General features: G+C 63.9%; 50 protein-coding genes and 1 tRNA gene (2 of these 51 only partly in view). 24 read left to right on the forward strand and 27 right to left on the reverse strand.

The genetic code is table 11. The features are described from left to right. The 6 genes from rpoD to ybiB form a co-directional block, all read right to left on the reverse strand. Positions 1-618: the 5' end (the start) of an RNA polymerase sigma factor RpoD gene (rpoD, locus tag ASF04_RS11685; protein ID WP_056141426.1), read on the reverse strand. The gene continues 1638 nt to the left of window position 1, outside the view; the window shows 618 of its 2256 coding nt (coding positions 1-618); it begins with the start codon at positions 616-618; its stop codon lies off the left edge, out of view. Between the two features lie 455 nt (positions 619-1073). Then, the gene (gene dnaG, locus ASF04_RS11690; protein WP_056141429.1) at positions 1074-2867 is read right to left on the reverse strand and encodes a DNA primase; all 1794 of its coding nucleotides are present in this window, start codon (positions 2865-2867) and stop codon (positions 1074-1076) included. A gap of 86 nt (positions 2868-2953) precedes the next feature. Next, positions 2954-3403: a GatB/YqeY domain-containing protein gene (locus ASF04_RS11695; RefSeq protein ID WP_056141431.1), complete on the reverse strand. Its 450-nt coding sequence runs from the start codon at positions 3401-3403 to the stop codon at positions 2954-2956. Positions 3404-3558: 155 nt separating this feature from the next. After that, positions 3559-3771: a 30S ribosomal protein S21 gene (gene rpsU / locus ASF04_RS11700; RefSeq protein ID WP_008451879.1), complete on the reverse strand. Its 213-nt coding sequence runs from the start codon at positions 3769-3771 to the stop codon at positions 3559-3561. 230 nt (positions 3772-4001) lie between these two features. Further along, positions 4002-5207 (reverse strand): NAD(P)/FAD-dependent oxidoreductase, encoded by a 1206-nt coding sequence (locus ASF04_RS11705; RefSeq protein ID WP_056141433.1) that lies wholly within the window; start codon positions 5205-5207, stop codon positions 4002-4004. Positions 5208-5319: 112 nt separating this feature from the next. Further along, complete coding sequence (gene ybiB / locus ASF04_RS11710) at positions 5320-6303, reverse strand: DNA-binding protein YbiB (RefSeq protein WP_056141436.1); 984 nt, start codon at positions 6301-6303, stop codon at positions 5320-5322. Positions 6304-6414: 111 nt separating this feature from the next. Here ybiB and ASF04_RS11715 point away from each other — a divergent pair, with 111 nt between their 5' ends. Beyond that, positions 6415-7473, forward strand: a complete 1059-nt coding sequence (locus tag ASF04_RS11715) for a 3-deoxy-7-phosphoheptulonate synthase (RefSeq protein ID WP_056141438.1) — start codon at positions 6415-6417, stop codon at positions 7471-7473. Between the two features lie 91 nt (positions 7474-7564). On the opposite strand, the gene ASF04_RS11720 is transcribed toward ASF04_RS11715, so the two are convergent. Then, a complete protein-coding gene (locus tag ASF04_RS11720) occupies positions 7565-7879 on the reverse strand; it encodes a hypothetical protein (protein ID WP_051120403.1) in 315 nt (104 codons plus the stop codon). A gap of 219 nt (positions 7880-8098) precedes the next feature. Here ASF04_RS11720 and tsaD point away from each other — a divergent pair, with 219 nt between their 5' ends. Further along, a complete protein-coding gene (tsaD, locus tag ASF04_RS11725; RefSeq protein ID WP_056141446.1) occupies positions 8099-9139 on the forward strand; it encodes a tRNA (adenosine(37)-N6)-threonylcarbamoyltransferase complex transferase subunit TsaD in 1041 nt (346 codons plus the stop codon). A gap of 64 nt (positions 9140-9203) precedes the next feature. On the opposite strand, the gene ASF04_RS11730 is transcribed toward tsaD, so the two are convergent. The 7 genes from ASF04_RS11730 to ybaK form a co-directional block, all read right to left on the reverse strand. After that, on the reverse strand, positions 9204-9386 hold the full coding sequence (locus ASF04_RS11730; RefSeq protein WP_056141449.1) for a hypothetical protein: 183 nt from the start codon (positions 9384-9386) through the stop codon (positions 9204-9206). Positions 9387-9552: 166 nt separating this feature from the next. Continuing rightward, complete coding sequence (locus tag ASF04_RS11735; protein WP_056141452.1) at positions 9553-10791, reverse strand: metal-dependent hydrolase; 1239 nt, start codon at positions 10789-10791, stop codon at positions 9553-9555. Between the two features lie 39 nt (positions 10792-10830). After that, entirely contained in the window at positions 10831-11121 is a 291-nt protein-coding gene (locus ASF04_RS11740) for a DUF427 domain-containing protein (RefSeq protein WP_056141455.1), read from the reverse strand. Between the two features lie 16 nt (positions 11122-11137). Continuing rightward, complete coding sequence (locus tag ASF04_RS11745) at positions 11138-12199, reverse strand: sensor domain-containing diguanylate cyclase (protein ID WP_056141459.1); 1062 nt, start codon at positions 12197-12199, stop codon at positions 11138-11140. Positions 12200-12272: 73 nt separating this feature from the next. Further along, the gene (locus ASF04_RS11750; protein ID WP_056141462.1) at positions 12273-12920 is read right to left on the reverse strand and encodes a DsbA family oxidoreductase; all 648 of its coding nucleotides are present in this window, start codon (positions 12918-12920) and stop codon (positions 12273-12275) included. Between the two features lie 84 nt (positions 12921-13004). Next, positions 13005-13631, reverse strand: coding sequence for a glycerol-3-phosphate 1-O-acyltransferase PlsY (plsY, locus tag ASF04_RS11755; RefSeq protein WP_056141463.1), 627 nt, complete (start codon positions 13629-13631; stop codon positions 13005-13007). Positions 13632-13685: 54 nt separating this feature from the next. Next, positions 13686-14177: a Cys-tRNA(Pro) deacylase gene (ybaK, locus tag ASF04_RS11760; RefSeq protein WP_056141465.1), complete on the reverse strand. Its 492-nt coding sequence runs from the start codon at positions 14175-14177 to the stop codon at positions 13686-13688. A gap of 58 nt (positions 14178-14235) precedes the next feature. Between ybaK and ASF04_RS11765 the strand changes: the two genes are divergently transcribed. Further along, positions 14236-15243 carry an endonuclease/exonuclease/phosphatase family protein gene (locus ASF04_RS11765; protein ID WP_056142005.1) on the forward strand — a complete coding sequence of 336 codons (1008 nt, stop codon included), beginning with the start codon at positions 14236-14238 and terminating at the stop codon, positions 15241-15243. Here ASF04_RS11765 and ASF04_RS11770 read toward each other — a convergent pair. Continuing rightward, positions 15235-16959, reverse strand: a complete 1725-nt coding sequence (locus ASF04_RS11770) for a bifunctional diguanylate cyclase/phosphodiesterase (RefSeq protein WP_056141468.1) — start codon at positions 16957-16959, stop codon at positions 15235-15237. The genes ASF04_RS11765 and ASF04_RS11770 overlap by 9 nt on opposite strands. A gap of 246 nt (positions 16960-17205) precedes the next feature. Here ASF04_RS11770 and ASF04_RS11775 point away from each other — a divergent pair, with 246 nt between their 5' ends. Further along, positions 17206-18441 (forward strand): efflux RND transporter periplasmic adaptor subunit, encoded by a 1236-nt coding sequence (locus ASF04_RS11775; protein WP_056141473.1) that lies wholly within the window; start codon positions 17206-17208, stop codon positions 18439-18441. A gap of 3 nt (positions 18442-18444) precedes the next feature. Continuing rightward, positions 18445-21558, forward strand: a complete 3114-nt coding sequence (locus ASF04_RS11780; RefSeq protein WP_056141475.1) for an efflux RND transporter permease subunit — start codon at positions 18445-18447, stop codon at positions 21556-21558. Positions 21559-21565: 7 nt separating this feature from the next. On the opposite strand, the gene ASF04_RS11785 is transcribed toward ASF04_RS11780, so the two are convergent. From ASF04_RS11785 to ASF04_RS11800, 4 genes are all read right to left on the reverse strand, one after another. After that, positions 21566-21754, reverse strand: a complete 189-nt coding sequence (locus ASF04_RS11785) for a hypothetical protein (RefSeq protein WP_056141477.1) — start codon at positions 21752-21754, stop codon at positions 21566-21568. Between the two features lie 64 nt (positions 21755-21818). Continuing rightward, positions 21819-22730: a site-specific tyrosine recombinase XerD gene (gene xerD / locus ASF04_RS11790; RefSeq protein ID WP_056141479.1), complete on the reverse strand. Its 912-nt coding sequence runs from the start codon at positions 22728-22730 to the stop codon at positions 21819-21821. Further along, positions 22706-23212, reverse strand: a complete 507-nt coding sequence (locus ASF04_RS11795; protein ID WP_056141480.1) for a methylated-DNA--[protein]-cysteine S-methyltransferase — start codon at positions 23210-23212, stop codon at positions 22706-22708. Before ASF04_RS11795 ends, xerD begins: the two co-directional genes overlap by 25 nt. Positions 23213-23821: 609 nt before the next feature. Then, a complete protein-coding gene (locus tag ASF04_RS11800) occupies positions 23822-24826 on the reverse strand; it encodes a TRAP transporter substrate-binding protein (protein ID WP_056141482.1) in 1005 nt (334 codons plus the stop codon). Between the two features lie 100 nt (positions 24827-24926). Here ASF04_RS11800 and ASF04_RS11805 point away from each other — a divergent pair, with 100 nt between their 5' ends. Together ASF04_RS11805 and ASF04_RS11810 are read left to right on the forward strand one after the other, a co-directional pair. Then, positions 24927-26954, forward strand: coding sequence for a PAS domain-containing sensor histidine kinase (locus ASF04_RS11805; RefSeq protein ID WP_056141484.1), 2028 nt, complete (start codon positions 24927-24929; stop codon positions 26952-26954). Positions 26955-26958: 4 nt separating this feature from the next. Next, the gene (locus ASF04_RS11810; RefSeq protein WP_056141486.1) at positions 26959-27546 is read left to right on the forward strand and encodes a response regulator transcription factor; all 588 of its coding nucleotides are present in this window, start codon (positions 26959-26961) and stop codon (positions 27544-27546) included. A gap of 9 nt (positions 27547-27555) precedes the next feature. Here ASF04_RS11810 and ASF04_RS11815 read toward each other — a convergent pair whose 3' ends face one another. Then, positions 27556-29334 carry a DUF885 family protein gene (locus ASF04_RS11815; RefSeq protein WP_056141489.1) on the reverse strand — a complete coding sequence of 593 codons (1779 nt, stop codon included), beginning with the start codon at positions 29332-29334 and terminating at the stop codon, positions 27556-27558. Between the two features lie 45 nt (positions 29335-29379). Beyond that, positions 29380-30468: a tRNA epoxyqueuosine(34) reductase QueG gene (gene queG, locus ASF04_RS11820; protein ID WP_056141492.1), complete on the reverse strand. Its 1089-nt coding sequence runs from the start codon at positions 30466-30468 to the stop codon at positions 29380-29382. A 95-nt stretch (positions 30469-30563) separates the two neighbouring features. On the opposite strand from queG, the gene tsaE reads away from it, so the two are divergent. The 3 genes from tsaE to ASF04_RS11835 are packed head-to-tail and all read left to right on the forward strand — an operon-like array spanning position 30564 to position 33311. Continuing rightward, positions 30564-31061, forward strand: coding sequence for a tRNA (adenosine(37)-N6)-threonylcarbamoyltransferase complex ATPase subunit type 1 TsaE (tsaE, locus tag ASF04_RS11825; RefSeq protein WP_026637791.1), 498 nt, complete (start codon positions 30564-30566; stop codon positions 31059-31061). After that, entirely contained in the window at positions 31025-32455 is a 1431-nt protein-coding gene (locus tag ASF04_RS11830; protein WP_082488708.1) for an N-acetylmuramoyl-L-alanine amidase, read from the forward strand. Before tsaE ends, ASF04_RS11830 begins: the two co-directional genes overlap by 37 nt. A 19-nt stretch (positions 32456-32474) precedes the next feature. Next, positions 32475-33311: a D-hexose-6-phosphate mutarotase gene (locus tag ASF04_RS11835; protein WP_056141495.1), complete on the forward strand. Its 837-nt coding sequence runs from the start codon at positions 32475-32477 to the stop codon at positions 33309-33311. Between the two features lie 108 nt (positions 33312-33419). Here the strand turns inward: ASF04_RS11835 and ASF04_RS11840 are convergent, their stop codons facing one another. After that, complete coding sequence (locus ASF04_RS11840) at positions 33420-34520, reverse strand: carbonic anhydrase (protein ID WP_056141498.1); 1101 nt, start codon at positions 34518-34520, stop codon at positions 33420-33422. A gap of 141 nt (positions 34521-34661) precedes the next feature. Then, positions 34662-35306 (reverse strand): VTT domain-containing protein, encoded by a 645-nt coding sequence (locus ASF04_RS11845; RefSeq protein ID WP_019924610.1) that lies wholly within the window; start codon positions 35304-35306, stop codon positions 34662-34664. 138 nt (positions 35307-35444) lie between these two features. Between ASF04_RS11845 and ASF04_RS11850 the strand changes: the two genes are divergently transcribed. Genes ASF04_RS11850 through miaA form a run of 3 tightly spaced genes read left to right on the forward strand, consistent with a single transcriptional unit; the run spans position 35445 to position 39362 of the window. Further along, positions 35445-36365 (forward strand): peptidylprolyl isomerase, encoded by a 921-nt coding sequence (locus ASF04_RS11850; protein ID WP_056141499.1) that lies wholly within the window; start codon positions 35445-35447, stop codon positions 36363-36365. Between the two features lie 7 nt (positions 36366-36372). Beyond that, on the forward strand, positions 36373-38406 hold the full coding sequence (gene mutL, locus ASF04_RS11855; RefSeq protein WP_056141502.1) for a DNA mismatch repair endonuclease MutL: 2034 nt from the start codon (positions 36373-36375) through the stop codon (positions 38404-38406). Next, positions 38406-39362 carry a tRNA (adenosine(37)-N6)-dimethylallyltransferase MiaA gene (miaA, locus tag ASF04_RS11860; protein WP_056141507.1) on the forward strand — a complete coding sequence of 319 codons (957 nt, stop codon included), beginning with the start codon at positions 38406-38408 and terminating at the stop codon, positions 39360-39362. The genes mutL and miaA overlap by 1 nt, the downstream gene beginning before the upstream one ends. A 9-nt stretch (positions 39363-39371) precedes the next feature. Here the strand turns inward: miaA and ASF04_RS11865 are convergent, their stop codons facing one another. Further along, positions 39372-39776, reverse strand: coding sequence for a VOC family protein (locus tag ASF04_RS11865; protein ID WP_056141511.1), 405 nt, complete (start codon positions 39774-39776; stop codon positions 39372-39374). 182 nt (positions 39777-39958) lie between these two features. Between ASF04_RS11865 and ASF04_RS11870 the strand changes: the two genes are divergently transcribed. After that, positions 39959-40035 (forward strand) — tRNA-Met (locus ASF04_RS11870). Here the strand turns inward: ASF04_RS11870 and ASF04_RS28495 are convergent. Continuing rightward, positions 40014-40145: a hypothetical protein gene (locus ASF04_RS28495; protein WP_255360912.1), complete on the reverse strand. Its 132-nt coding sequence runs from the start codon at positions 40143-40145 to the stop codon at positions 40014-40016. The genes ASF04_RS11870 and ASF04_RS28495 overlap by 22 nt on opposite strands. An 83-nt stretch (positions 40146-40228) precedes the next feature. Here ASF04_RS28495 and ASF04_RS11875 point away from each other — a divergent pair, with 83 nt between their 5' ends. Beyond that, positions 40229-41119 (forward strand): hypothetical protein, encoded by an 891-nt coding sequence (locus tag ASF04_RS11875; RefSeq protein WP_056141515.1) that lies wholly within the window; start codon positions 40229-40231, stop codon positions 41117-41119. Here the strand turns inward: ASF04_RS11875 and ASF04_RS11880 are convergent. Next, complete coding sequence (locus ASF04_RS11880; protein WP_056141520.1) at positions 41116-42027, reverse strand: LysR family transcriptional regulator; 912 nt, start codon at positions 42025-42027, stop codon at positions 41116-41118. The two genes, ASF04_RS11875 and ASF04_RS11880, sit on opposite strands and share 4 nt — an antisense overlap. A gap of 109 nt (positions 42028-42136) precedes the next feature. Between ASF04_RS11880 and ASF04_RS11885 the strand changes: the two genes are divergently transcribed. The 3 genes from ASF04_RS11885 (at position 42137) to ASF04_RS28720 (ending at position 44924) form a co-directional block, all read left to right on the forward strand. Further along, the gene (locus ASF04_RS11885; protein WP_056141523.1) at positions 42137-43222 is read left to right on the forward strand and encodes a tartrate dehydrogenase; all 1086 of its coding nucleotides are present in this window, start codon (positions 42137-42139) and stop codon (positions 43220-43222) included. Positions 43223-43323: 101 nt separating this feature from the next. Then, a complete protein-coding gene (locus ASF04_RS11890; RefSeq protein ID WP_019924621.1) occupies positions 43324-44673 on the forward strand; it encodes a dicarboxylate/amino acid:cation symporter in 1350 nt (449 codons plus the stop codon). Then, positions 44673-44924 (forward strand): hypothetical protein, encoded by a 252-nt coding sequence (locus ASF04_RS28720; protein ID WP_056141527.1) that lies wholly within the window; start codon positions 44673-44675, stop codon positions 44922-44924. The genes ASF04_RS11890 and ASF04_RS28720 overlap by 1 nt, the downstream gene beginning before the upstream one ends. A gap of 9 nt (positions 44925-44933) precedes the next feature. Here the strand turns inward: ASF04_RS28720 and ASF04_RS11900 are convergent, their stop codons facing one another. Then, positions 44934-47138 (reverse strand): TonB-dependent siderophore receptor, encoded by a 2205-nt coding sequence (locus ASF04_RS11900; protein WP_082488710.1) that lies wholly within the window; start codon positions 47136-47138, stop codon positions 44934-44936. Positions 47139-47276: 138 nt separating this feature from the next. Here ASF04_RS11900 and ASF04_RS27485 point away from each other — a divergent pair, with 138 nt between their 5' ends. The 6 genes from ASF04_RS27485 to ASF04_RS11925 all read left to right on the forward strand — a co-directional run. Continuing rightward, positions 47277-47429: a hypothetical protein gene (locus ASF04_RS27485; RefSeq protein ID WP_156368610.1), complete on the forward strand. Its 153-nt coding sequence runs from the start codon at positions 47277-47279 to the stop codon at positions 47427-47429. Between the two features lie 288 nt (positions 47430-47717). Then, the gene (locus tag ASF04_RS11905) at positions 47718-50585 is read left to right on the forward strand and encodes a TonB-dependent receptor (protein ID WP_056141534.1); all 2868 of its coding nucleotides are present in this window, start codon (positions 47718-47720) and stop codon (positions 50583-50585) included. A 14-nt stretch (positions 50586-50599) separates the two neighbouring features. After that, positions 50600-51739, forward strand: a complete 1140-nt coding sequence (locus ASF04_RS11910) for a glycoside hydrolase family 88 protein (protein WP_082488711.1) — start codon at positions 50600-50602, stop codon at positions 51737-51739. A gap of 12 nt (positions 51740-51751) precedes the next feature. Continuing rightward, positions 51752-53041, forward strand: a complete 1290-nt coding sequence (locus ASF04_RS11915) for a DUF2264 domain-containing protein (protein ID WP_056141537.1) — start codon at positions 51752-51754, stop codon at positions 53039-53041. Position 53042: 1 nt separating this feature from the next. Continuing rightward, a complete protein-coding gene (locus tag ASF04_RS11920; RefSeq protein ID WP_056141540.1) occupies positions 53043-55442 on the forward strand; it encodes a beta-galactosidase in 2400 nt (799 codons plus the stop codon). 56 nt (positions 55443-55498) lie between these two features. After that, positions 55499-56353: the 5' portion of a diguanylate cyclase gene (locus ASF04_RS11925; RefSeq protein ID WP_229205025.1), read on the forward strand. The gene runs 630 nt beyond the window's last position; the window shows 855 of its 1485 coding nt (coding positions 1-855); the start codon lies at positions 55499-55501; its stop codon lies beyond the right edge, outside the window.

The raw sequence follows: 56353 nt of genomic DNA on the forward strand, positions 1-56353 counted from the left end.
CTCGGCTTCGTCGTCGCTGGTGACGGTGGCGACGTTGTCGGACAGCAGCAAGGTTTCAGCGTCCGGCGCATGCTCGTAAACAGCGATGCCCATGTCGTTGAAGGTGCCGATGATGCCTTCGATCGCTTCGGGATCGATGATGTTTTCGGGCAGGTGATCGTTGATCTCGGCGTACGTGAGGAAGCCACGTTCCTTGCCGAACTTGATCAGGGTCTTGAGTTTCTGGCGACGGCGCTCAAGCTCTTCCTCGGTCGCTTCGGTATCCGAAGAGAACGCATCCTTGAGCAGCGCTTTTTCCTTGGCCTTGCGGTCCTTGGCCTTGGCCTTGTCCACGGCCTTCAGTTCGGCGCGTTCGACCGCGTTCAGCGCGGCGACTTCGTCGTTTTCAGGCTGGAATTCCTTCGGCTTGCGCCCGCGCCGGCCGGGCACTTTGACCGACGGCAGTACGTAGCCCGAAGTATCGATGGCAGCCAGCGTGGCCGCGTCCGTGGTCTGGCTGACCACGGGCGGGTTGTTGCTGGCGACACGCGTTTCCGCCTTATCCGCTGTTTTAGCGGATTTTGCGGTCACTTTGCTCGGCTTTTCAGCCACATTGGATTCAGGTTTCTTGATTGGCACAGGCGCTTTCGATTACACAACGACTTGCTTATTTAGGATAAAGTTTCTTGCAGTTCCCTTGGAACCCACGTCTTCGAACTTGCCGACTTCGCAAGTCCGACAACACTACGACTACTTATACCTGGTGAGGCTCTGACCGCAAAATTCTACTGCATCAAACTCATGCGTAGTGGCAAGAAACGATGACTGGGTTAGACAACAAACATAAGCGAAGGTTCACCTTCGCATTATTTGTTTGTCCAGTACCCCGCCTGGATTCCCTGCCTGTCGATCAAGAACCTAACTCACTGAAAACAAACACACTCTGAACGGAAAAACGATGCCAAAACATACAACACTTAGCGTTTTATTATAGCACGTCACTTTTCAATATCCAGAGGGAAGCACCCTTGCCGCTCCTCTGTAAACCTGCAAAAACATGACGGCGATCAAGACGCCTCCACACTGCCACAATATTAGCGGTTTGCAAACTCCGCTTGCTTCTCTCTTTCCAGCTGAGCTTGCTGCGCGGTGATCTCGCGAAAGCGTGCAATGCTCTCCGGTGTGAGACCCGCCGCCGACAGTTGCATCAGCTCCTGTTTCAGCGCATCTTCCTTGATCTGGCGCACGGCGCTGCGCAGGAACATGCGGTCTGCATCGACATCGGACTCCGCCCCCTGGGCGATTTCGCTGATGATCTCGTCGTATTCATCGCCCAGCGACTTCAAATGCTGGGCGAACGCGGCAAAGCCGCCGTTGGGGCCCAGCGCCTGGGCGCCAGCTACCAGTTGCGCCAGCCGCTCGGCAGCGTCGTCGCCGAAGAACTGGAACGCCGCCAGGGCCGCTTCGTCGATATCGAGCGCCAGCGGCGGATGGGCCACCAGCAGGCGCACGATCTGCAATTCCAGCCCCACCGGCGCCGGCCGGCCGCTGCGGCTGGGCGCCTTGCGCGACAGCGCTACCGGCTTGGCCAGCTCGAACAACGATTCGATCTCGTGCGGCGTGGTTTGCGTCAATTGCGCCAGGCCGCGCACGATTTGCAGGCGCAGCGCGGTCGGCGTCATCGATTGCAACAAGGGCTTGGCGTCGAACTGCACGCGCGCCCTGCCCTCGGGGCTTTGCAAATCATGCTCACCAACCACTTCCTTGATCAGGAATTGCGACAGCGGCATCGCCTCGTGGATCTCTTGCTCGAATGCTTCGTTGCCGTAGGTGCGCACATAGCTGTCCGGGTCGTGCTCGGTGGGCAGGAACAGGAACTTGATGGTCTTGTTGTCCGCCACGTGCGGCAGGCACGCTTCCAGCGCGCGGCGGGCGGCGCGGCGGCCGGCCTTGTCGCCATCGAAGCTGAAGATCACCGTATCGGTCTGGCGCATCAGTTTCTGCACGTGGTGCGGGGTGCAGGCGGTGCCCAGGGTTGCTACTGCTTGCGGGAAACCCATCTGCGCCAGCGCCACCACGTCCATATAGCCTTCCGTCACCAGCACATAGCCCGCATCGCGGATCGCCTGGCGCGCCTCGAACAGGCCGTACAGCTCGAAGCCCTTAGAAAATAATGGCGTTTCGGGAGAATTCAAGTACTTCGGCTCACCGCCATCGAGCACCCGGCCGCCAAAGGCGATCACCTGGCCCTTGGTATTCTTGATGGGGAACATCACGCGTTCGCGGAAGCGGTCGTAGCGCTTCTTGTTGCCGCCGTCCTCGTCCACGCGGTCGATTACCAGGCCGGCTTCGGCCAGCGCCACCACGTCGTAGTCGCGGAAGATGGCTTTTAAATTGTCCCAGCCCGGCGGCGCGTAGCCGAGGCCGAACCGCGCGGCGATCTCTCCGGTCAGGCCGCGTCCCTTCAGGTAGGCGATGGCGTCCGGCGCGGTGCGCAGCTGGGCGCGGTAAAAGTCGCAGGCCTGGGTCATGGCGTCGGACAGGGCCAGGCTCTGGGCCTGCATTTGCGCGCGCTGCGCGGGAGGAATCTTGTCGTCCTGCTCGGGGACGACCATGCCGACGTTTTGCGCCAGGTCCTTGACGGCATCGACAAAGCCCATGCCCGAGTATTCCATCAGGAAGCCGATCGAGGTGCCATGGGCGCCGCAGCCGAAGCAGTGATAAAACTGCTTGGTAGGACTGACGGTAAAACTGGGGGATTTTTCGTTATGGAATGGGCACAGGCCCATGAAATTGGCGCCGCCCTTCTTGAGCTGCACATAACGTCCGACGACGTCGACGATATCGACGCGGTTGAGCAAATCGGCAATGAATGATTGAGGGATCACAGGACTGGGGTGCCAGGGTAATTATTCAGACTATACCGCCGTGCTGATCCGGCTTTGACGCCGATCAAGCACGGCAGACCAACACATCAGGCCGGCGCCAGCGCCTTCTTGACCAGGGCGGAGACGACCGTCATGTCGGCGCGGCCAGCCAGTTTCGGCTTGACGATGGCCATGACCTTGCCCATGTCCTGCGGACCGGCGGCGCCCGATGCGGCCACGGCAGCGGTCACTTCGGCAGCGATTTCCTCGTCCGACAGGCCGGCCGGCATGTAAGCGGCCAGCACGACCAGCTCGGCTTTTTCGATATCGGCCAGGTCGGCGCGACCGCCGGCTTCGAACTGGGTGATCGAGTCCTTGCGCTGCTTGATCATTTTTTCCACGATGGCGACCGTTTGCTGGTCATCGACCTCAATGCGCTCATCGACTTCCTTGCGCTTGATTTCGGCAAGGATGAGGCGAATCGTGGACAGGCGGCCGGCTTCCTTGGCGCGCATGGCGTTTTTCATGTCTTCGGTGATTTGTTCTCTCAGGCCCATGAGGACTCCTTATGAAATTGTTAGTGTAAATGCGCGGCGTACAAAGACGAAAACCCGCTGCGGCGAACCGGAGCGGGCATTCTCTAGATGCAGCAATATCCGACCCGGGGCAATGGCGCAAAATACGCCGCACGACCGGATTGGGTTGAGCAGTCTTAGAAGAGTTTTTTCGGCAGCTGTTGGCTGCGGATGCGTTTGTAGTGACGCTTGACTGCAGCTGCCAGCTTGCGCTTGCGCTCAGCCGTTGGCTTTTCGTAGAACTCGCGTGCGCGCAGTTCGGTCAGCAGACCGGTTTTTTCGATGGTGCGTTTGAAGCGACGCATTGCGACTTCGAACGGCTCGTTTTCTTTAAGGCGAATAGTGGTCATGTAAAAATTCAAACCGTTTGAGGTTATAGGGAGACAGAGACTATAGCAGCTTTTGCAGGGAAATGGAAGTCCATGGACCATCGAAACGGCCCACGCAGACGGCTTTGACTGCAAAAACAACAAGACGACGCCGAGTCAGCTCCCACATAAACTCCGGCAATCTTTCTGCTCCCGAAACTCCCCGGGCGATTGGATTGCACCTGCGCCGTTACAACAAGACGGTCAGTATATCAGACTGCCTGTCCTGCTGCCACACCAGACGCCCAGGCCCACTGGAAGTTGTAGCCACCGAGCCAGCCGGTCACGTCCACCGCTTCGCCGATGAAATACAGGCCCGGCACCTTGGTCGCCATCATGGTCTGCTGCGACAGGTCGCGGGTATCGATGCCGCCGCGCGTCACTTCGGCCTTACGGTAGCCTTCGGAGCCGTTCGGGCTCAGGGTCCACTGGTTGATCGCCGCGCCCAGTTCGCGCAGTTTGGCATCCTGCATATCGGCCAGGCGGGCGTCGAGCGCAAAGCCGTGCGCCAGCAGCAGGCCTTCGGCCAGGCGCGTGGGCAACCACTGCGCCAGCACATTGCCCAGCTGCTTCTTGATGGTGCCCTTGCCTTCGATCAGCGTCGCCGCCACATCGATCCCCGGCAGCAGGTCGATCACAATCGGCGTGCCCGGGATCCAGTAGCTCGAAATTTGCAGGATGGCCGGGCCGGACAGGCCGCGATGGGTGAACAGCAAATCTTCGCGGAAGCGCGCGCCGGTCGGGTTACGGCCCTTCAATGACCCGGTTGCCACTTCGACTTCCAGCGCGATGCCGGATAGCTCGGCAAACGGCGTCCACGCCTGCGGGTCGAACGTCAGCGGCACCAGTGCCGGGCGCGGCTCCACCATGCGCAGGCCGAACTGGCTCGCGATGCGGTAGCTGAAATCGGTGGCGCCGATTTTCGGAATCGACAGGCCGCCAGTGGCGATCACCAGCGCGTCCGCCTCGATGGTGCCGGTGTCGGTTTCCAGGATATAGACGCCATCGTTGTGCTCGACGCTGGCGATCTTGCACGGCATGCGCCAGTGGACGTCGCCTGCGGCGCACTCGTCCTTGAGCATCTCGATGATCAGCTCGGCCGATTCGGTGCAGAACAGCTGGCCGCGATGTTTTTCGTGGTAGCCGATCCGGTGTTTTTTCACCAGCGCAACGAAGTCGGCCGGGGTGTAGCGCGACAGCGCGCTTTTGCAGAAGTGCGGATTGTCGGACAGGAAGTTGGCCGGCGTGGTGTTGATGTTGGTGAAGTTGCAGCGGCCGCCGCCCGAGATGCGGATTTTCTCGGCCAGCTTGCTGGCGTGGTCGATCAGCACCACGCGCTTGCCGCGCTGGGCAGCCGTGGCCGCGCACATCATGCCGGCGGCGCCCGCGCCGATTACTGCTACATCAAACTTTGCCATGCCAGTTCCAATCCAATAAGTTGCCACAGGGTGACGAAGTCGCTCGCCTCAGGGCAGCAATTACGACCGGGGCCGGGATTGTACAGCAGTGCCCCGCCCTGCCCGCCTTTTGCTACTCGATCGGCTCGCTCACGCGCTGGCGCGACTGCAAGGTGCGCGAGACCAGCAGGCATTGCGCCACCTGCTCGGCAATCGAGGCCGGCACCGGCACGTCGCCTTTTAACACTGCCGTGATCCAGGCGGCCGTGGTGGCAGCGTCTTTTTCTTCCGGCAGCAGCGGCAGTTCGATCACTTGCGTCTGCTTGGGCACCAAGGTGCTGCGCAGGCCGCCGTGGAACCAGTCGATCTGCTGCGCCTTGTTGGCGTTGGCCACCGTTTCTCCCTCGGTGCCGCGCATCAGGAACGCGTCGCCGCGCTCGTGCAGCGCCGAAGTGGTGAAATATTCACCGAGCATTTCCAGGTATTCGGGATGGGTGTACGACACCAGCCGCAACGCCGGCCCCACGAACGGCTGCATGATTTTCACCAGCGTGTGGGTGGAATTGCGCACGCCCAGCCGGCGGCGCAGCGACAGCTGGTACGCCAGCTTGGGCGCCAGCGCATCGATGGTAATGAACGCCACGTGGCCCTGGGCCATCGCTTCTTCCGCCTCGGCGCGGTGGCGCGCTGGCGTGATATCGAGCGCCGCAAAGACTTCGGCCGACGTCACGCGGCCGGGGTCGGTGGCCACGCCGTGCACCAGCACCGGCACGCCTTCGCGCGCCAGCAGCATGGCCAGCAGCGGCGTCAAATTGGCCATCTTGCGCGCGCCGTTGTAGCTGGGAATGCATACCGGCGCATACTGGCCCGGCGGCGCCGTCAGCGGCTCGAACGAGCCTTCGGCGGCGTCGAGAAAGCCAGCGATTTCCTCGATCGATTCGCCCTTGATGCGCATCGACAGCAGGATGCCGCCGAGCTCGAGGTCGGAGACGCGGCCATCGAGCATGGCCTGATAAAGATCGTGGGCGTCGTCGCGCGACATGCTGCGCGCGCCGTTTTTGCCGCGGCCGATCTCCTTGATGAGTCGGGCGGCCAGGAATGGTTCGGATGTCGTCATAAGCTTCTACTGGAAGAATTTGGCTGTGGCGAAAAAACCCTGCTGACGAGGTCAGTATTGTTTACTTCGGCTACACTATACCTCCCCCGAATAAAATTCACGCAAAAAGCCATGATTTCCCCAGATATCGAAAATATCAACGTTACCTCGTTTGCGCCGATGCCGTCGCCGGAAGTCTTGCACAGCAAGCTGCCGCTCACCGACAGCGCGTCCGAGACCGTGATGAAGGGCCGCGAAGCCCTGCGCAACATTATCGACCGCGAAGACAAACGCCTGTTCGTGGTAGTCGGCCCCTGCTCGATCCATGACCCGGTCGCCGGCCTCGACTACGCGCGCCGCCTGAAAGCGCTGCAAGCGGAAGTGGCCGACACCATGCTGCTGGTCATGCGCGTGTATTTCGAAAAGCCGCGCACCACCACCGGCTGGAAGGGTTATATCAATGACCCCGACATGGACGATTCGTTCCGCGTCAACGAGGGCATGGAAAAAGCCCGCCAGTTCCTGCTCGACGTCTGCGAACTGGGCCTGCCCACCGCCACCGAAGCGCTGGACCCGATCTCGCCGCAATACCTGGGCGACCTGATCGCCTGGACCGCCATCGGTGCGCGTACCACCGAATCGCAGACTCACCGCGAAATGTCGTCGGGCCTGTCCACGCCGGTCGGCTTCAAGAACGGTACCGATGGCGACATCAGCATTGCGATCAACGCCATCCTGTCGTCGGCGCACCCGCACTCGTTCCTCGGCATCAACGCGCAAGGCAATGTGGCGATCGTGCGCACGCGCGGCAACGCCTACGGCCACGTGGTGCTGCGTGGCGGCGACGGCCGTCCGAACTACGACTCGGTGTCGATCGCGATTGCCGAGCAGTCGCTGGCCAAGGCCAAGCTGCCGGCCAACCTCGTGGTCGATTGCTCGCACGCCAACAGCTATAAAAAGCCGGAACTGCAACCGCTGGTGATGGCCGATGTCATCCACCAGATCGTGCAGGGCAACAAGTCGCTGGTCGGCGTGATGATCGAGTCGAATATCGTGGGCGGCAACCAGAAGATTCCGGCCGATCTGAGCCAGCTGGTGTACGGCTGCTCGGTGACCGATGGCTGCATCGACTGGGCAACCACGGAAACCATGTTGCGCGATGCGCACAAGCAGTTGTTGCAGCGTCCGTAAGCATTGAATTGCCGGCTTGCGCGGCCGGGCGCCGCTGCGCAACGACGGCTCATCGGCCTGCGGCGCGCCATGCGTCGCAGGCCGTTGGTTTTCAGCCGAACGCCATCACGCGCGTGGCGACGCCAAAGGAGCCGGCCAGCGCCGCTTCCGCCTTGCTGGCTGGCGCGCTCAGTTCGGCCAGGTCGAGATAGACCTTGAAATCCTCGATCTTGACGGAATAGCGGCGGGCGTTGCTCTGGCGCGGCTCCACGTTGGCCGTTTCCAGCACCGCGAACACGCTTTCCTCGTCGGTGCGGAACAACGCCACGCCCGGCAGCTCCTGCCACGCCAGGCCGCGCGGCACGATGCGCGCGCCGTCCAGCGGCACGTCCTTGAGTTTGCACACCTGTTTCCATTGTCCCGACATCTTCGCCTCCCGCAGTCAATCCGTGCTTTTACTAAGCAAAACCGGTGCCACAGGAAAATACTGCAAAACGCCGCACAATCCTGACCAAATGGCAAAATTTCTCCCTGCGCCAGTGCGGTCGCGGGCCCGGGTGGTGCAGCCGGTGGTGCAACGGGCCAAGGTCGGGCAACGCACTTTCCTTTACAATGGCGGACTTCCCCTTACCTTTGCAGCCCTTCCATGATTGTTCTCGGTGTTGAATCCTCCTGTGACGAAACCGGCCTGGCGCTCTACGATACCGAGCACGGCCTGCTGTCGCATGCCCTGTATTCGCAGGTGGCCATGCACGAGGAATACGGCGGCGTGGTGCCCGAGCTGGCGTCGCGCGACCATATCCGCCGCGCCATTCCGCTGCTGACGCAAACCCTGGAAGGCGCCGGCAAATCGCTGGCCGATATCGACGCCATCGCCTATACCCAGGGTCCCGGCCTGGCCGGTGCGCTGCTGGTCGGATCGTCGGTGGCGTGCAGCCTGGGCCTGGCGCTGGACCGCCCGGTGCTGGGCGTGCATCACCTGGAAGGCCACCTGCTCTCGCCCTTGCTGGCGTCGCAGCCGCCGGAGTTTCCGTTCATTGCGCTGCTGGTGTCGGGTGGCCATACGCAGCTGATGCGCGTCGATGGCGTAGGCCAGTACACGCTGCTGGGCGAAACCCTCGACGATGCCGCCGGCGAAGCGTTCGACAAGTCGGCCAAGCTGCTGGGCCTTGGTTACCCGGGCGGCCCGGCCATTTCGCGGCTGGCGGAATTCGGCGACCCGTCCGCCTACAAGCTGCCACGTCCGATGCTGCACACCAAGGATTTCAATTTCAGCTTTTCCGGACTGAAAACGGCGGTGCTGACGGTGGTGAAAAACCACGAAGAGAAGGTAATTGCCAATATCTGCGAGCAGGACAAGGCGAATATCGCGCGCGGCTTTGTCGATGCAATCGTGGAGGTGCTGACCGCCAAATGCATCTCGGCACTCAAGCACACGGGCTTGAAACGGCTGGTAATTGCCGGCGGCGTGGGCGCCAACGCGCAGTTGCGCGCGTCGCTGAACGCGGCGGCCGCCAAGAAGAAGTTCAAGGTGTATTACCCGGAACTGGAGTTTTGCACCGACAACGGCGCCATGATCGCTTTTGCAGGCGCCATGCGGTTGATGATCAACCCTGACGCCGCCCAGCGCGACTACAGCTTCAACGTGCGTCCGCGCTGGCCGCTGGACGACATCAAAACTGTTTAAAAGCGTTCGACTGGGCCTTCAGAGCGAGAAGCTGCAACGAAGCAATGAAGGCTTGCTCGGACGCTCAAGCGGAGGCGAACGCCATCGAAGCGAGTACCGCCAGGCCGACCAGCGGGATCAGGTAACGGACCTTGCCCTTGCCGAGTTGCACGCCACGGGCGGCAATGCGCTCACTGCGCAGGCGATGTTCATCGGCTGCGGACTCGTGCACGGCGTGCGATTTTGGTTTGTCTTCGATTACATTCATAACGTCCTCCCTGTTAAGTTCGATAATCTTCCTTTCTGAAGGGCACTGCAATTGTTGTGCCAAGAAGAATCAGGGGTTACTGCCCCCACCGCACCATTCTATGCAGAATTGTGGTTCCGATACCACACGTTATGGCACATTAAGGTCCAAAGTGGTGCGCGCCGACCTATTTGGCAGCACCGTGCAACAGGTCGGCGCGTGGATAACCCCAGCCCGGCACACCGCTCGGACACGGTTCTGGCGACGCCAGCGGCATGGTGGTGAAGTTGCCGCGCGGCGTCATGGCAAAGCGGTAGTCGGACAAGGCGCCACCTTCGCTGTCAAACGCCGGTGCGCGGCCAAAGCGCAGCCAGGCATTGACGCGGCAGTTATCGACGCTCAGCGTGCGCAACCGTCCCAGGTCGTCCTGCTCCATGCCGAACTGGGCAACGCCGGGCGCCAGCGCCATCGAGGGGCCATGCTCGACCAGACCGGCCGAGCACGACAACGGCGCCACCCACTGCGGCGCCAGGCTGGCAATCCCGCGCCGCAAGCGATACGTGCCGGCCGCCTCGTTGCTCTCCACGCTCACGTAAGCCCAGCACAGCGGCTGCGACGGAAACGCCGTCATCACCACATCCAGCACCTTCGACGCCGGATCGACCTGCTGCAAGGCCGCAGTGATCTGCGCCCGGCCCAGGTGCGAAGCCACGCCCTGCACCGCGATAAAGCCGATGCCGATCGCCAGGCCCAGCGCCACGCCGGCGCGGCTGTCGCGGCCCGAGCGCGTCTGCACGGCACCGCACAGCACCGCCACCTTGAGCAGTATCGCCAGCGCGATCCAGCCCAGGTAACCCTTGACCGCGAACATCACCAGCGCCGCCAGCAGACCGGCCAGTGCCAGCCAGCGCGCGGTGCGCCAGCGCATGATCAGCGCCATCGGCACGCCGATCGCCACCCAGAACAACGGCTCGATGATGAATACCATGTCGCCATACACCCAGCGGCCATCGAACGGATACCATGGGTGCACGCCATACGAATTGGTGAAATCCATTGCCAGGTGCAGCGCGAAACCGAGCGCAATGCTGGCCGCCAGGCCCCAGCGCGCGGTGGTACTGGCCTTGAGCAACGTTCGCGCCGACGGCCACAACAGCCAGATCAGCGCCGCCAGCAACAGCGCCTGCGGAATCGCCAGCAACGCCGTGTGGGTATGGCCGCGGTGATGCAGCAGGTAGCCCAGCGGTGGCGGCAGCAGGTTGTTGAGCACCAGGTCGAGGTCGGGGAAATTGCTGGCCAGGGCGCACGCCACCAGCAGCAGGCGGTGGCGCACCTGCTGGGCGCGATCCTCGACCTCACGTGGCAGACTACGGTGTATCAGTTCACCGGCGCCGAAGCCGATGATGCTGTGGGTAAGGTTATCCATGAATCCTTGGTAAGACTGCGCGAACGGATGATGCGGGGCTTATTGTTGTACTTCCACGCCGCGCCAGAACGCGATGCGGTCCTGGATCTCTTTTGCCGCCTCGAACGGCGCCGGGTAGTACCAGGCGGCGTTCTCGCTGGTTTCACCGTCGGCAGACACGGTGTAGTAGTTGGCCAGGCCCTTCCACGGGCAGCGCGAGGTGTGGTTGCTCGGTTGCAGGTAGTCGGGATTGACCGCGTGGCGCGGGAAATAGACGTTGTTTTCGACGATCACGACTTCGTCGTCGGCCGCTTGCGCGATGACGACGCCGTTCAGGGTTGCGGTGGGCATGGCGATTCCTTTAAATTCACAGACGCTCGGTGGAGGGACCTTCGACGCGGTTGCGCCCGCCCCGCTTGGCACGGTACAGCGCGGCGTCGGCCTGGCGCAGCAAGCTTTCGGCGTCGGCCACATCGAGATGATCGAACGTGCCCACGCCCAGGCTGGCCGTTACTGCCAGCATGCGCGGACCGATTTCGTGCGTCTGTGCGGCAATGCGCAATCGCAGCGACTCGGCAAAATGCAGCGCGCCGTCGAGCGGCGTGTTGGGCAGCACCACGCACAGCTCCTCGCCGCCGTAGCGTCCGGCAATGTCGATCACGCGCACGTGATCGCGCACCAGCTGGCCGATGGCAGCCAGTACCTGGTCGCCGGCCGCGTGGCCGAATTCATCGTTGATGCGCTTGAAGTAGTCGAGATCGATCATTACCGCCGACACCGGCGCCCGGAACCGCCGGGCGCGCGCGGTCTCGAAGCGCAGCCGGTGCAGCAGCGAGCGGCGGTTGTGCAGGCCGGTCAGCTCGTCGGTGGTGGCCAGTTGTTCCAGTTCGCGCACGGTGGCGGCCAGGGTCTTTTCGCTGGCGCGCAGTTCAATCAGCGCCATCACCTGGCGCGCCAGCTTGCCCAGCATGGCGCGCTGTTCGCGGTCCAGGCAACCGGGCTTGGTATCGAGCACGCACAGCGCGCCGATGGCAAAGCCATCGGACGACATCAGCGCCACGCTGCTGTAGCGGCGCATGAACGGCGCGGTGACGGTGAGCGGCAGATGGGCGGTGCGCGCATCGAGCAGCAGGTCGGGAATTTCAAGGTCGGGCGCGCCAAGCACAGCCAGCGAACAATAACTGTCGGTGCGTGGCAATTGCCCCAGTTGCATGCCGGTGCAGGCCTTTACCCACACGCGGTCGGCATCGACCAGCGAAACGAAGGCATACGGCACGTTGCACAGGCGCGCTGCCAGTTCGGTGAGGAAACTGAAGTCCTCGCAGGCCGGGGTATCGAGGATGTGATAGCGATGCAGCGCAGCCAGACGAAAATTATCGACCACCGGGCGGGCGGTGGCGGGCGGCGTGACATGTTCTGCGGACTGCATGGGGATCCTCGGGAACGGCATAGACGTTAAGTTTAAAGCAAAAGCCGTGCCCCGGGGTCCCTACGTATGGGCTTCAAGCCTTGGCGATAATTTCGCGCAGCGCCCGCTCGAACACGGCGGCAGGCTGGCCGCCCGAAATCAGGTACTGCTCGTTGATGATCACGGCCGGTACCGAGTTGATGCCGTGGCGCTGGAAAAACTGTTCGCGCTCGCGCACTTCCTCGGTGAACTGGTCGGATTGCAGCACGGCCAGCGCCCCCTCGCGGTCGAGGCCCACACCGGCGGCCACGCGGGCCAGCACGTCGTGCGAGCTCGGGTTTTCGCCGTCGGTAAAGTAGGCGCCCAGCAGCGCCAGCTTGAGTTCGGTCTGCTTGCCTTCCAGGCCGGCCCAATGCAGCAGGCGGTGGGCGTCGAAGGTGTTGTAGATGCGGCTGCGCTTGTCCATGGCGAAATCGAAGCCCACCTCGGCGCCACGCGAGCGGATCATGGCGCGCGCCTGTTCCTGCTGCTCGGGGGACGAACCGTATTTTTCGCTCAGGTGCTCGCCGATGTCCTGGCCTTCCGGTCCCATCTTGGGATTGAGTTCGAACGGCTGGAAATGCAGGTCGATCTGCGCGGCCTCGCCGATGTTATCGACTGCCTGTTGCAGGGATTTCAGGCCGATGGCGCACCATGGGCAGGAGACGTCGGAAACGAAATCGATCTTGATGGAACTGGACATGGCGCGACCTTTTCAAAACGTGATTTATGACAGATGGGGCTTTCATTGACGGAATCAACCGCCATCACGCATTTATTTTGACGCTTATTTTCCCGCTTTGGCTGCTGTCTTGCTCTTGCTGCCGATACGGCTTTCCTTGCCAGCCATCAGGTTGCCGATATTTTTGGTGTGACGGAAGATCAGCAAGCCGCTCATGACAAACACGGCCAGCAGTTGCGGCTCCACGCCGAACAGCAAGCCATAGTAGAACGGCGCGAACAGGGCGGCCACCAGCGCCGCCAGCGACGAGTAACGGAACGCGAATGCAATCACCAGCCAGGTCGCCAGCGTGGCCAGGCCCAGCCAGGGATCAAGGCCCAGCAGCACGCCCAGCGCGGTGGCCACGCCCTTGCCACCGACGAAACGGAAGAACACCGGCCACAGGTGGCCGAGGAATACCGCGATCGCTACCAGGGCAATGGTGGCGTCGCCCACCTGCAATTGCTGCTGGTAGCGGATTGCCAGCCACACGGCCAGCCAGCCCTTGGCGCCGTCGCCGATCAGGGTAACGATGGCAGCTGATTTATTACCACTGCGTAACACATTGGTGGCGCCGGGATTTTTCGACCCATAGGTGCGCGGGTCGGCGATACCGAACAATTTACTGGTGATCACCGCAAATGAGATCGAGCCGAGCAGGTAGGCGGCCACGGTCATCCAAACTGTATTCATTGTTTCCTCTAGTTAAGCTTCCCTCGGGGGATGCGGAATATACACCAGCGTGTTTTATTCAGCCAGTGCGCAGTGCACGGGCTTGGCTTGCAGCAGTTGGGTCAGCACCTGGGGGACGATGCCGACCAGGTAACCCCTCCTGCCACCATTGATATAAATTGTTTCCAGCGCAAGGATGCTATCCTCGACATACACGGGCATGGCCTTGCGGGTGCCGAACGGCGAGGTACCGCCGATCTGGTAGCCGCTGTGGCGCGTGGCCACCTCGGGTTTGCACGGTTCGACCGACTTGCAGCCTATGCCGCGCGCCAGGTTCTTGGTCGATACCTTGCAGTCGCCATGCATGAGCACGATCATTGGCTTGGCGGCCTCGTCCTGCATGACCAGGGTCTTGACCACGTGGTGCTCATCGACGCCGAGCGCGCGCGACGACACGCTGGTACCGCCGTGGTCTTCGTAGTCGTACGGATGTTCGGAAAAAACCACCTTGTGCTTGCGCAGCAGCTGGGTGGCCGGGGTCTCTGAGATGTGCTCTTTTTTAGCCATGCGTGATACGCTGTTTTTGCGTCAGTTTGTGAACGAGTTCGACTGGGAGTTTCTTATTATGCCGCAGGAAATCCGCTTTGCCACTTTCAACGTTTGCAATCTTTCCCAGCCCGGGGCGAAATTGTACGACAATCTGGCGCCCCTCACGCCGGACGAATACGCGGCGAAAGTGCTGTGGACGGCGCAGCAGCTCGACCAGCTCAACGCCGACGTGATCGGCTTGCAGGAGATTTTTTCAATGGCCGCGCTGCGCGACGTGCTCGCTCACAGCAGCCGCTACCGCGATGCCACGCTGTGCGGCTTCGACCCCGCGCCCGATCCCGTTACCGGCGAACCACGCCTCACGCCCCAGGTGGCGCTGATCTCGCGCCTGCCGCTGGCCGGCCCCGCCACCGCCTACATGGTGTTTCCGGACGGCGCCACCCTGCCCGACGGCCATCCCGATCTCGACCGCTTCGCGCGCGCCCCGCTGCACGCCCAGGTGGTGCTGCCCGACGAGCGCATCGTCGATGTGCTGGTGATCCATTTAAAATCCAAGCGGCCCGACTACCGCCACGGCGACAGCAGCGAAGGAATGGACAACTCCGCGCTGCTGTACGCCCAGGCCAACCTGCGCTCGCTGATACGGCGCGGCACCGAAGCGGTCGCCCTGCGCGCGCTGCTGTCGGCCATGGACCGCGACGGCCGCCGCCCGCGCATCATCCTCGGCGACTTCAACGACACCATCGAGGCGGTCACCACCACCATCGTGATGGGTTCCGGCTGCGCCGGCGTGGCGGGCGAGGAGCTGAGCGGCCGCCTGTTCGACAGCAACCAGATCCAGCTGGGCCGCGACCGCCTGCGCCATGTCGGCTACACCCACATCCACGAGGGGCACTACACCACCATCGACCACGTGCTGGTATCGGAAGAATTCAATCCCGCGTCCCCGAACGCGGTGGGCGAGGTGCTCGATGTGACCTACCTGAACGACCACCTGTTGCAGGACAAGCCGGAAGCGTCCGATCATGGGCAAGTGCTGGTGCGGATGCGCTTGTTCGACCGGAACGAGCGTCATTTAATCTGATCCGTCGAGCAAACCATCGAGGCCGGCGAGCTGCCCGTTCGCGCGTGCATACCGCCCCTGGTACTGGTCGCACCCATGGCGGCGCAAAAATTCGAATTGCGCAGCGCTCTCCACGCCCTCGGCCAGCACCGTCAGCCCCAGGCTGTGGGCGATGGCAATGATGGCCGTGACCACGGCCGCCTGCGCGACGTCGCCATCGGCGCCGCCGCTGACAAACGATACATCGATCTTCAGCTTGCTCAGCGCATAGTCGCGCAACTGCCCTACCCGGCTGTACCCGGTACCGAAGTCGTCCAGCGCCAGCCGCACCCCGAGCGCGGCCAGGGCCGCCAGCGTGGCACGAGCGTTGCCGTCGTGGTGCATGAGCACCGCTTCGGTCAATTCCAGCTCCAGCAAATGCGGCGGCAATTGCGCGGCCGACAACGTGGCAGCCACCTTGTGGGCCAGATTCTTTTGCATGAATTGCGTGCGCGACAGGTTGACTGCCACCACCAGCGGCTGGCCGGCATCGCGCCAGCGCGCCGCGTCCCGGCTGGCCCGCGCCAGCACCCAGTCGCCGATCGGCACCATCAGCCCGGCGCCCTCGGCCACGTCCAGGAAATCTTCGGGCAGCAGCAGGCCGCGCGCCGGGTGGCGCCAGCGCAGCAGTGCCTCGGCCGCCAGCGGTTCGCCGCTGGCGAAATCGATTTGCGCCTCGTACGCCAGCATGAACTGGTCCTGCGCCAGCGCCTCACGCAGTTCGTCTTCGAGCGCGGCGCGCTGGTGGATCTGGCGGTTCATGTCGGGGCTGAAAAACTCGAAGCCGTCGCGGCCATTGGTTTTGGCGTGGTACATGGCCAGGTCGGCGTGTTGCAGCAGGGTGTCGATGTCGTCGCCGTCAGCGGGAAAAATGGCGATGCCGATCGAAGCACTGACGTGCAGCCGGTGCGCCTCGATGCGAAACTCGCGGGCCATGGCCTGGCGTATGGTGGCGGCCACGTGCGCGGCCTGGTCGATGGCGCCGATATCGGCCAGCACCACCACGAACTCGTCGCCGCCCTGGCGACTCACGGTATCGACGCTGCGCACGCAGCGCACCAGGCGCGCCGCCGCCTCGCGCAGCAGCAGGTCGCCGACCTGGTGGCCCAGCGCGTCGTTGATGCCCTTGAAGCGGTCGAGGTCGATGAACAGCAGCGCCACCAGGCGGCCATTGCGGCGCGCTGCCGCCAGCGCCTGGCGCAGGCGGTCGCGGAGCAGCACGCGGCTGGGCAGGCCGGTCAGAAAATCGTGCTCGGCCAGGTGGCGGGCACGGGCGTCGAAGCGGCTGCGCGCGGCCACCCCGGCCATCAGCGCCAGGTAGATCGCCGCCTGCTCGTGATAGCGCGCGGTGGTCTCGCGCATGACTGCGCACAGCAGTTGCCGGCCATCATGGGCCACGCTGGTGAGCATGATATCGACCCAGAACTCGCGGCCGTCGCGGCCCACGCAGCGCCAGTCGAAGCGCAGGTTGCCCGCCTGGCGCGCGCGCCAGCCCAGCGCGGTAAGAATCGGCGCCGACGGCACCCCGCTTACCTGCTGCAGCGGTGAAAAATCGGCCAGCCGGTAGCCGAGCATGAGCGCGGGTGCGGCGCAGCCGAACATGCGCAGCGCGCCGGGATTGACATCGACAAAGCGTTCGCCATCGATCACGGCCAGCGCGTCGCTGGTGTGCTGGTACACCGCCAGGTGGGGCCACATGGGTAACCTTTCAAAAGGCGCCCTGCCGGGCCTACGCCATTCTTGCGCTACATCAAACGGCCGCGTTTGACCTCCCTCAATCGCGCTCGTATGCTTTTTATCGCGTTCGACAGCGTTCAGGCGCGGTTTTGTGCAGTTCAGCCCTGGTTTTGCGCCACCTGTCGCATGGCGGTCGTTTGCGCCCTTGTAAATGACTACAGTGCCAGCATGCGAAACCCTCGCACCGGAAAAAAACAGAAGAACGCCATGACCATGACCGCCCCGCACCCGATTCCCCTCCACACTGCCCGCGCCCCGGCCTATCTATGGCGCAAGCCGGTACTGGCAGCCGCCGTCGTGGCCGTGCTGGCCGGCGGCGCCTGGTTTGCCCTGCAGCGTGCGCCGGCGCCTGCCACGCCGGTCCCGGCCACCAAGGTGGCGGAACAGCCGCCGGTACTGGAACTCGGCAGCGCCGACGTGGCCGCTATTTCCGCCAGATCACTGGCGCTCAGCTTGCCCTTGTCCGGCTCGCTGGCGCCCCTTTCATCGGCCACCATCAAGTCCAAGGTCTCGGGCGTGGTGCAAACGACCACGGTGCAGGAAGGCATGGCGGTGGCTGCCGGCCAGGTGCTGGCGCGCATCGACCAGGCCGACCTGCGCGCACGGCTGCAACAGCAGCAGGCGCAACTCGACGAAGCCCAGGCCCGGTTGTCCATGGCCACCAAGAACGAAGGCAACAGCGGCGCGCTGCTGGCGCAAAAATACATCTCGCAGAATGCCTACGACGCCACCCAGAACAGCGTGGAACTGGCGCGCGCTGCCGTCAAGTCGGCGCAGGCGATGGTCGAGATCGCCCGCATCGCACTCGAGGACGGCGTGATCCGGGCGCCGATTGCAGGCGTGGTCAGCAAGCGCCACGTGCAGGCCGGCGAAAAGCTGGCGCCCGACATGCCGGTGTTCAGCATCGTCAACCTGGCCGAACTGACGCTCGAGGCGCAGGTGCCGGCCTCGGAAATTCCGCGCGTGCGCGTGGGCCAGGACGTGCGCTTCCGCGTCGATGGCTACCAGCAGCGCGAATTCACCGGCAAGGTGGCGCGCATCAACCCGTCCACCGAGGCCGGCTCGCGCGCGCTGCTCGTGTATATCGCCGTGCGCAACGACGACGCGGCCTTGCGGGCCGGCATGTTCGCCAAGGGCGCCATCGTCACCGACCGCGCCGACGTGGCGCCGGTGGTGCCGCTGGCCGCGCTGCGCGACGATCACGGCCGCCAGGTCGTGTACCGCATAGCTGACGGCAAGGTGGTGGCGCAGCCGGTCACGCTGGGCCTGCGCAACGACGACGAAGGCACGGCGCAGGTGGTGGCCGGGCTGCAAGATGGCGCGCGGGTCATCGTTTCAAAACTGCCTGCCCTGAAACCGGGTGCGCAGGTCAGCTTGCCTGCTGAAGCTGCCCCCACTGCTGCTGCGGCAACGACAGCAGCATCCCAGCCGAAGAAAGGCTGAGCCATGTGGATCACCAAAATCAGCATCGGCCACCCGGTGTTTGCCACCATGGTCATGGTGGCGTTGATGGTGCTGGGCCTGTTCTCGTACCGCGAGCTGGGCATGGAAGCGATGCCCAACGTCGAAATTCCCGGCGCCATGATCGAAGTGAACTACCCCGGCGCCTCGCCCGAGGCGGTCGAGAACGACATCACCCGGCCCATCGAAGAGTCGGTCAACACCGTCAGCGGCATCAAGACCTTGCGTGCCAACTCGTGGGAAGGGCGCGGCGCCGTGTACGTGGAGTTCGAACTGTCCACCAATATGGACAAGGCCATGCAGGACATCCGCGACAAGGTGGCCATGGTGCGCCCGCGCTTCCCGCGCGAGGCGAAAGATCCGTTCATCGTCCGCTTCGAGGGTGAAAACAGCCGGCCGGTGGCGCAGATCGGCCTCACCGCCAGCGCCCACAGCCTGCGCGATCTGTCGACCATGGCCGACCAGATCATCGGCAAGCGCTTCCAGGGCGTGGCCGGCGTGGGCCAGGTGCGGCTCAACGGCATGGCCGCGCGCCAGATCCTGGTCAACCTGCGCCCGGCCGACATGACCGCGCAGGCGGTCGGCGTCGATGAAGTGATCAATGCAATCACCGCCACCAACGCCAACCTGCCGGCCGGCTCGATCAGCCTGGGCGCCGACGAGCGCCTGGTGCGGGTGGAAGGCAAGATGAAGCAGGCGCGCGACTTCAACAAGATCATCGTGGCGCGCCGCGCCAACGGCCCCGTGTACCTGGAGCAGGTGGCCACCGTGGTCGATGGCGCCCAGGAAGAAATGTCGATCTCGCGCCTGAACGGCCAGCGCGCCGTCATCCTCGACATCACCAAGGTGCAGGACGCCAACGTGGTGGAAGTGGGCCAGCGCATTCAAAAAGTGGCGTTTGAGTTGCGCCAGACGCTCCCAAGCGACATCACCCTCACCATCCTCAACGACGAATCGGTGAAGGTGCAGGCCCAGCTCGACAACGTCAAGCGCACCATCGTCGAAGGCGCGGTATTGACCATGGTGATCGTGTTCTTCTTCCTGCACTCGTGGCGCTCGACCATCATCACCGGGCTGACCCTGCCGATCTCGGTGCTGGCCAGCTTCATCGCCATGAAGTTCTTCGGCTTCACGCTCAACATGCTCACGCTGATGGCGCTGTCGCTGTGCATTGGCCTCTTGATCGACGACGCCATCGTGGTGCGCGAGAACATCGTGCGCCACCTCGGCATGGGCAAGAACCATCACAAGGCAGCGGCGGACGGCACCAACGAGATCGGCCTGGCCGTCATGGCCACCACGTTTGCCATCGTGGCCGTGTTCATCCCGGTGGCATTCATGCAGGGCATTATCGGCCGCTTCTTCCTGCAGTTCGGCATCACGGTGGCAGTGGCCGTGCTGGTGTCGCTGTTCGTCAGCTTTACGCTGGACCCGATGCTCTCGTCGGTGTGGCCCGACCCGGTCAAGGACCGCTTCAAATATGCGCCGTGGCTCGGCCGCCTGATGCACTGGCTCGAGGGCGGCGTCGATAAGCTGCACGTGGTGTATGGCAAGGTGCTGGCGGCTGCGCTGCGCTGGCGCAAGCTCACGCTGGCGTCCGCCGTAGCGCTGTTTGCCGGCAGCCTGCTGCTGGTGCCAATGATCGGCGGCGAGATGATGCCGGAGCAGGACAACGGCTGGGTCAACCTGCAGATGAAAACGCCGGTCGGCTCCAGCCTGCAATACACGGACAACAAGGTGCAGCAGGTGGAAGCGGCCCTGAAGGCGTTTCCGGAAATTGCCAGCGTGACCGCCGTGGTGGGCACGCAGGACGGCCGCAACACGGCGCAGATCGACATGAAGCTGCTCGACCGTGCGCACCACCAGCGGCCGTCGCAAAAGGAGATGGAACGCCGCATCCGCGAGCGGTTAAGTAAAATCGCCGGCATTACCATGTCGGTGGGCTGGAAGCCGATCTTCATCGCCATCCTCGGCACCGACGAGGCCAAGCTCGACAAGGTGGCCCACCAGTTGATGGACAAGATGCGCGCCATCCGTGGCGTGGTGGACCTCGAGTACAGCCAGGAAGGCGCCAACCCGTCCACCAACATCAAGATCAACAACGAGCTGGCCAGCGACCTCGGTTTGACCGTGCAGCAGATCGGCATGGCGCTGCGCCCGTTCGTCGCCGGCGACACCACCAGCCACTTCCTCGCTGCCGACGGCCAGAACTACGAAGTCAACGTGCAGTTGCCCAAATCGGGCCGGCAGACCGTGGCCGACCTGGCCGACCTGTCGCTGGCGTCGAGCAAATTAGGGCCCGACGGCGCACCGCTGATGGTGCCGCTGCGCCAGGTGGTGGACTTTGTGCCGGCGTTCAGCCCGCAGGTACTCAAGCGCCAGGCGCTACAACGCCGCGTGGCGATTTACGCCAACACCCAGGGCCGCCCCGGCGGCGACATCGACAGCGATATCAAGCAGGCCATCGACAGCATCGTATTGCCCGACGGCGTGCGCTTCGACGTCGGCGGCAATGCCCAGGAAATGCAGGAGAGTATGACCTCGGCCATGGTGGCGCTGGGGATTGCCGTGATCTTCATCTACCTGGTGCTGGCGTCGCAGTTCGGCAGTTTCCTGCAACCGGTGGCCATCATGATGTCGCTGCCGCTCTCGCTGATCGGCGTGCTGGTGGCGCTGCTGGTCACGGGCAGCACGCTCAACATCTTCTCGGTGATCGGTTTCATCATGCTGATGGGCCTGGTGACCAAGAACGCGATCTTGCTGGTGGACTTTACCAACCAGGCGCAACAGGAAGGCATGGGGCAATTCGAGGCCATCATGCGCGCCGGCCAGGTAAGGCTGCGGCCGATCGTGATGACAACTTTGGCGATGGTGTTTGGCATGTTGCCGATGGCAATTGGCATGGGGGAAGGCGGCGAAACGCAGGCGCCGATGGGACGCGCCGTGATCGGCGGGGTGATCACGTCCACCATCCTGACCCTGGTGGTGGTACCGGTGGCATACACCTACCTCGATCACCTGGGCAAGCGCTGCGTGCGGTACTTCAAGCGGCGCCAGCACGCGGATGCGCCGGCGCCCGCATTGCAGGCGGTGGAGTGAATTAAAACTATTCTTTGGGCGCCGGGTCGGCAGGCTCGGCGCCCGCTTCGTCTGCATCGCCGCCTTCGGCGCCTTCGCTACCCTCTTCCTGGCCCGAATTTTTCAGCTCGGCCTTGCGGCGCGCCTTCTCGTCAGCCTTCTTCTTCTTTTCCAGTTCTCGCTGACGTTTTTCGTACGAATAGTTTGTCTTTGCCATTTGCTACCTCTTCTAGTGAGTCATCTGACCACATTATGACGCACTTGAGCCAAACGCAAGTAATTCAGCCGCGAGGATGATGCGCCGCATGCAGCAACTTCAGTCGCTCACGGGCTACATGGGTGTAAATCTGTGTGGTGGAAATGTCTGAATGGCCGAGCAACAGCTGCACCACGCGCAAGTCGGCGCCGTGGTTGAGCAAGTGGGTGGCAAACGCATGGCGCAAGGTGTGCGGCGACAGCGGCACGGTAATCCCGGCCTTGAGCGCGTGTTTTTTGATTAATACCCAGAACATCTGGCGCGTCATGGCGCCGCCGCGCCCGGTGACAAACAGCGCGTCATCGACCTGGCCGTTGAGAATGATGCCACGCGCGTCCTTCACATACCGCTCGATCCACACGCGCGCCTGCTGGCCGAACGGCACCAGCCGCGTCTTGGCGCCTTTACCGGTAATGCGCAGCGCACCGTCGTTCATGCTCAGTTCGAGCATTTTCAGCTCGACCAGCTCGGACACCCGCAAGCCGCTCGCATACATCAACTCCAGCATGGTGCGGTCGCGCAGGCCCAGCGGCGTGTTCAAGTCGGGCGCGCCCAGCAGCGCCTCCACTTGAATTTCGCTCAAGGTGTGGACGAAGCGCTGCGGCTGTTTGGCGGACGCGAGCTTGAGGCTGGGATCGTCCGTCAAGCGGCGCCGCTGCACCAGCATCTGGTAAAACCGCTTGATCACCGACAGCCGGCGGTTGGACGACGTCGCCTTGCCGCTGTCGGCATGGCGCGCCGCCAGGTACGCTTCGATATCGTGCCCGGCCACGGCCAGCAGGCTGGCCTCGCCCAGGTGGGGCCGCTGCGATTGCAGCCAGGTGGCAAACAGGCGCATGTCGCGCCGGTAGGCATCGAGCGTGTTCTTCGACAAGCCGTCTTCGAGCCACAAGCTGTCGCAGAACTCGTCGATCAGATCAGGGTTGTTTGTTGCCATGCGTATTCGCTCGATCCTTCGTGCGCCAGCAGCCAGCGCTTGATGCCCAGCAGGTAGCCGTTGGGGTCGTCGCTATTGGAAAAGCCGCCCAGGCCGCCGGCAGCGGTCACCCGGTGGCACGGAATTACCACCGGAAACCAGTTGGCGCCGCAGGCCTGGCCCACCGCGCGCGGCGCGGAGCCGACGTGCCTGGCCAGCTCGCCGTACGTGCGCATGCTGCCGGCCGGAATCGAGCTGATGGCGTCCCACACCTTGCGCTGGAAGTCGGTGCCGGCCGGGCGCAGCGGCAGGTCGAAGACAAAGGACGGGTCGGCGCAGTAGCGCTGCAATTGCTCGGCGGCCAGGCGGGCGGGCGCGTCGGTAGGTGCCTTTGCCTCGACATGGGGCGGCAAATAGCACAGCTCGGTAATCTGCCCCGCCACGGTGCGAATGCCCAGTTTGCCAAATGGCAGGGCCAGCACAGCCGAAAAATTTTCATACACTTGTGGTATTTTCGTCACAATTTTTCTATCCAAATGCACCAAAAAGGGTCGCGTTCTGTTGTGCCGATGCACCAAGATGTTGCGCATTTACTACACGAAAGGGAGAGGCGACTACCTCCCGGGCGCGGTTTTCGTCGGCGCCACCCGGCATTGTACGGGGCCTGGGCAAAAAAAACGGACAAAAAAAAGCGCACCCTTAGGTGCGCTTTCAAATCCTGCTTCACGTTCCCGGCCATTTACCTGCCTGTGTATCTGCCCGGGCAACTACCCTAACGCACGCTTGTGGCGGCTTGCAGAGGCTAAGCAACGGCATTCTGTAAAACGTGTGTCTCCTCAATCTATCGCCGGTTTTTGATCACCGATTCTATCTTCACTCCCCACTGACTATTCGGGGCTCTGGTTCAAGGTTCGCATTTACTTATGCGTTAATCCCTGAGAGCGAAGCAATCATAACGTATCTTTATCTCCGCAATACAGTTTTTTTATGACAACCTTGAACCGATACTTTAAGAGTAAATTAAATTTTCTGAAGAGTGACTAATTTTATGGTATGGGTTTGATACAGCGCAAAAGTCCAAGTTTTTTGACTTGTGCGCAATAATCTGGCGCTTACTTCGCTGCCTGATTGTTCATCGACGCAATCAGGTCCTTGCCGATCCGGCTTTCCATGGCGCGCTGCACCGGCACCATGGCCGCACGCCATTCGGCCTGTTCCTGGGGCGTGAGCGTGATCACCTGGGTCTTGCCGGTCTTGCGGATCGCTTCCAGGGCGGCGTCGTTGTCGCGCTGGGCAATGGCTTTCTCGTAGGCGGTCGCTTCCTGCATGGCCTTGTCGAGCGCGCGGCGGATCTCGGTGGGCAGGCCATCCCAGAACTTCTTGTTGACGATCACCGCGTAGCCCAGGTAACCGTGGTTGGACACGGTCACGTACTTCTGCATCTCGTGCATCTTCTGGGTATACATATTGGACGGCGTATTCTCGGTGCCCTCCACCACGCCGCTCTGCAGCGCCTGGTACACGTCCGAAAATGCCAGCACCTGCGGGTTGGCGCCCAGCGCGCGCATCTGGGCGTCGAGCACTTTCGACGACTGTATGCGCATGCGCAAATCCTTGAAGTCCGCCGGTTTGCGCAGCGGCTTGTTGGCCGACATGACCTTGAAGCCGTTGTCCCAGAACGCCAGCCCGGTGATGCCCTTCGATTCGAGCTTTTTCAGCAGGCTGCGGCCGATCGGCCCTTCGGTCACGCTGTTGAGCATGGCCTTGGACGGGAAGATGTACGGCAAATCGAAGGCCTCGAACTCCTTCACGCCCAGCGGGCCGAACTTGGCCAGCGACGGCGCCAGCATTTGCACGGCGCCCAGCTGCAAGGCTTCCAGCTCTTCTTTATCCTTGTAAAGCTGGCTGTTCGGATACACTTCGACCTTGACCCGGCCCTTGGTAGCTTGCTCGGCCAGCAATTTGAAGCGTTCCGCCGCCTGCCCCTTGGGCGTGTCGCGCGCGACGACGTGGCTGAACTTGATGACGATCGGTGCCTGGGCATAGGCATGTCCGCTCAACGCTGCGCTGAAAGCAACAGCGACAACGGCGGCGGCCAGGGCGAGGCGCAGTTTCATGGAGTCTCCGGAATTTAAAGATACACTTGTGCCGGTAGTTTGACCGATTCTCCCGGACAAAGCCAATATTTGCCATTTTATACAGACCGTCCACCACCGCATGAACCAGCCGCTTTCTTCTCCTTTTGCCGTGCCCCGTCCGCAACGGAGCACGGCGCTGCGCTGGTTGCTGCCGATCCTGCTGGTGCTGTTCTTCCTGGCGATCCTGATCTGGCTGCCATGGCAGGCGCGCCAGATGGAGAGCAACGAGCGCCAGGAGCAGCTGATTGCCGACACCCTGTGGGTGGAGCAGACCATCCGCTTCCAGATGGCGCGCGACGAGGAAAGCCTGCGCCAGCTGGCGCAGGAGATCAATAGCGGCCGCCTGCAGCACGACCAGCTGCACGACCGCATGGCGCGCATCCTCAAGAACGGCAATGAACTGCTGCGCGTGTTCTGGCTGCGGCCCGACGGCCACCTGGTGGCCACCAGCGATACGCAACCGACTGCCGTGCCACTCTCGCCAGCCTCGCAGGCGACCATGGAACTGACGCGCAAGACCCGCAGCGCCATGTACACCCAGCCCGAGGCCCGGCCGGGCGATCCCACTGCCGACCCCACCGAAGTGCTGATGGACTACCACGTGCCGCTCTATCGCGGCGGCGAGTACCTGGGCGACTTGGTGGCCACGTACCGCACCAGCGCCCTGCTCGACGAAATGGTGCCGTGGTGGTTCGCCCAGGACAACCAGGTCACGCTGGTGGACCGCGACGACAAGGTACTGGCGCGCCGCGCCGCCGCTGGCCCCGGCCACGGCGTGTACACCCACAAGCGCGCGCTCGACCTGCCCGGCGCCTCGGTGCGGCTCGTAACCGACAGCGTCAAGAGCGCCCCCAAGCTGTTGCCCAATTTGCTGGTCGGCTCGGTGATCGTGCTCTCGCTCGGACTGTTATGGAGCCTGGTGGCGCTGTGGGGCCATATCTCGAAACGGCTGGCGGCCGAGGGCGCGCTGCGCCAGCAGGTGTCGTTCCGCACCGCGATGGAAAACTCCCTGGTCACGGGACTGCGCGCGCGCGACCTCGAAGGACGCATCACGTATGTCAATCCGGCGTTTTGCGAAATCGTCGGCTACCCGCCCGAAGACATCGTGGGCAAGCTGCCGCCGATGCCCTACTGGGCGCCGGAGGCGATGGAGGAATACCAGAGCCGCTTCGCGTCGGTCCTGGCGGGCAAGGCCACGCCGCAGTTCGAGACCATCTTCCAGCGCCCCGACGGTTCGCGCGTGCCGGTGCTGGTATTCGAGGCGCCGCTGGTGGACAACATCGGCAAGCAGACCGGCTGGATGGGTTCCATCCTCGATATCTCGGACCGCAAGCGGGTGGAAGAACTCAACCGCCAGCAGGAAGAAAAGCTGCAATCGAGCGCGCGCCTGGCCACCATGGGCGAACTGGCCTCGATGCTGGCGCACGAACTCAATCAGCCGCTGGCCGCCATTTCCAGCTACACCACCGGCGCCCTGAATGTGCTGGGGCGCGCCGCCGACCAGGGCACGCCGGTCGATGGCGGACTATTAAAACCTGCGCTGGAACAGGCCAGCGCCCAGGCCCAGCGCGCCGGCCAGATCATCCGCAGCGTGCACGGTTTCGTCAAAAAACGCGAACCGCAGCGCCAGGCCGTGGCCCTGCCCGCGCTGCTCGACGGCATCCGCACCCTGATCGAGTTGCAGGCGCGCCAGCGCTACGTGACGTTCCAGACCGAACTGCCACCAGGCCTGCCGCTGGTACTGGCCGACCACGTGATGATCGAGCAGGTGCTGCTCAACCTTACCCGCAACGCCATCGACGCCATGCAGAACGTGGCGCCACACCAGCGCCTGCTCAACGTGGTGGCGTCTTACGACGCGCCAGCGAACCAGGTGAGCGTGGCCGTGATCGACCGCGGGCACGGCATTTCCGACGAAGTGGCGCAGCGTTTGTTCTCGCCCTTCTTCTCCACCAAGTCCGAAGGCATGGGCATGGGGCTCAACATCTGCCGCACTGCGATAGAATTCCATGGCGGCTCGCTCACTTACAGCGCCAATCCGCAGGGCGGAACCATATTTACATTCGTATTGCCGGCAGCACCGGCGGTGGCGACAGAGGAGACTTGAACACATGCTGCATATCGTCGATGACGAAGCGGTCGTACGCGACGCGCTGACCTGGCTGGCCACTTCGCGCGGGATCGCCGCACGCGCCTACGAGGGCGCCCTGCAATTCCTGCAACAGGTCGACAGCGGCGATTTCGATCCCGGCGGCGACTGCGTGCTGCTCGACGTGCGCATGCCCGACATGAACGGCGTGGCCGTGTTCGACCACCTGGCCGCGCGCCACCTCACCGCGCGCATGCCGGTGATCTTCCTCACCGGTCACGGCGACGTGCCGATGGCGGTGGACACCCTGAAACGCGGCGCCTTCGATTTTTTCGAGAAGCCGTTCAACGACAACCAGTTGATGGACCGGGTGCAGGAAGGCCTGGCCGGCTCGCGCCAGGCGGGAGAGATGGCGGCGATCCACGCGCGCCTGGCCACCTTGTCGGTGCGCGAACGCGAGGTGCTGGACCTGATCTTGGCCGGCAAGATGAACAAGGTGGTGGCCGATGAACTGGGCATCAGCATGCGCACGGTGGAAGTGCACCGCGCGCATATCTTCGACAAGATGCAGGTCAAGACCGCCGTGGAGCTGGCGGGCTTGCTGAAATAGCCTGCTGTATCAGGCGGCCTTCTGCCTGGCCACCCATTCATCCACCGCCTGCTCCAGCACCGACAACGGCACGTTGCCCAGGTCGAGCACCGTGTTATGGAATCCCTTGATCGAGAACTTGTCACCCAGCGCCGCCTGCGCCTTGGCGCGCAGGTCGAGGATGCGCAGCATGCCGATCTTGTACGCGCATGCCTGGCCCGGCATCACCACGTAGCGCTCCACTTCCGCTGCCGGAATACCGTAGTCGATGCCTTGCTGGCGCGTCCACTTCATCGCGTGCAGGCCGGTATCGACCACCAGCCGGCGGGCGCGGAACAGTTCCGCGTCGAGCTGGCCCAGGCGGCCGACCGTATCGCCCTCGTACCAGTTGTTTTCCGCTGCCAGCTGCTCGGCGTACAGCGCCCAGCCTTCCGTGAAGGCCGATCCCGTGTTGAACACGCGGTCCTGGCGGTAACGCGGCAGGCTGGTATTTTCCTGCTGCAGCGCGATCTGGAAGTGGTGGCCCGGCACCGCCTCGTGATAGACCAGCGTGCGCATGCCGACGATGCGGAAGTCGGGACCCGGCAGCGGCGCCCAGAAGATGCCCGGCAAGGTGCCGTCGCGCGCCGGACCGCTGTAGTGGGCGGCAGCAGTCTTCTCGGTAAACGGCGGCTCGCGGCGCACTTCCACCGGCGCCTTCGGTACGTGGTCGAACAGCGTTTTGGCGCGCACTTCGGCGTCGCGCATGTAGGCCGTGTAGCGTTCCAATAGTGCAGGACGCGGGTCGGCTTGAGGATCGACCTTGGGCTGCGAATCCTTTTCCAGCTTGGCCATGCGCTCCTTGATCGAGCCCTCCTTGTAACCGATCGACACCAGGAGGCCGTCCATTTCCTTCTCGATGCGCGCCACTTCGCGCAGGCCGATGTCGTGCACCTGCTGCGGCGTGTAGTCCGAGGACGTCATCTGGCGCAGCGCCACCGCGTAGGCCTTGTCGCCGTCGGGCAGGCGCCAGAGACCGGCATCGTCGGTGGTGCGCGGCAGCTGCTCGCGCAGCAGCGCGCGCGTGCGCTCGAATGCCGGCAACACCGATTTGGCCACAATGGCCTGCGCCTCGGCCGCGAATTTGGCCTGCTGCGCGGGCGTGACATCCTTGACCTTTTCCATGCGCTGCGCAAAGGTGGTGACGAACACGTTCTTGTCGGCGCCGCCGTCGAGAAAGCGATCGAGCTGGCCGATGGCGGAATGGGTGATAAAAGTGGGCATCAGGAAGCCGCGGCCGGCGGCGTCGCGCGCGCGGGCGATGCCGGTATCGACCTTGCCAGGCACCGCCTTCAACCGCGCCAGGTAGTTCTCGATATCGCGGCGGTTGCGGATCGGATGCGCTTGCGTGAGGAAATTCACCAGCTGCACGTGCAGACCGGTGAACTGGTTGAACACGAAACGGTGGTCCTCGAATTGGGCGCCGTCGATGGTACCTTGCAGATTCCAGGCGATGGTGGCCATGCCGGCGCGTTCCTGCGGCGTCAGGGCCTTCTGGTCCATCGCGTTCAATTTCGCCAGCGTGGCCTTGGCACTGGCCACTTCAGCCGCGCGGTAGGCGACAGTGTTCGGTGTGAGCAGGCCGTCGAGCTTGTCCTGCTCGGCGCCCTTGAAGTACTGGATGCGCGTGGCTTGCTCGGGGTCCTTGCGCACCTTGTCGCTGGCGACCTGGTTGGCCCAGTCGTCGAATTTGGCGGCGGAGGCTGCGGGAGCGGCGAGGGTAAACGCTGCGGCAACGTACAGCGCTAACAGTGGAGGGGAAGTTTGCATCGGCACGGCCCTTATGTGGAGGAAAACCGTCCGAGTGTAGCCGAGTCAGGCGTGACAGGCCAGCGCCCATTGCACGTGTTCGCGCACCAGCGGCGACGGGTCGTCGCAGCGCGCCTGCAGCGCCGCGACAATCGCTGGATCGCCTTTGGCGCCTGCCGCCGCCGCGTTACCGAGGCCCACGGCCAGGTTGCGCAGCCAGCGCTCGTGGCCGATGCGGCGGATCGGACTGCCTTCCATCTTGCGGTTGAATTCCTCGGCGCTCCAGCCGAACAATTCGATCATCGACGCATCACCGAGGCCGTGGCGCTGGTCGAAGTCGGGCAACACCGCGCGCTCGGCAAACTTGTTCCATGGGCAGGCGGTCTGGCAGTCGTCGCAGCCGTACACGCGGTTGCCGATCAGCGGGCGCAGCTCGAGCGGTATGGCGTTTTTCAGTTCGATGGTCAGGTACGAAATGCAGCGCCGCGCATCGAGCCGGCCCGGTCCCAGGATCGCCTGGGTGGGACAGGTGGTGATGCAAGCGCTGCACTGGCCGCAGTGGCCGCTGGTGGGGGCGTCCACCGGCAATGGCAGATCGACCAGGAATTCGCCCATGAAGAACATCGAGCCAGCCGTGCGGCTCAGGAGCAGCGTGTGCTTGCCGCGCCAGCCCAGGCCGGCCTTTTCCGCCAGCGGCAATTCCATCAATGGCGCCGAATCGGTAAACACCCGGTAGCCGAAATCGCCAATCTCGGCTTTCACTTTATCGGCCAGTTGCTGCAGCCGGGCGCGCAGCACCTTGTGATAGTCGCGGCCGCGCGCATACACGGAGATCACGGCCGCGCCGGGGTCGGCCAGGCGGCGCGCCTCGCGCTCGCGCCAGTCGTTTTCCGTGTCCCTCGGCAGGTAGTTCATGCGGGCGCTGATCACCCGTACCGTGCCCGGCACCAGTTCGGCCGGGCGCGCGCGCAGCATGCCGTGGGTGGCCATGTAGTCCATTTCGCCGTGCATGCCGGCGTCGAGCCAGGCTTGCAGGCCGGCCTCCGCGTGGGACAGGTCGATGTCGGTGATGCGGATCTCGGCAAAGCCCAGCTCCACACCCCAGCGCTTGATGCTCAGGGCCAGTTGCGCTAAATTGGATTCGGACAGGGACATCGGCGTGGAAGATAGAAGCGCTGGCGGTTACAATGGCTGGCGATTTTGCCTGCCATAACATCACATTTTATTCGATGCCGGAGATTGAAGCCCATATGAACGCCCAACACGCCCATTTCAAAGCCCATCTCGCCGAGGAAGCAGCCACGCTGGCCCTCGGCGCGTCGCTGGCGCGGGCGTTGGCGCCTGGCCTGACGATCTACCTGCACGGCGACCTGGGCGCCGGCAAAACGGCGCTCACCCGTGCGCTGCTGCACGCGGCCGGCCACGTGGGCACGGTCAAGAGCCCCACGTACACCTTGTCGGAACCGTACCAGGTGCAGCTGGACGGACGCGCCGTGGCCGTGATCCATTTCGACCTGTACCGCATGGGCAGCGCCGAGGAATTTCTCGACGCGGGCTTCCGCGAAGATTTTAATGGTGACAACATCTGCATCGTCGAATGGCCGGAAAAGGCCGAAGGCGTGCTGCCGCCTGCCGATATCGACCTGTATCTGACCGTGGCAGGCGTGGGCCGTGATGTAGAATTGCAGGCGTCTACCGCCCTGGGTACCTCATGCCTTCAACGCCTCAAATTCGCCGCCCAGCTGTGAGCGATCCACTCGCCCCCGTGGTCCGCAACCGCCGCACGGTCCTCAAGGCCGGCGCCACCCTGCTGCTGTCGGTGTTTGCGCCGCTGCCCGCGTTTGCCGCGCAAATCCTCGCCGTGCGCGTGTGGCCGGCCGACGACTACACCCGCGTCACGCTGGAAAACGACGCCGAACTCAAGACCACCCACTTCATGGTCAAGGATCCCGAGCGCATGGTGGTCGATATCGAGGGGCTGGAGCTGAACCCCACCCTGAAGGGCCTGGTGGCCAAGATCCAGTCCAACGACCCGTACATCAAGCAGGTGCGCGTGGGCCAGAACCGGCCCAACGTGGTGCGCCTGGTGTTCGACCTCAAGGAAGAAATCAAGCCGCAGGTGTTTACGCTGGCGCCGGCCGGCGCGTACAAGCACCGCCTGATTTTCGATTTGTACCCGGTCAAGGAAGCGGACCCGATTGCCGCCATGATCGAGGAAGGCAACTGGACCACCGGCGAGAAGGCCGCCCCGCCCGCCGGCGCAGCGCAACCGGCGCAGCCACCGATCGCGGTCCAGCCCACGCCGCAGGACCAGTTGCAGGCGCTCAAGCCCGACATCAAGGCCGAACCGCGCGCCGAACTGCGCGAGCAGGTCAAGACTGCCGAAGCACAAACCCGTCCGCCGGCCAAGGGCGGCAAGGCCGACAAGCTGGAGCGCATCATCACCATCGCGCTCGATCCGGGCCATGGCGGCGAAGACCCCGGCGCGTCCGGGCGCAACGGCAGCCGCGAGAAGGACATCGTGCTGGCGATCGCCAAGCGCCTCAAGGGCAAGCTCGAAGCCATCCCGAATATCCGCGTGATGCTCACCCGCGACGGCGATTATTTTGTCCCGCTGGGCAAGCGCGTGGAAAAGGCGCGCAAGGTGCAGGCCGACCTGTTCGTCTCGATCCATGCCGACGCCTTCGTGCAGCCCACCGCGCGCGGCTCGTCGGTGTTCGCGCTGTCGGAAAAAGGCGCCAGCTCGTCGGCGGCGCGCTGGCTGGCAGACAAGGAAAACGAGGCCGATACCATCGGCGGCGTCAACGTGCGCTCGCACGACAGGCAACTGGCCAGCGTGCTGCTCGACCTGTCCACCACGGCGCAGATCAACGACAGCCTCAAGCTGGGCAAGTCGGTGCTGGCCGAAATCGGCGGCATCAACCGCCTGCACAAGGGCTCGGTCGAGCAGGCCGGCTTCGCGGTATTGAAGGCGCCCGACATTCCATCGATCCTGATCGAGACCGCCTTCATCTCCAACCCGGAAGAAGAAGCCAAGCTGCGCGACGAGAATTACCAGAACCAGATGGCCGACGCCATCGTCAAAGGCATCCGTACCTACTTTGCCCGCAACCCGCCGCTCGCCCGCAACAGATTAACCTGAACTATCACACGGAAACCACATGGCTGTCACGATGACGCAATTTGGCGCACTGCCCGCAGTGCAATTCACCGCGCCGGACGGCGCCCAGGCCACGGTCGCGCTGTTCGGCGCCCACCTGCTGTCGTGGAGAACCGGCGACGGCGTGGAACGCCTGTTCGTCAGCAGCCAGACCCCGCTCGACGGCAGCAAGGCCATCCGGGGCGGCGTGCCGGTCATCTTCCCGCAGTTTAATGTGCGCGGTCCCGGCCTGCGCCACGGCTTTGCCCGCGTGTCCACCTGGCGCCTGGCCGACAGCGGCGGCGACAACGGCAGCTCGTTCGTGGAACTGGTACTGGACCAAAGCGACCTGGCGCCGGAACATGCGCAGGCGTGGCCGCACGCGTTCGCGCTGACCCTGCGTTTCACCCTGCATGGCAACGCGCTCGAAGCCGATTTCAAAGTGCGCAACACGGGCGCGGCGCCATTCCCGTTCGGCGTGGCGCTGCACACCTATTACGACGTGGGCCAGTTGAACGCCACGACCATCAGCGGCCTGCAGCACCAACGATACACCGACCACGAACTCAATACCCGCACCCAGGACTACCCGGCGCTGCATTTCAACGAAAAGCACGACCGCCTGTACCAGTCCACGCCCACGCTGATGCTCAATACGGCCAGCACCACGTTCAACCTGTCGCAGCAGGGCTTTACGGAATGGGTGGTATGGAACCCGGGCCAGGCTGACGCCGCCGCGCTGGTCGATCTGGCCGACGACGAATATTTGCGCTTCGTGTGCATCGAACCGGCACGCGTGGACCAGCAGCCGCTGGCCGCCGGCGCCGAGTGGAACGGTCGCCACCGCATCGGCGTATAGATATTCAAAGCGCCTGACAAAGCCTCCAGGGCAAGGCGCAGCGACGAAGACAGTACGAACGTACGGCGAGGCGCTGCAACGCCGCCATGGAGGCTTGGTCAGGCGCTCTTAGTTGGATTCTTTGATAATGCGGCCGGAGCTTGGCTGCACGGGGCGCGCATTATAAGGATACAGGCGGCTGAAGAACGCCATCTGCGCCGGTGAGGCCTGGATCGGCTCCTTCATCACCAGCCACAGCACGCCCTCCTCGCACGGCGGCGTGCTCATCGAGCCCATGAAGGTGTAGTACTCGCGCCGCGCCGGCAGCAGGTCCATCGGGTCGAGCGTCTCGGCCGGGGCCATGGTTTCCATTTTTTCCAGCGGCAGGTTGTTCCACACCTGCTGGATCGCCGGCTGCGGCCGGCCGCGTTCGAGCAGCAGCGCCAGCATGGCGATGCGGCCCTCGCCATCCTTGTGCACCAGGTGCACGACCATCTCGTAACCCTTGCCGTTGATGCGCTCCTCGGACGGACGATGGAAATGGAACTGCACCAGCTCGTACATCCGGTTGCCCACGCTGAGAAAATTGCCACGTCCGACCATCACCTGCACGGTCTTGCCGTTGTCGGTAACGTTGAACGACGACGGGTGGTAGTCGAAATTGATCTGCTCCAGGTCCACCCGCATGCCGTCGCGGATGTCGATCGGCGACTGGCGGTTGCCGGCGCCGCACTTGGCCCAGGCGGGATTGATCTTGGCCCAGTTGGCGGGACCGGCTTCGCCCTCGTAGGACCAGACATTGCTGTACACCTTGGGCGGCGGCGGGATCGCTGCCGCTGCGGCCTTGGCAGCCGCCGCTTTTTTGGCATTGGCAGCCGCCGCAGCCGCGCGCGCCTGCTGGGTGGCGCGCATGGCCGCCAGCCGCGCAGCGATCTTGGCCGACAGTTCCGCTTCCGGGTCACTGGCCGCCTCGGCGCCCTTGCGCGCGCCCGCTGCCGGCGCATCCTTGCCATCCTTGGCCGGCGCCTCTTTGGCGGCAGCTTCCTTGACGGGCGCCTTGCCCGGCGGTGTGGTCGTGGTCAGGCCCACCGCGCCACCGTACACGCGCGCGCCCGCCAGCGCCGACAAGGGCGTCTTGGTCGAGGGCGAAATCAGCGGATCGACCTGTTTGTCATTGGCCGACACAACGGCGCAACAACAGCAGGCGATCAGGGCGAGGAGCAGGCGCATACGTTTCCAGAAGTAACAGTTACCTCTAGGTTTACGGATGCATTTGGGAAAAACTTGAGGTCCGGCAAGGGGATATATTTCTGCGGGGACACGCTGCCGCTAATTGCAGCGTGTCGATAATGCAAGTATGTGAAACCTGGTTCAGCGTCCTATCACGCGTCTTCCGAGGCGCCAGGCGCCGCCCAGCAGGATCGGGATCATCACCACGCCGATCGCCACCATCACGATTTCCGACAGGTGGTCGCGCACGACCGGGATGTTGCCGAAGAAGTAGCCGGCCATGGTCAGCGACACCACCCACAGCAGCGCGCCGCTGATGTTGTACAACTGAAAACGTCCATGCGGCATCTCGGACACGCCAGCCACCAGCGGCGCGAACGTGCGCACCACCGGGACGAAGCGCGCCAGCACAATGGTCTTGCCACCATGCTTTTCAAAGAAGTCGTGGGTACGTCGCATGGCGTCCTTGTTCAGCCAGCGATAGTCGTGCGTGTATACGCGTTGCCCGATGGCGCCGCCGATCTTGTAATTGAGGGTATTGCCGGTGACGGCGGCCGTGACGAGTAGCACATTGAGCAACAACAAATTCATGTCGCCCGTGGCGCAGAAGGCGCCGGCGATGAACAGCAAGCTGTCGCCCGGGAAGAAGAACAACACCACCAGGCCCGTTTCGCAGAAAATAATTGCGAACAAGACCACGTAAACCAGCGTGCCGTACTGTTGGATCACCACTTCCAATGACTTATCGACATGGAGCAGCATGTCGAAGAATTGCATAAAATCCATATTCTTCCTGTAAAGTGTGCGCCGGAATCATACACCACCGCTGCTGCCGCCGGTCTAAGTTTCCTCGGCCACCCACGGCAGTTTACAATCGTCGGCATGCCCGCCGCAAGCGGGTTTGTCTCAATCGAGGAGATCGGAATGCTGTTTAACCCGTTGTTAAGGAACGCTGTGATATTTTCCGCCACGGCGTGCGTGCTGACCTCGGCCATGGCGGCCGAATTGCCGGTCAAGCCCACGGTGGCGGACCTGGTCAAACAGTCGAAGGCGGACGACTGGCGCCCGCTCGATCCCGCCAACACCCTGTACCTGGACTTGCCGGTCGGCCGCGTGGTGATCGAACTGGCAACGGACTTCGCGCCGCAGAACGCCGCCAACATCAAGACGCTGGTGCGCGAGAAATATTTCGACGGTCTGTCCATGATGCGCTCGCAGGACAACTACGTGGCGCAATGGGGCGACGCCGATGAAAAGAACCCGAAGCCGCTCGGTTCGGCCAAGGCCAAGGTGCCGGGCGAGTTCACCGTGCCCACCAGCTTTGACAAGCACTTCGTGCGCCAGCAGGATGCCGATGGCTACGCGCCCGAGATCGGCCACTCCAAAGGCTTCCCGGTCGGGCGCGATCCCAAGACCAACACCACCTGGGTAGCGCACTGCTACGCCACCGTGGGCGTGGCGCGCGACACCGATACCGACAGCGGCAACGGTTCGCAGCTGTACGCCATCACGGGCCACGCGCCACGCCACCTGGACCGCAACATCACGGCCGTGGGCCGCGTGGTGTCGGGCATGGAGCTGCTGTCGTCGCTGCCGCGCGGCAGCGAGGCGATGGGCTTCTACGGCGCCAGCGAAGCGAAAATGCCGATCACCCGCGTGCGACTGGCGGCCGACGTGCCCGCTGCCGAGCGCGTCCAGCTGGAAGTGATGCGCAGCGAGGCGCCGATCTACCAGCAGGTGATCGAAGCGCAGCGCAACCGCGGCGGGCCGTGGAACAAGTACGCGGCCAACTATGTAGAGCTGTGCAATGCGCCGATCCCGGTGCGGGTGCGTCCGGCGTTATAATCCGGGGATGAACGCCCCCGATACCGCTCCCCACGCCGCCGCCCGCGCGCCGCGCCCGATCCAGGCCTTGCCAGACCAGCTGATTTCCCAGATCGCCGCTGGCGAGGTGGTCGAGCGGCCGTCCGCCGTGGTCAAGGAACTGCTGGAAAACGCGCTCGACGCCGGCGCCACGCAGATCAGCGTGCGGCTCGAGGAAGGCGGCGTCAAACGCATCGCCATCACCGACAACGGCCGTGGCATTCCGCCCGAGCAGATGCCGCTGGCCCTGGCGCGCCATGCCACGTCCAAGATCGCGTCGCTGCACGACCTGGAAAACGTGGGCACGCTGGGCTTTCGCGGCGAGGCGCTGGCATCGATCGCCTCGGTGGCGGCCGTCACTGTCACCTCGCGCACGGCCGACGCGCCGCATGCCTGGGAGCTGGTCGGCTCGCACGAAGGCACGGTGGCGCCATCGTCGGGCGCGCTGGGCACCACCATCGATGTCCAGGACCTGTATTTCAATACGCCTGCGCGCCGCAAATTTTTAAAATCCGAGCAGACCGAGTTCGGCCACTGCGCCGAGGTCGTGCGCCGCATTGCGCTGGCGCGGCCCGACGTCTCGCTCAGCCTCACCCACAACGGCCGCACCATCGACCACTGGAATGTGTGCGACATGGCCCGCCGCAGCGCGCAAATCCTCGGCGAAGGCTTTGCCGAAGCGCGCCTGCCGATTGACGAGACGGCCGGCCCGCTGCGCATCCATGGCTATACGGGCCTGCCCACCGCGTCCAAGGCGCGCGCCGACGGCCAATTCTTTTATGTGAACGGCCGCTTCGTGCGCGACAAGGTGCTGGTGCACGCGGTCAAGGCGGCGTACCAGGACGTGCTGCACGGCGACCGCTTCCCGTCGTATGCGCTGGCGCTCGAACTCGACCCGGCGCTGGTGGACGTCAACGTCCACCCGTCGAAAATCGAAGTGCGCTTCCGCGACAGCCGCGCGGTACACCAGTTCGTGTTCCACGCGGTACAGCGCGCGCTGGCGCAAACCTCGGCCACGGCGCACGGCAGCGTGCCGTCGCCGCTGCCGGCCGCCGACACGCTCACCAGCGCCACCTGGCGCGGCGAGCAGACGTCGTTCGGATCCTTGCTGGCGCCCGACTACACGCCGACGTTTTCGCCATCACCGTACGGGGCTGGCAGTCGTGGCGATAACGGCGCCAGTGGCAGCGCCAGCTTCGGTGATGTCGCCGGTGGCTTTGGCGCCAACAGCGCTGCCGGCGCGTTCGGCGGGCAACGCTACGGCCAGCCAGAAGGCGGCGTGGCGCAAAGCATGGACAGGTACGGCGCCCTGTTCGCCGGTAATGGCAGCGGCAGCGGCCGCGTGGACAGCTACCGCGCGCAAACCGACATGGCCCTGCCGCAAGGCAGCCCGTTCACCGTGTCGGCGGCCGCCATGGCGCAGGAAGAATTCCCGCTCGGCTTCGCGCTGGCGCAGCTGCACGGCATCTACATCCTGGCGCAGAACGCCAAGGGCCTGGTGCTGGTGGACATGCACGCCGCCCACGAGCGCATCCTGTACGAACAGCTGAAAACCGCGCTCGAGAGCCGCGTGGCCGGCGAGGAAATGCAGGTGCAGCCGCTGCTCATTCCCGTCACCTTCTATGCCGACGCGGTGGAAGTGGGCACCGCCCACGAACACCAGGAAACCTTGCAGGCACTGGGCTTCGACATCGCCGCGCTGTCGCCCACCACGCTGGCCGTGCGCTCGGTGCCGGTACTGCTCAAGAACGCCGATGCGCAAACGCTGGCGCGCGACGTGCTGCGCGACGTGCGCGAATTCGGCGGTTCGCGCGTGCTGATCGAGCGCCAGAACGAGCTGCTGGGCACCCTCGCCTGCCACACGGCCGTGCGCGCCAACCGCATCCTGGCGGTGCAGGAAATGAACGCGCTGCTGCGCCAGATGGAAAAGACCGAACGCGCCGACCAGTGCAACCACGGCCGTCCCACCTGGGTGCAGGTGGAAATCGGCGCGCTCGACAAGCTGTTTTTACGTGGCCAATAATGAGTGATATTGTAAGCAAGCCGCTGGCGGTCGCCATCATGGGGCCGACCGCGTCGGGCAAGACCGCGTCCGCGCTGGCGATTGCCGCGCGCATCCCGTCCGAAATCATCTCGGTCGATTCCGCGCTGGTCTATCGCGGCATGGACATCGGCACCGCCAAGCCCACCCGGGCCGAACTGGCCGCCGTGCCACACCACCTGATCGACATCATCGATCCGCTCGATTCCTACTCGGTGGCGCAGTTCCGCAAGGCGACCTTGCAACTGGTGGACGACATCGTCGCGCGCGGCAAGCTGCCGCTGCTCGTTGGCGGCACCATGCTGTACTTCAAGGGCCTGGCCGACGGCCTCGACGACCTGCCCGGCGCCGATCCGGCGCTGCGCGCCCAGCTCGAAGGCGACGCCGCCCGCATCGGCTGGCCCGCCATGCACGCGAAGCTGGCTGTGCTCGACCCCGAAACGGCTGCGCGCCTGGCGCCCGCCGACGCCCAGCGCATCCAGCGTGCACTGGAAATTTGCACCTTGGCCGGCAAGCCGATGTCGGAACTGCTGGCCCTGCGCGACAAGACCGAGCTGCCGTTCGAGCTGCTGCCGCTGGCGCTCGAACCATCCGACCGCGCAGTGCTGCACAAGCGCATCGAACGCCGTTTCGACATCATGCTCGACGAGCATGCCGACGATAACCTGATCACGGAAACGGAACGACTGCGCCGGCGCGGCGACCTGCACCCGGGCCTGCCGTCGATGCGCTGCGTGGGCTACCGCCAGGCGTGGGAATACCTCGATGGCACGATCGACTACAAGACCATGCGCGAGACCGGCATCATCGCCACGCGCCAGCTGGCCAAGCGCCAGTTGACGTGGTTACGCTCCATGCCGGACCGGATAGTGGTCGATTGCCTGGGCCCCGACCCGGCGGCCGAGATCCTGGCGCACGTGGCGGACCGGCTCGGCTAACGCCATCTGTCAGGTGGTGGGCGGCGCTGATTCCATATAAATGATTTCCCATAAATGGCCGTCCAGGTCCTGGAAGCCGTGGCCGTACATGAAGCCGTGGTCCTGCGGCTCCTTGTAGGTGCTGCCGCCGCCTTCGACCGCCTTGTTCACCAGCGCGGTGACGGCATCGCGCGAAGCGACCTGCAAACACACCAGCACCTCGGTGGACGTGCGCGCATCGGCAATGGCCTTGGGCGTGAAGGTCTTGAAACGCGGCTCGGTGAGCAGCATGACGAAGATGTTCTCGGCCACGATCATGCAGGTGGCGCCGTCGTCGGTGTAGTGCTGGTTGAACGAGTAGCCGAGGTGGGTGAAGAATTTGATCGATGCTGGCAAGTCGCGCACCGGCAGGTTGATAAAGATGTTGGTCGCCATACAGCCCCCGTTAGAAATACATCACGTCATGTCCCCGCACCCAGAATACCAATATGCCAACGTTTTGACGACTGGTGTACGATGGAAGTTCCGCATTCACCGCCAAAATCACTTTTTTGAAGAAAATCGTCGCGATGGCGTTGACAGAAAAAGCCCCAACCCTCATAATGCTTCGCGTTGCAGGTGATATAGCTCAGTTGGTTAGAGCACAGCATTCATAATGCTGGGGTCGGTGGTTCAAGTCCACCTATCACCACCAAGAATTTTAAAAGCCGCCGATTCGCAAGAATCGGCGGCTTTTTCGTTTGGGCGTGTCTTTAAGTGGCTCGATGCTGCATCTTTGGAAATGATCAGCAAGACGATCATCATGCTTTTTTTCGTGTTTTATACTCAACTCCCACTTGCGATTGCGGGAGAACGCTTTGCGTAGAAAAGCATACAGGTACGGTGCCGTGGCCCTGCTCTGGCTGGCGGCTGGCCTGCCGGGCTGCGCATTGGCCCAGTCTCCCGCGTCGGCGCAGGAGCCGCAGCAAACCAGGAATCGCGAAGACACCGACGTGCTCCGCCATTTGCACCGAGCGACAGACGCATTGCATAGTACGGCCGATCGCACCACAGAAAGCGCCGACCAGGCCGACGACATCATGTTCGTCGTCCGCGTAACCGGCTTGCGGGCGGTGCCCTGGAAGAGTTATGGCGCCATGCGTGCGGCAGTCTCGGCCTACGAAAAACACAAATCGCTGGCGCCCGACGCGGTATTCCGTTTCGCGGTGATGCCGCCGGCGGGCATGAAGCTGCCGTTCAATTTCGCGCTGCGTGTGCGCACGGAGCAGGGGCAGGAATTCCCGATAAATCTCGAGCACGGCGAGTTGTTCACGCTGCCGCCGTTACCGGAGTTTGACGGGGAGGCGGACCTGGTCAGCAACTTCAAGGGCGGCATCCTGCGTATCGGCCTGCTCGTGCATACCCGTACCGTGCCGCCCGAAAAACTGCGCCTGGGTGACCTGCGCCTGCGCTATGAAATCACTGCCGCCATCGAGATGTTTGACAACCCGGGGGAATACGACACCAAGTGCCGGGCGCCAGGACGCTGGAACCGCTGCAAGCGGCCCACCAAGGCCATCTGGCATCGCCCCTGGACCGCCACCAGCGGCGCGTGGATTGTCGAGAGGACCCGGCGCGTGCCATTGCAAGCGAGCGATAATCCCAGGGACCACATGTACCGCATGCCCATCGCCAGCAAGGATTTGGGCAACGACGCAATCATCGAATTCGATTACAAGGATGCGCAGCGTCGGCCACGAAAACTGTTTGAAGCGGCGATTTATGACGGCAGCGACTAGCGCCCGAACCGCTGTTCCAGAAAATCCACGAATGTCCGTATCCGCGCCGACAGCTGGTGCCTTGGCGCATACACCGCGTAGATATCGGCGTCCGGCGTCTTGTAGCCGGGCAGTACCTCCACCAGCCGCCCGCTGTCCAGGTAGCGCTCGATGTCCCAGCCCGCGCGCAGCAGGATGCCGTGGCCGTCGAGGGCCCAGTTGACGGCGATTTCGCCGTCGTTGGTGGTCAGGTTGCCGCGCACCTTGACCGCCTGCGCATCGCGCTCGGCTTCGCGGCCCGCGTACAGCCGCCACAGGCCGTACGCCTCGTCGCCCTGGCGGATCAAGATGCAGTTGTGCTTGCGCAGGTCGCCAGGGGTCTTCGGTTCGCCGTGCTGGGCCAGGTACTTCGGCGACGCGCACAGCAGGCGCCGGTTCGAGGCGAGGCGCCGCGCGATCACGCGCGTGTCAACGGGCGCGCCGAAGCGGATGCACACGTCGAACTGGTCGTCGGTCAGCGCCGGCGGATCGACCGACAGCTGCAACTGCACATCGACCTCCGGGTAGCGCAGCACGTACTGCGAGATGGCCGGCGCAACATGCAGGCGCCCGAAGCCCAGCGTGGCATTGACCCGCAACTGGCCTTTCGGCACGCCTTTCGAGGACGTGAGCAGCTGGTCGAGATCGGCGATTTCGCCGAGGATGCGGCGCGCGTGTTCGAGCAGCACCTCGCCTTCCGGCGTCATGCTCATGCGGCGCGTGGTGCGATTGACCAGCGGCACGCCCACGCGCGCCTCGATCAGCGCCAGGCGCTTGCTGACCGCCGACGTGGTGATGCCAAGCTCGCGCGCGGCGCCGCTCAAGCTGCCGGCGCTGGCCAGCGCCACGATAAAACCGAGTTCCGCCGGTTGAAATCCACCACTCATCATCCGCCACCCATTGTTGAGCCCCAGGTTAACAATGGCTTGAGTTTAGCGCTGCCAGGCGCCGACGTCCAGCCTGTAGAGTGCCTCCACCAACCTACCAGGAGACACCACCATGAAGACCTACCACATCGCAACCATTCCAGGCGACGGCATCGGCAAGGAAGTCGTTCCGGCCGGCCAGCAAGTGCTGGCCGCGCTGGCCGCCGCCAGCAACAGCTTCCGCTTCGAGTTCGAGGACTTCGACTGGGGCGGCGACTACTACCGCCAGCACGGCGTGATGATGCCGGCCGACGGCCTCGATGCGCTGCGCAACAAGGACGCCATCCTGTTCGGCTCCGCCGGCGACCCGGACATCGCCGACCATATCACCCTGTGGGGCCTGCGCCTGAAAATCTGCCAGGGATTCGACCAGTACGCCAACGTGCGCCCCACCCGCATCCTGCCCGGCATCGACGGCCCGCTCAAGCGCTGCAAGCAGGAAGACCTGAACTGGGTGATCGTGCGCGAAAACTCGGAAGGCGAGTATTCGGGCGTCGGTGGCCGCGTGCACCAGGGCCACCCGATCGAGGCGGCCACCGATGTCTCGATGATGACCCGCGTGGGCGTGGAGCGCATCCTGCGCTACGCCTTCAAGCTGGCGCAATCGCGTCCGCGCAAGCTGCTCACCGTGATCACCAAATCGAACGCCCAGCGCCACGCGATGGTGATGTGGGACGAGATCGCGCTGGAAGTGTCGCGCGAATTCCCGGACGTGAAATGGGACAAGGAACTGGTCGATGCCGCCACCGCGCGCATGGTCAACCGCCCGGCCACGCTCGACACCATCGTCGCCACCAACCTGCACGCCGACATCCTGAGCGACCTGGCCGCCGCACTGGCCGGCAGTCTCGGCATCGCCCCCACCGGCAATATCGATCCCGAGCGCCGCTATCCGTCGATGTTCGAGCCGATCCACGGCTCCGCCTTCGACATCATGGGCAAAGGCCTGGCCAACCCGGTCGGCACCTTCTGGTCGGTGGTGATGCTGCTCGAGCACCTGGGCGAACACGCCGCCGCCAAGCAGGTGATGGAAGCCGTGGAAGCGGTCACCGCCAACACCGCGCTGCACACGCGCGACCTGGGCGGCAACGCCACCACGGCGCAGGTGACCGACGCCGTGTGCGCACTGCTCGGCGCCGAACAGCGCCAGGCCGCGTAAGCGAGCGTCGGCATCGGCCGCAGGTCGCGCCCCTACCCGCCGCAGAGCGTGGCGGGGCGCGACCGCAATGCATAGAGCAGTTCATATAACGGAGACAAACCATGTATAAGCGTTTCTTTGGAAAGCTGTATATCCAGGTCCTGATCGGCGTCGTCGCCGGCGGGCTGCTCGGCTATTTCCATCCCCAGCTGGGCGCCGACCTCAAACCGCTCGGCGACGCCTTCATCCGCCTGATCAAGATGGTGTTCGCGCCCGTCATTTTCGCCATGGTGGTGCTGGGCATCGCCAAGATGGAAAGCATGAAGGAACTGGGCCGCGTGGGCGTGCGCGCGCTGATCTATTTCGAGGTGATGTCCACGTTTGCGCTGCTGCTCGGCCTCGTGGTCGTCAATGTGGCCAAGCCCGGCGTGGGCATGAACATCGATGTCAAGACGCTCGACACGGCCAGCATTGCCAGCTACACGGCCGCCGCCAGCAAGGGCGACGGCTTCATGGGCTTCGTGCTGCACATGATCCCGACCAGCATCATCGACGCGCTGGCCAAGAACGACATCCTGCAAATCCTGGTGTTCGCCACCATGTTCGGCATCGCCCTCTCGCACATGGGACGCCGCGCCAAGCCGGTGGTCGATTTCCTCGACGCCTTCTGCAACAGCATGTTCCTGATGGTTTCCATGATCATGCGCGTCGCGCCCCTGGCTGCCTTTGGCGCCATCGCCTTCACGGTCGGTAAATACGGTCTCGGTTCGCTGGTGTCGCTGGGCCAGCTGATGGGCGCCATGTACATCACCTGCTTCGTGTTCGTGACCGTGGTGCTGGGATTCGTGGCGCGGGTGTCGGGCTTCAGCCTGTGGAAGTTCCTGCGCTATATCAAGGAAGAACTGTTCACGGTGCTCGGTACCAGCTCGTCGGAATCGGTGGTGCCGCAACTGATGCGCAAGCTCGAACACGTGGGCGTCTCGAAACCCGTGGTGGGCCTGGTGATCCCGTCCGGCGTCACCTTCAACCCGGACGGCCAGTGCATCTACTACACCATGGCGGCGATTTTCATCGCGCAAGCGACCAACACCCCGCTCACGCTGACCGACCAGCTGGTGGTGCTCGGCGTGCTGATGCTGACCTCGAAAGGCTCGGCCGGCGTGACCGGTTCCGGCTTCATCACGCTGGCCGCCACGCTGGCGTCGCTCGGCAATATCCCGGTGGCCGGCATGGTGCTGCTGCTGGGCGTGGACCGCTTCATGTCCGAAGCGCGGGCCATCACCAACACCATCGGCAACGCGGTAGGCACGATGGCGATCGCCGGCTGGGTGGGCGCGCTGGACCGCGAGCGCATGCACCGCGTGCTCGATGGCGCATCGACCGTCGAGGAACTGCAGGCGCTGCATGATCACGACGACGAGCCGGCGCCGGTCCACAACGACCTGGCGGTCGTGCACAAGGCCACGGCATGATGACGTGCGCCCCATCGCTTGACCCCGCCCTGCTGCGCCGCATGTTCGACACCGCCATCGCGGCCGAGCAACCGGCGCTGTGCGTGCCGCCGGCCCTGCCCGAAAGGCCGGAGGGACGGCTGATCGTGATCGGCGCACCCGGTGCCCGATGCCGCCGGCCTGTAAGCAGCACGACGCATGCCGACCGCGCGCCTGGCGTGGTCGTCGGCGGCCTGGTTGCCGACGACCAGGAAGTACGTCTCACGCCGTAAGCGGCGACATCACAGTTTGAGTTCCAGGTTCACCGCCCACTCGCGCGAATTGTCGCTGCGGCCCCAGTTCTGACTCACGCCATTGCGGTCGGCGTAGCGCGAGTAGGTCTCGCTATCGCGCGCCAGCAGGTTCTTGCCGGTAAAGCGCAGCTGCACCGCAGGGCTGACCTTGTACAACAGGTAGGCATCGAGGTCGCTGCGCGCCTGCAGGCGCGTGCTTTGTTCGGCCGAGATGCGCACCGGCCCGCCCGAGCGGAATGCCAGGCTGGCGCCCGTGGTGTAAGCCCCCTGCTTGTAATCGACGCCGAGATTGGCGGTGAGCGGCACCTGCTGATCGAGCCGGTTATCCGGCCCCGGCACCGAATCCACCTGCGACCAGTTGCGGTTGACGCCGGCGCGCAGGTCGAGTGCCGGCCAGGTCGGCCACACCAGCTTCGACGGGAATTTCAGTTCCAGGCCCAGGCCGCGCACGTCGGCCTTGCCATCGTTGACCGGTTGATACAGCCAGCGGCCGCCGCTGTCCTGCGACAGGGTGGTACGGATGTAATCGGTGATATGGCGGGTGGACGCGGTAGCCGAAAACGTGGCGCCCGGCGCCCAGAAATGCTCGTAGGTCGCATCCACGCCGGTCGCCAGTTCCGGCTTCAGATCGGGGTTGCCGCTGCTGTCGGCGGTAAAGCGCGTGTTCAGGTCAGCCTCGTTGCGGCGCGCGGTCAACTGGCCCACCGTCGGCGCCTTGAAGGTACGCGTGAGGGCGAGGCGCAGCTGCCGGCCGCTCCTGTCGGGAAACTTGTAGAGCGTCTGGGCGATGGGGCTGAGCACGTGGTTGCGCGAGCTGGTGTCCGGCCGGCCGCTGACGGCGCTGTCGGTGCGGATGGTTTCCCAGCGCGCCCCCAGGTACATCGACCACTGTTTGGTCACGTTCCATTCGTCCTGGGCGAAAACAGCCGCCTGCACCACCTGCGGCGCAAAGCGCTCGTCGAAGATCGCCGGGGCGCTGCCGACAAAGCCTTCCACGCGATGGCGGTCTTCGCGCTGGCGCTGGCGGCTCACTTCCCAGCCGGTGGCCAGCGCATGTTCGCCCAGCACGGAGCGCGTGTATTTGCCGTTGCTGCGCACGGAATTGCTGCGCGAGTCGCTGTCGGTGTCGCGTTGCAGCGTGCGCTGGCGGCTGGCCGTGCTCGAGGCCCAGTCGCTGTCCGCACGCCCTTTGCTGTGGGTGACGGTGAGCGTCGTATCGAGCTTGCCGCCGGCCAGTTGCGTGATCCAGTTGACGTTGGTGGAGAGGTACACCGACCGGTTCTCGCTGGTGTTATCGCGGAACAGGAAATTCGGTGCGGGGAAGCTGCCGACCTGGTTATCGTATCGGTAAGTCTGATCGCTGTCGAAGCGGTTGACGCCCACCGACGCGCTCCAGTTCAATTGCCCGTTGTTGTCGAGCTTCCAGTTCAGGCGCGGCTCCAGCGCCAGCAAGGACAGCTTGCTGTTGTTGGCGATGCTGCTGTCACGCTGTTGCAGCACCATGCCATCGGCGGACGCCAGTTGCTCGATGTACGTGCCCGGATTGCGGTTGTCATGGCGCAGCAAGAACACGGAAAGGTAATACGACAGGTCGCCGCTGCGGTCGGCCAGTGTGCCAAGTGCCGAGGCGCGCTTGACCACGCCCGAATGACCGATGCCCACGCGCACATCGCGCTGCGGCTTGCTCACCACTTTTTTCAGCACGACATTGATGGTGCCGGCAATCGCCTGCGTGGAAAACTCGGCGGTGGCGGCGCGCACCACTTCGATTCTTTCGATCTGCTCGGGCGCCACCGTTTGCAGGTTGAAGCCCGGCGGCGGCCGCTCGCCGTTGACCAGCACCTGGGTGTAGCCGTTACCGAGTCCGCGCATGCGGATGCTCTCGCCGATCACGGTCACGCCGGGCGCGCGTTTCAAGACATCGAAGACATTGGTGTCGCCGTATTTCAGGATCTCTGCCTGGCCGATGATGGTCTTGCTGGCGGTGTCGTCGCGGCGCGGATCGTAGTCGGCGGCGCCGTTGATTTCCACTTGGACGATGTCTCTGGACACGGGCTTGTCGGCGGCTTTGGGCGGAACCGGTTCGGCTTTCACGGCGGCGACAGGCGCTTGCTGTGCCAGCGCGCCGGTATGCAGGCCGAGGGCGGCGACTGCAACGATTTCGGCCGCCAGCATCGGGATGGCTGTTCGCATGAAGGTTTGTTGAGTTGCAAAATCAGTAATTATCGATTATTCATCTCGAGTTAGAAAATTTCTTGAAGAAAATTATTAAAAAATCATACGATTGACTAATTGCAATAACGCGATACCGTCACCATCACGCTGCGTGACATGGAGGCATGGCACCCACTGGTCACCGGCCTGATGACCATGCGCGAACTCGATACGCGGATGAGTACCTTTTCCAACACCGGACAGGTGCGCAAGGCGGGCGTCAAGGCCGACAGCCTGGCCGCCGTGACATTTTCCCCACACCGGCTATAGAAAATTTGCGTTCCCCTATACGAAGTCGTCATACCTCGGTGCGTAAATGCTCACCTCGGTGATCGTTTCGTGACGATTCGATCAGCGGCAGTGCACAGCTGCAAGTGACCTTCCCAGACTACGCCGCAGCCGCCGGGCAAATCCGCGCTCAACCGTGCAATCACGGCACGCCCATCTTGCCCGCAATGCCATCGCCCTCGGCTGTTGCCCTGGATTCGGCAAGTGACTTAGTCTAGCTATAGCCGGGCATTGCCCCGGCGACCCAGCTGTCTAACACTGAGGAAAAAAATGAAAAAGAAAATACTGGAGACCGTGATCCCGCTTGCCCTGGCGGCCATGTATGCGCCGGCGGCGCTGGCGCAGGAGGCTGTGCCGGCGCCGGCCAGCACCGCCAACGAGGCGGCCCCGCCGCCGGCCGACGGCAAAGTGGAAACCGTGGTTGTCACCGGTTTCCGCTCCAGCCTGCAAAAGGCGCTCAACCTGAAGGCCCAGGCCATCGGCGTGCGCGACTCGATCGTGGCCGAGGACATCGGCAAATTCCCCGAGGCGAACGTCGCCGAATCGCTGCAGCGCGTGCCGGGCGTGATCCTCAACCGCGACGAGTCGTCGGGCGAAGGCCAGCGCATCTCGATCCGCGGCCTGCCCACCGACTATTCCGTCACTACGCTGAACGGCGCGCCGGTCAACACCACGTCCACGTCCACCATCGGCAGCGCGGCGCGCGGCTTCAACTACGACGTGTTCGCGTCCGAACTGTTCGGCCGCGTGGACTTCTACAAGTCGCCGCTGGCCGAACTGACCGAGGGTGGCCTGGGCGGCGTGGTGGACCTGCAAACCCCGCGCCCGTTCGACAACCCCAAGCGCACCATCCGCTACGGCCTGACCGACACCTACAACACCAACTCCAAGAACCACGATCCGAACGGCTTCGCGCTGTACTCGAATACCTGGGACCAGGTGGGCTTTCTGGTCGGCGTGTCGCACTCGGGCAGCGTCAACACGCGCTCGGGCTTCGAGGCGACCGGCGGCTATAACAGCTCGTTCAACGGCAGCCAGAGCCCCGTCAAGGGCAACTTCGCATTAAAACTCGATTACGACGATCCGCGCGCCAACCTGTCGGGCTACACCCGCGAGCAGATCGACAAGGCCCTGCTGCCGCGCATCTACCGCTTCTACGGTTCGGAAAACGAGCGCACGCGTGATGGCCTGGTGTCGTCGCTGCAGTACAAGACGCCGACCGTGAACCTCAGCTTCGACACCATGTATTCAAAGCTGAAAAACACCCGCGAGGAAACCATCTTCGGCATCCTGGTGCGCAGCACCGCCACCACCAACCGCGCCCTGCCCGCCGGCGCCAACGGCAACAACGGCCTGATTCCGGTGAACGTCAAGATCGATCCGGCCACCAACCTGCTGACCGGCACCTTCGCCAACACCACCTACAACGCCGGCGCCATCTACACCAAGGATGAAACGGAGTTCGGCTACGGCGCTCTGAACGGCAGCTGGAAGGTCAGCGACAAGCTGACCTTGACCAGCCAGGCCAGCCTCAATCACAGCTCCGCCACCAGCGCCACCGGCCAGCTGGCCGGCTATATCTACGGCGCCCAATCGACCATCGACTACGGCGACGACCACGTGTATCCGTCGATCTCGTCGCCGACCAGTTACACCGATCCGAACAACTGGAGCGGCTTCACCATCGGCACCGGCTGGACCAAGGAAACCGACAAGGGCAAGCAGGCGCGCGTGGTCGCCGACTGGGACTACGACCTGCCCGGCGACTGGACCGGCCACCTGAAGGCGGGCCTGGTGTACGTCTCCACCGGCAAGGAAGTCAACAAGCGTAACGGCACCGCGCTGGCCACCGCGCAGCTCAATCGCATCGGTGCGGCCGGCCTGCGTAGCGGCATGACCAGCAACCTGCCGATCAGCAATCTGGATATAGGCAGCGGCTGGCCGAAATCCTGGAGCACCTGGGACAGCAACTACTTCTACAACAATTTCGATCCGAACACCTACAACCCGGCGTCCGCCTTCACGCCGTCGCAAAGCTTCGCGGCGGAAGAAAACGTCAAGACCGGCTTCGTCCAGTCCGACTTCAAGGGCAAGATCGGCGAACGCGAACTGCGCTTCAATGCCGGCGTGCGTTACTCGCAGACCGACACCAAGATCGATAACTTCAAGCAGCAAGGCACCAGCCTGGTCTATGGCCCCAACCACGAGCAGGGTTCGTACAGCAATGTGCTGCCGTCGCTCAGCGCCGCCTTCGACCTGACCGATACCCTGATGTGGCGCGCCTCGTGGGGCAAGACCATCACCCGCGCTTCGCTGTCGATCATCGCCGCGCAAACCGTGATCCCGAACCAGTTCGACAACTCGGCCACGTCGGGCAACCCCAACCTGCGCCCGCAACAGTCGAAAAACCTCGACACCGGCCTGGAATGGTATTTCAAGCCTGGCAGCCTGCTGTCGGCCGCGATCTTCCAGAAGGACCTGACCGACGCCACCGTCGCCAACACGCAGGTGGTCACCTTCGGTTCCCTCGGCCTGCCCGATACCGCGCTGGGACCGCTGTTCCAGGATGCGAGCGGCCGCGTAGACCCGAACCTGGCAATGACGCTGCGCAGCTACACCAACGCCGGCAAGCAAAAGCTCAAGGGCTACGAGCTGGCGTACCAGCAGGCCTTCAGCTTCCTGCCCAAGCCGTTCGACGGCATGGGCGCGCTGGCCAGCTACACCCATATCGATCCGTTCAACAGCGCCAAGTGGATCACCAACGGCGGCCGCGAGATCGAGGTCAACTCGGTGCCCAAGTACGCGTACAGCACCACGCTGTACTTCGAACAGGGGCCGCTGGCCGCGCGCATGTCCTATAACTACAAGGGCAAGTCGCTGCACGGCGATAACCCACGCAACAACGGCGACGACCTGATACGCTGGCGCGCCGGCCGTGGCTACCTCGATGCCAACATCAGCTACAAGATCAGCGAGAGCCTGGAGTTCCGCATCGATGCGCTCAACCTGTCCAACACGCTGGCCTACGATTACTTCGAGGACGCCAGCGGCCAGTACGGCAGCGGCAAGAAAACGCGGATGGACTATGCCAAGTATGATGGCCGCACCATCAAGTTCGGCATCCGGGGGAAACTGTGATCAGACGTTCGTTTATGACCGGCGCATTGGCCCTGCCAGTAGCGCTGGCACTGGCCGGCTGCGCCACCGGCAATGCCAATGCGCCGGCCGTGGGCACCTCCGAACAGGAGGTGGTTGCCATCATCACCAAGGTCAACGACTACTGGCAGGCGCGTGAAAAGCCGCAGCAGTGGGCGTTCTGGGATATCGCCGCCTACCACACGGGCAATATGGAGGCATACCAGATCACCGGCAATCCGCGCTACCGCCAGTATTCCGAGGACTGGGCCGTCCACAACGCCTGGCAGGGCGCCAAGTCCACCGACAGGAGCAAGTGGAAGTACCAGTACGGCGAGACCGACGAACACGTGCTGTTCGGCGACTGGCAGATCGCCTTCCAGACCTACGCCGACCTCTATCAGCTCGACGCGCAAAAAGATCCGCGCAAGATCGCCCGTGCGCGCGAGGTGATGGAATACCAGATGAGCACTGCGCAGAACGACTACTGGTGGTGGTCGGACGGCCTGTACATGGTGATGCCGGTGATGACCAAGCTGTATAACATCACCGGCAATCGCCTGTACCTGGACAAGCTGCACACGTACTTCGAGTATGCCAACAGCATCATGTACGATGCCGACGAAAAGCTGTACTACCGCGATGCGCGCTACGTGTACCCGAAACACAAGAGCGCCAACGGCAAGAAGGACTTCTGGTCGCGCGGCGACGGCTGGGTATTTGCCGGCCTGGCCAAGGTGCTGCAAGACCTGCCGCAGGACGATCCGCACCGCGCCGAATACGTCGCCAAGTACCGGGGCATGGCCGAAGCGCTGAAAAAAGCGCAAACGCCGGACGGCTACTGGACCCGCAGCCTGCTCGACGCCGCGCACGCGCCGGGCCCGGAAACCAGCGGCACCGCGTTCTTCGTCTATGGCTACCTGTGGGGCATCAACCACGGCGTGCTCGATCGCGACGAATACCTGCCGGTCGTCCGTAAAGGCTGGCATTACCTGTCCAAGGTTGCGCTGCAACCCGATGGCAAGATAGGCTATGTGCAGCCGATCGGCGAGCGGGCGATTCCGGGCCAGGTGGTGGACCAGAATTCGACCACGCCATTTGGCGTGGGGGCCTATCTGCTGGCGTCGTCGGAGATGGTCCGCCTGCTCAGAAAATAACACGGAGACACGATGGAACGACGTAATTTCATACAGTCGCTGGCTGCCGGTTCGGCCGGCGCCATGCTCGGGGTGGCGCAAATGGCCGGCGCCGCCACCAAGCCGGTACCAGCGACAGCGGCGGCGGCCAAGCCGGTGACGGACAAATCACGCGCCGAGCTGGCCGCACTGGCGCAGAAAATGAGCGAGCCGGTGCTGTCCAACATGGCTGCCGGCACGTTGAAAAAAAACTTCGCACTCGAAGTGAGCCCCACCTGGGATGGCCGCGACAAAGGCGTGGCCTACCTCGAATGCTTCGGCCGGCTGATCGCCGGCATCGCGCCGTGGCTGGCCCTGCCCGACGACGGCACGCCCGAAGGCCGCACCCGCAAGCGCCTGCAGCAAATGGCGCTGCAAAGCTATACCAACTCGGTCGATCCGACCAACCCCGACTACCTGCTGTGGAAGGGCCCGGGCCAGACCCTGGTTGATTCGGCCTACTTCACCAATGCGCTGATGCGCGCGCCAAAAGCGCTGTGGGAGCCGCTCGACGCCACCACCAAGGCGCGCATCATCGCCGAGATCAAGGCGCTGCGCCGCATCGAGCCGCCGTACATCAACTGGATGCTGTTCGCCGCCATGAACGAAGCGTGGCTGATGTCGATCGGCGAAGAATTCGATCCGCTGCGCATGAACGTGGCGATCCGCAAGATCAACGAGTGGTACGTGGGCGACGGCTGGATCAAGGACGGCGACGCCTTCCACTTCGACTACTACAACGCCTTCGTGATGCACCCGATGCTGGTCGAGATCCTCGATGTACTCGACGACAAAAAGGGCGCGTTCTGGAACGGCAAGCCCGAAGAGCTGCGCGCGCAGGCAGTCAAGCGCATGCAGCGCTTCAGCGAACACCTCGAACGCTTCATCGGTACTGACGGCAGCTTCCCGCCGATCGGCCGTTCGCTCACCTACCGCACGGCGGCGTTCCAGCCCCTCGCCCTGCTGGCGCTGCGCAAGCAGCTGCCGGTCAGCCTGCCCGAAGGCCAGGTGCGCGCCGCGCTGCAGGCGGTGCACAAGGCGATATGGACCGCGCCCGGCAATTTTACGAAAGACGGCTACCTGACCATCGGCTTCGTCGGCCACCAGCCCGAACTGGGCGACTGGTACTCCAACAACGGCAGCATGTACATCGCCTCGGCCAGCCTGCTGCCACTGGGCCTGGCGCCCACCGACACCTACTGGACCGCCCCCGCGCAGGACTGGACGCAGAAAAAGGCGTTCGCGGGCGCCCGCTTCCCCAAGGATTACCCGGTAAACTATTGAGATGACCACCTACACCCAGATCCCCTCCTCCCTTTCTTCTCCTGCCCGGCGCCGCGTGCTGCGCCGGGCAGCGGAACTCGGCGCCGTCGCCGGCGGCCTGCTGCTGCCGATGGCTGCCACCGTGCATGCTGCCGGTTCGCCGCGCTTTGCCATCACCGATACCGACTTCGTGCTCGACGGCCAGCGCCTGCAAATCCGCTGCGGCGAGATGCACTTCGCGCGCGTGCCGCGCGAATACTGGGGCCACCGCCTGAAAGCCATCAAGGCCATGGGCCTGAACACCGTGTGCGCCTACCTGTTCTGGAATTACCACGAATGGCGCGAGGGCAAATACGACTGGGAAGGCCAGCGCGACGCCGCCGAATTCTGCCGCCTGGCGCAGCAGGAAGGCCTGTGGGTGATTTTGCGACCCGGTCCGTACGCGTGCGCCGAGTGGGAAATGGGCGGTCTGCCATGGTGGCTGCTCAAGCACCCGGGCGACGCCTTCCTGCGCACCCGCGATGAAGGTTTCATGGCGCCGGCGCGGCGCTGGATGAAGGAAGTGGGCCGCGTGCTGGGCCAGCAGCAGATCACCCACGGCGGGCCGATCCTGATGGTGCAGGTCGAAAACGAATACGGCTTCTTCGGCGAAGACCTCGATTACATGCGCGCCATGCGCCAGGTGCTGCTCGACGGCGGCTTCGATGTGCCGCTATTCCAGTGTAATCCCACCAATGCCGTGGCCAAAACCCACATCCCCGAACTGTTCTCGGTGGCGAACTTCGGCAGCGATCCGGCGGCCGGCTTCAAGGCGCTGGACCAGGTACAAAAAGGGCCGCGCATGTGCGGCGAATACTATTCCGGCTGGTTCGACACCTGGGGCTCGCCGCACAAGCGCGGTCCCGCCGACCGCGCCGTGGCCGATATCCAGGCCATGCTCAAGGCGAACGGCTCGTTCAGCCTGTACATGGCGCACGGCGGCACGTCGTTCGGCCTGTGGGGCGGGTGCGACCGGCCGTTCCGGCCCGACACCAGCAGCTACGACTACGACGCGCCGATCAGCGAGGCAGGCTGGATGGGCGAAAAATTCGAGGCCTACCGCGCGGGCATGAAGCCGTACCTGCTGCCCGGCGAGACGCTGCCGCCGGCACCCAGGCACAACCCGGTCATCGCCGTCGCGCCGTTCTCGTTCAAGCAGTCGGCGTCGGTCTTCACGTCGCTGCCGCCAAAGGTGATCAAGGCCGTGTCGCCGCAGCCGCTCGAAACGTATGACATCAGCCGTGGCATCGTCTCGTACCGCATCACGCTGCCCGCCGGACCGGCTGGCACGCTGGAAGCGGCCAAGGTGCGCGACCTGGCATGGGTGTACCTGGACGGCAAGCTGGCCGGCACCATGGATACGCGCTACCGCCGCTTCAAGGTCGATCTGCCCGCGCGCAGCAAGCCGGTCACGCTCGAGATCCTGCTCTACACCATCGCCCGCGTCAACTTTGGCGTGGAAATCCACGACCGCAAGGGCATGCACGGCCCAGTCACGCTGGCCGGCCAGCCGCTGGAAAACTGGGATATCCGCGCCATCGATTTCGATGCCGACGCCGTGCTGCCACCGCTGGCCTGGAAAACCGGCCGCACCGCCGGCCCGGCCTTCTGGCGCGCCAGCTTCAACGTGGCCAGCACCGGCGACACCTTCCTCGACATGTCCACCTGGGGCCAGGGCATCGTGTGGGTCAACGGCCGCTGCCTGGGGCGCTACTGGAGCATCGGCCCCACGCAAACCATGTACCTGCCCGGCCCGTGGCTCAAGCGCGGCGCCAATGAAGTCGTGGTGCTGGATTTGACGGGCCCGCAGGTGGCGCGCAGCGCCGGCCTGAAAACCCCGGTACTCGACCAGTTGAAACCGGACCGCGACCTGCCACGGCCACCAAGCACCGCGCGCGCGCAGCTCGATGGCGTGAAACCGGTGCACGAGGGCGAGTTCCAGCGCGGCGCCGCGACGCAAGACGTCAAGTTTGCACAGCCTGCCACCGGCCGCCAGTTCTGCCTCGAGTCGCTCGACGCCTTCGATGGCAAGCAGTTCGCCGCGATTGCCGAACTGGCGCTGCTGGGCTCCGACGGCAAAACCCTCAACCAGTCCAACTGGACCATCGCCTTTGTCGATAGCGAGGAAGTGAGCAAGGAAGACGGCGGTGCGCTGAACGCCATCAATGGCCAGAACACCGACCACTGGCACACGTCGTACAGCGGCAACGGTCTTGCCAACACCAGCACCACCGGCCACCCGCACCGCATCATCATCGACCTGGGCAAAACCGATACCGTGGCCGGCATGCGCTACACGCCGCGCCAGGGTCCGGAGGGAGTCACGGGCCGCATCCGCCACTACCGCGCCTACGTGGGCGACAGGTTGGTAGTGGATCGCTAGCCACAGAGCGGCGCCCGGAATTTGACACCGGTGCGCCGGTCGGGTAATCATCGCACATGATGATTGCCCGTTCCTTCCGCCGGGGGCAGCCGGGGTGGCTGGTTTGCCTGCTGCTGCCCCTGTTCCACTTCGCCACCGTCAAGCTGACGTTCTTTTGCGCCGTCACGCCGGAAAACGCGGTGGTAGTGTGGCTGCCCAACGCCGTGCTGCTGGCGGCGCTGCTGCGCTTTCGCGGCCGCCGCGCGCCGCTGCTGTGCACCCTCACCTACATCTCCGACGTACTGGCCAACCTGAATGCCTTCAGCTGGCAGATGGCAATGCTGCTCAGCGCCGTCAACCAGCTCGAGATCCTCACCACATACGGCCTCATGCGACGCTACAACGCCTCGCCGCGCCTGCAGCGGTTACAGGATTTCATCAAATTCTTCGTGGCCGGCCCGGTGTTTGCCGCCATGCTGGCGGGGCTGGCCGCCGCGCTGGTGTTGCAGCAGTATGGCTCGGCCACGCCCTACTTTACGCTGGCGCGCCTGTGGTGGTTCGGCGACGGCCTGGGCTTGCTGATCTACACGCCGCTGTTGCTGGCCTTCTCCGGCCGCCAGCACCAGCGGCTGCGCCTGACGCGCTTTGACGACGCCATCCTGGCCGGCACCCTGCTGCTGGCGGGGGCCGTGCTGTCAGCCCACGGTGGCGAAATCGACGGCGTATCGGTCACGCCCACGCTGCTGCTGCCGGCGGCCGCCGTCATCGCCTTCCGCTTCGGCGTGCGTTTAACGTCCCTGTTCGTGGCGCTGGTGTCGCTGTCTGCCGCGATGATGATGACCACCGGCTTGCGGCCGTTTGGCGACGTGCCGGTGCACCTGGAAGTGGTGCGGGCGCAGGAATTCATTCTCACTCTGTCGATGATCGGCATC

The organism is Duganella sp. Leaf61, assembly GCF_001421905.1.
Taxonomy (GTDB): Bacteria; Pseudomonadota; Gammaproteobacteria; order Burkholderiales; family Burkholderiaceae_D; genus Rugamonas; species Rugamonas zoogloeoides.

What these genes read in the sequence shown, in the direction of transcription:
- ASF04_RS11695 (WP_056141431.1), bottom strand. Translation starts at nt 3,403, where the DNA reads ATGGGCCTGAGAGAACAAATCACCGAAGACATGAAAAACGCCATGCGC.
- ASF04_RS11910 (WP_082488711.1), top strand. Translation starts at nt 50,600, where the DNA reads ATGACCGGCGCATTGGCCCTGCCAGTAGCGCTGGCACTGGCCGGCTGC.
- ASF04_RS11905 (WP_056141534.1), top strand. Translation starts at nt 47,718, where the DNA reads ATGAAAAAGAAAATACTGGAGACCGTGATCCCGCTTGCCCTGGCGGCC.
- ASF04_RS11775 (WP_056141473.1), top strand. Translation starts at nt 17,206, where the DNA reads ATGACCATGACCGCCCCGCACCCGATTCCCCTCCACACTGCCCGCGCC.
- ASF04_RS11740 (WP_056141455.1), bottom strand. Translation starts at nt 11,121, where the DNA reads ATGCCCACCGCAACCCTGAACGGCGTCGTCATCGCGCAAGCGGCCGAC.
- ybaK (WP_056141465.1), bottom strand. Translation starts at nt 14,177, where the DNA reads ATGGCTAAAAAAGAGCACATCTCAGAGACCCCGGCCACCCAGCTGCTG.
- ASF04_RS11850 (WP_056141499.1), top strand. Translation starts at nt 35,445, where the DNA reads ATGCTGTTTAACCCGTTGTTAAGGAACGCTGTGATATTTTCCGCCACG.
- ASF04_RS11865 (WP_056141511.1), bottom strand. Translation starts at nt 39,776, where the DNA reads ATGGCGACCAACATCTTTATCAACCTGCCGGTGCGCGACTTGCCAGCA.
- xerD (WP_056141479.1), bottom strand. Translation starts at nt 22,730, where the DNA reads ATGGCAACAAACAACCCTGATCTGATCGACGAGTTCTGCGACAGCTTG.
- ASF04_RS11840 (WP_056141498.1), bottom strand. Translation starts at nt 34,520, where the DNA reads ATGCGCCTGCTCCTCGCCCTGATCGCCTGCTGTTGTTGCGCCGTTGTG.
- ASF04_RS11800 (WP_056141482.1), bottom strand. Translation starts at nt 24,826, where the DNA reads ATGAAACTGCGCCTCGCCCTGGCCGCCGCCGTTGTCGCTGTTGCTTTC.
- ASF04_RS11730 (WP_056141449.1), bottom strand. Translation starts at nt 9,386, where the DNA reads ATGAATGTAATCGAAGACAAACCAAAATCGCACGCCGTGCACGAGTCC.
- ASF04_RS11815 (WP_056141489.1), bottom strand. Translation starts at nt 29,334, where the DNA reads ATGCAAACTTCCCCTCCACTGTTAGCGCTGTACGTTGCCGCAGCGTTT.
- plsY (WP_056141463.1), bottom strand. Translation starts at nt 13,631, where the DNA reads ATGAATACAGTTTGGATGACCGTGGCCGCCTACCTGCTCGGCTCGATC.
- ASF04_RS11885 (WP_056141523.1), top strand. Translation starts at nt 42,137, where the DNA reads ATGAAGACCTACCACATCGCAACCATTCCAGGCGACGGCATCGGCAAG.
- ASF04_RS11810 (WP_056141486.1), top strand. Translation starts at nt 26,959, where the DNA reads ATGCTGCATATCGTCGATGACGAAGCGGTCGTACGCGACGCGCTGACC.
- rpsU (WP_008451879.1), bottom strand. Translation starts at nt 3,771, where the DNA reads ATGACCACTATTCGCCTTAAAGAAAACGAGCCGTTCGAAGTCGCAATG.
- tsaD (WP_056141446.1), top strand. Translation starts at nt 8,099, where the DNA reads ATGATTGTTCTCGGTGTTGAATCCTCCTGTGACGAAACCGGCCTGGCG.
- ASF04_RS11770 (WP_056141468.1), bottom strand. Translation starts at nt 16,959, where the DNA reads ATGTGGCCCCACCTGGCGGTGTACCAGCACACCAGCGACGCGCTGGCC.
- ASF04_RS11880 (WP_056141520.1), bottom strand. Translation starts at nt 42,027, where the DNA reads ATGATGAGTGGTGGATTTCAACCGGCGGAACTCGGTTTTATCGTGGCG.
- ASF04_RS11835 (WP_056141495.1), top strand. Translation starts at nt 32,475, where the DNA reads ATGGCTGTCACGATGACGCAATTTGGCGCACTGCCCGCAGTGCAATTC.
- ASF04_RS11920 (WP_056141540.1), top strand. Translation starts at nt 53,043, where the DNA reads ATGACCACCTACACCCAGATCCCCTCCTCCCTTTCTTCTCCTGCCCGG.
- tsaE (WP_026637791.1), top strand. Translation starts at nt 30,564, where the DNA reads ATGAACGCCCAACACGCCCATTTCAAAGCCCATCTCGCCGAGGAAGCA.
- ASF04_RS28495 (WP_255360912.1), bottom strand. Translation starts at nt 40,145, where the DNA reads ATGATGATCGTCTTGCTGATCATTTCCAAAGATGCAGCATCGAGCCAC.
- ASF04_RS11845 (WP_019924610.1), bottom strand. Translation starts at nt 35,306, where the DNA reads ATGGATTTTATGCAATTCTTCGACATGCTGCTCCATGTCGATAAGTCA.
- ASF04_RS11735 (WP_056141452.1), bottom strand. Translation starts at nt 10,791, where the DNA reads ATGGATAACCTTACCCACAGCATCATCGGCTTCGGCGCCGGTGAACTG.
- ASF04_RS11715 (WP_056141438.1), top strand. Translation starts at nt 6,415, where the DNA reads ATGATTTCCCCAGATATCGAAAATATCAACGTTACCTCGTTTGCGCCG.
- queG (WP_056141492.1), bottom strand. Translation starts at nt 30,468, where the DNA reads ATGTCCCTGTCCGAATCCAATTTAGCGCAACTGGCCCTGAGCATCAAG.
- ASF04_RS11785 (WP_056141477.1), bottom strand. Translation starts at nt 21,754, where the DNA reads ATGGCAAAGACAAACTATTCGTACGAAAAACGTCAGCGAGAACTGGAA.
- ASF04_RS11750 (WP_056141462.1), bottom strand. Translation starts at nt 12,920, where the DNA reads ATGTCCAGTTCCATCAAGATCGATTTCGTTTCCGACGTCTCCTGCCCA.
- ASF04_RS11745 (WP_056141459.1), bottom strand. Translation starts at nt 12,199, where the DNA reads ATGCAGTCCGCAGAACATGTCACGCCGCCCGCCACCGCCCGCCCGGTG.
- miaA (WP_056141507.1), top strand. Translation starts at nt 38,406, where the DNA reads ATGAGTGATATTGTAAGCAAGCCGCTGGCGGTCGCCATCATGGGGCCG.
- ASF04_RS28720 (WP_056141527.1), top strand. Translation starts at nt 44,673, where the DNA reads ATGACGTGCGCCCCATCGCTTGACCCCGCCCTGCTGCGCCGCATGTTC.
- ASF04_RS27485 (WP_156368610.1), top strand. Translation starts at nt 47,277, where the DNA reads ATGGAGGCATGGCACCCACTGGTCACCGGCCTGATGACCATGCGCGAA.
- ASF04_RS11805 (WP_056141484.1), top strand. Translation starts at nt 24,927, where the DNA reads ATGAACCAGCCGCTTTCTTCTCCTTTTGCCGTGCCCCGTCCGCAACGG.
- ASF04_RS11705 (WP_056141433.1), bottom strand. Translation starts at nt 5,207, where the DNA reads ATGGCAAAGTTTGATGTAGCAGTAATCGGCGCGGGCGCCGCCGGCATG.
- mutL (WP_056141502.1), top strand. Translation starts at nt 36,373, where the DNA reads ATGAACGCCCCCGATACCGCTCCCCACGCCGCCGCCCGCGCGCCGCGC.
- ASF04_RS11720 (WP_051120403.1), bottom strand. Translation starts at nt 7,879, where the DNA reads ATGTCGGGACAATGGAAACAGGTGTGCAAACTCAAGGACGTGCCGCTG.
- ASF04_RS11900 (WP_082488710.1), bottom strand. Translation starts at nt 47,138, where the DNA reads ATGCGAACAGCCATCCCGATGCTGGCGGCCGAAATCGTTGCAGTCGCC.
- ASF04_RS11765 (WP_056142005.1), top strand. Translation starts at nt 14,236, where the DNA reads ATGCCGCAGGAAATCCGCTTTGCCACTTTCAACGTTTGCAATCTTTCC.
- ASF04_RS11830 (WP_082488708.1), top strand. Translation starts at nt 31,025, where the DNA reads ATGCCTTCAACGCCTCAAATTCGCCGCCCAGCTGTGAGCGATCCACTC.
- ASF04_RS11780 (WP_056141475.1), top strand. Translation starts at nt 18,445, where the DNA reads ATGTGGATCACCAAAATCAGCATCGGCCACCCGGTGTTTGCCACCATG.
- ybiB (WP_056141436.1), bottom strand. Translation starts at nt 6,303, where the DNA reads ATGACGACATCCGAACCATTCCTGGCCGCCCGACTCATCAAGGAGATC.
- ASF04_RS11915 (WP_056141537.1), top strand. Translation starts at nt 51,752, where the DNA reads ATGGAACGACGTAATTTCATACAGTCGCTGGCTGCCGGTTCGGCCGGC.
- ASF04_RS11890 (WP_019924621.1), top strand. Translation starts at nt 43,324, where the DNA reads ATGTATAAGCGTTTCTTTGGAAAGCTGTATATCCAGGTCCTGATCGGC.